Consider the following 45,886-nt stretch of genomic DNA (forward strand, 5'->3'; position numbering starts at 1 on the left):
CAGCAGAACGTTATCAATAAATTCCAGCAGGATCAGCCCTTTTTGATCCAACGCCGTTATTTCAATATTCCGGCCAAATGTCCGAATCTCGATCGGAGGATTAATAAATCCGATGTCCCAGCGGGTGTACCTGCCCGGATATTCAAAGCTGCTGCAAAAGTAGGCACCCCGAACATCATTCAGCTCCGTAATGATTTTTTCACGATAGGACTTATCAACTTCTTCCGTTACGGAATGAATCAAAAGCCCTCCGCTGGTGTAATACGATTTGATTGAAGTATTCATATTGCTTAGCCTCCCCCAAGTTTGCTATAGAATACCGCTCTTTGCCATCCCTGGTAAAAGCGATGCGCCAAATCTATCCTTTGGATACCCGGTTAACATGGTACCTCGCTAATGCGTGGTCTCCGTTCGGCATCAAGTCTTCCGTGAATATAAAAAGCCCCTTATCCCTAGAAAGGGACAAGAGGCTATATCTCCTGCGGTACCACCCAAATTGGTATATTACTATACCCGCTCAATCATGTACAAACATACACGTCCTGATGATAACGGGTAGGATTCCCGACGACGCCTACTATCGATGATTTCGGGTCGTACTCATGAGGCCATTCGTCATAAACTTCCCTGCCGCAATCACACCAGCCTGCGACTCTCTGTAATTTTCCGTTCATGGTTACTATTCTCAATCTTCGCTTTAAAGCTATGCAGTTATTGTAAATCATTATATACAAATGCTTTTTATTTAGCAAGTGAATTCACGAAAATTATTTTGAAACATCCGGTTATGCCGGTCATATACATAGTATTAGATGATACCAGCTATCATTATTTCATTACTTAAGGAGTGAATAGCTTTGTGCGGAATTACAGGCTGGCTGGATTGGACGCAGGATCTGTCCGAATCCGGCCCTGTCATTGACAAAATGGTTGAAACCCTTACTCCCCGCGGTCCTGATGCTCGGGGAAAATGGCTTTATCCCGAAATTGCTTTGGGCCACAGCAGGCTGGCGGTTGTAGATATTGAAGGAGGAAAGCAACCCATGACCCGCTGGCGCGGCGGCTGGGCCTATACGATTACTTATAACGGAGAATTGTATAACACCGAAGAAATCCGCCAGGCTCTCTCAGTGAAAGGATATTCCTTCCAAGGGCATTCTGATACGGAAGTCCTGCTTCTGGCTTATCTGGAATGGGGCGTGGATTGCGTTCAGAAGCTCAATGGCATTTTCGCGTTTGGGATCTGGGACTGCCGGGAAAAATCTCTCTTTCTGGCCCGGGATAGAATGGGCGTTAAACCGCTGTTTTATTATCACAAATACCCGTCGTTCATTTTTGCTTCAGAAATGAAAGCGCTGCTTGCCCATCCGGATATCCCTGCGGTCATTGACCGTGAAGGCCTCGCCGAACTTTTTATGATTGCCCCGGCCAGGACTCCGGGTTTTGGTGTTATTAAAAACATTTGTGAACTAAAACCCGGATACGCCATGCTTGTTAAGTATGAGGGGATAAGACAGTGGCCGTACTGGCAGCTTGAGAACAAACCTCATACAGACGATATCCGAACAACGGTTGATCATGTTCGCGAGCTGGTCATCGATGCCATTTCCCGTCAGCTTGTCTCCGATGTTCCGCTCGGGACTTTATTGTCCGGAGGTCTGGATTCCAGTATCATAACGGCTATCGCTGCCAAGAAGTACCAGGCTGAAGGGAAAATCCTCCCCACGTTCTCTATTGACTACATTGCCAACGACAAATATTTTCAAGCAAATGACTATCAGCCTGATCCGGATGCTCCATGGGTGCGTAAAATGGCCAATTGCTTCAACACCGACCATCATAATCAGTTTCTGGATACTGCAGAACTGGTGGAAGCATTGACCGACGCTGCCGCAGCCAGAGACCTGCCTGGTATGGCCGATGTTGATTCTTCCCTGCTGCTGTTCAGCCGGAAAATCAAAGAGTCGGTGACGGTCGGACTTTCCGGGGAATGCGCAGATGAAGTTTTTGGCGGATATCCGTGGTTTCACCGGGATGATCTTAAAAATGCAGATACCTTTCCGTGGTCAACGGACCTTCAAACCCGCCTCCAGATCCTATCTCCGGAAATTCTCCAGATCATCGCACCTTTAGATTATGTAAGAGAGCGCTACCGGGAAGCCGTTTCAGAAGTTCCCGTTTCGGGGACCGCAAACGCCAAAGCAGATAACGATAAACGAATCAGTTACCTGACTTTGACCAGGTTCATGCCCACCTTGCTTGACCGCAAAGACAGAATGACGATGGCTTCCGGTCTGGAAGTCCGCGTGCCTTTCTGTGATCACCGGATTGTAGAATATGTCTGGAATATTCCTTGGGAAATGAAGTACTGGCAAAATCGTGAAAAAGGCCTTTTGCGAACCGCCCTGGAAGGCATCCTTCCTGAAGATGTTCTATGGCGGCGCAAAAGCCCTTACCCCAAAACCCACCATCCGCAATTCCTGGAAATGGTCACGAGTAGACTTCGTACCGTTCTGGAAGACTCTGCCTCACCGCTGTATGATTTGGTGAATAAAAAACAGCTTCTGGAGTTAATGGCCAATCCGTCATCCGATGCCAATCGACCATGGTTCGGTCAGCTGATGGACACACCCAGACTTTTTGCCTTTCTGCTGCAGATGGATTTCTGGTTCAAAAAATATAAGATCAGGATCATCTGATCTTTAGAGGAAATTATACAGGCGGTTACATCGAAGAGGCCAATAATGCCTAAAAGTAGCGCTTTTTCTATTCAGAATTCGCCAAGATTCGGATCCTGAATTCCCAACATGACGGCTTAAGAAGAAAGCTTATCACACTATCCTGCATCTCTTAAAATACTAACGTAACGTAATCCAATCGCGCCCAAGCGGAACAAGGATGTGGAGCGCGGCTGTTAGCGCCAGGAGGGCGCTATCTGCCGAAGAGCGGTTGGATTACGTTACGAAAACATGCATATCGTTATCTGAGCTGCAAATAATATCATCAAAAGAGAAACTGCCCCGCGGAGAGCATTTGCTTTATTCCTCTCCGGAGGCAGTTTGACTTTTTCGGACAAATTCAATCACTTTTTCATCATCCTCTTCACCAATGACATTCGTAAGCAGGAAGTCAAGACCAGGCAGTGAGGTCTTGGTCCTTGCCTCACCGGTCTGCAGCAATTCTTCCACGCGTACGAGGTCGAAATCCACCTCGGGTCTGGGATTTCCCCTGCTCTGAGGAATACCGTTCATTAACGGCCGCATGACTGTTTCATCCGCAGCAGCAATCGTGCTGTAGCCTAGCTCCTCCATGGCCACCTCATTCATCACCGGGCTTTGACCGGCGCTCTTATCAAGCCGCAGAACGTTATTTTGCCTTGCCCAACCGTCCTGAGGATTTCTGGACTCATTGTTTTGGACAATCGCAGTTTTCAGGGCATTTTTAACAAAAGCAGACCGTTCCTCCGGAGGGATCTGCGAAAGAACCCTCCAGAGCTCAAAATCTTCATTTTCAGAAATGTAAAGTACAAGATGACCTGTTGTTTTCATTATTCAACATTTACTTTCCTGGTAAGATTATTGACCAGGTTTGCGGCCATAATCCGGAAACCTGCTGCATTCCCAAACTGAGGATCGTCAATCAGAACCTTATTTTCCAGATTCAGATATTCGAAGATCATTTCCCCGACTTTACCGGCGACAAGGATTGTATGAATCCTGCCGGCCATCGGTTTCAGCGTCTTCATAATTTCTCTGGAAATATCGGCGGCCAGCTGGGCCAGCATCTTCTTCATGACAGGATTAAGGTCAATTGCTCCGTTATTCCACGGATATAATCCTTTATTCACTCTGAAAATTTTATCAAGTTCCTTGTCATCCGTCTCGATCGGGTTGGTATGGTCCATGGTCATTTCTTTGAGTTTTTCGGCTACGCCGGCATACGCCCATTGCAGCCCCTTCTCGATGCTGAATGAATTCGGTGGATCAAGCATAATGCCATCGTAAAATGTGGCAATATCCGTCGTTCTGAAACCGGGATCTATGACAACAACATAACCGCCGAAAAGCTTCGGATTGGTCGGTTTGCCGTCTTCAGTCAGTGTCTCCTTGATGAATACGCCGTAACTTTGAGGCAGCACTCTCGAACGGAGAATGTTCATACTGCGCGTTTGTCCCTTGAATGTGCCGGACAGAAAAGTCACAGAAAAAGAACCCTTTAATTCCGCCTCGTATTTGTCTTTCAGAGAGGCGTAGAATTTGACAGGAACCCCGGTTCCGAGATAGATGTTCGTCTTAGGATAAGGCTGGGCCAAAGCTAAGCCCACGATCAGCAAAGACATCGCTTCTTCATCCGTAGATTTATCTTCATCCCAGCAATAATGAGCTTCTTTGGGATTCAGACTCTCGGCCAGGCTTCCCATAAAATAATGCCGTTCTACGCCGCTGGAATTATTTCTGACAATGACATCAAGAGAAGCGATTTGTTTATCGAGATCCGATCCTTTTTCAAGCTCAGTTCTGCCCAAGGTTGAGAAAATTCTCTCATTACCATTACAGATGACTGCAGGAAATAATATCTTCGTATCGCCAATATCGAGCTTTATGGCGCCAAAACCAGGATCTGCACCAGCAACCAGTATGTCGTTTTCGAACACGTGCTTTCCTCCCTATTCTACAAAAAATATGAATTTCCAAAATAATTCTATCATTCTATTCATTGTATATCAAAACAAAGTTCTTGGGAAGATTTTAAACGCTCCATTTTCTTGATTTTTTTGGTAATCACATGGCATTTTCATCATAACTTTCAGAAAATCGAGAATAAATTGCCTGGACAAGGAAAAAATTAATAGAGATATGGACCGAAAGGAGCGCAAGCCATTGCTGATCGGTATTGTTCGAACGATTATCCTCTATTTGATTATTGTCCTCGTCTTAAGAGTCATGGGCAAAAGACAAATTGGTCAGCTCCAGCCTTTTGAGCTTGTTATTATTCTGATGATTTCCGAACTTGCCGTTATCCCGAGTCAGGATTCTGGTATTCCGCTGGTGGCGGGCTTATTTCCGGTCCTGATCCTGCTTCTGCTCGGTCTGGCCATTTCGGAGATCGCTTTAAAGAGTGAAAAAGCCCGCGGTATTATCTGCGGTACACCGACCATTCTGATCAATAAGGGGCAAATCCTTGAAGGAGAACTCAGAAAACTCCGCTACAACCTCAGTGATCTGCTTGAACAGCTCCGGTCGAAAAATCTGCCGAACATCGCCGATGTTGAATATGCGATTTTAGAAACCAACGGTCAGCTTAGTGTTATCCCCAAAATAGGCAAACGTCCGGTGAATACGCAGGATTTGAAGCTGCAGATAACAGCTGAAGGTCTGCCTTTAGCCTTGATCATGGACGGTAAGCTCCAGCAAAAGAATCTGGAGAAATCCGGTGTCAATATTCAATGGCTGAATAAGGAACTGACCAAAGCAAATGTTCCCGATATTAAGAAGGTGTTTTTTGCGAGCATCGACTCCCAGCGCAAGCTCTATATTCAGCAAAAAGCAGACCCAAACAAATAATCCCAAACAAATATTCTCTTTTGAAAAGGAGGAGACAGCATGCGTTCGACGCTCACCATTATCCTGGGTTTCGTGATTCTAATCGGATCGACCTTATGGGTTGCCGACAGGATCGATTCTACTTCCGGCGCTGTGCTGGATAATCTGAATCAGGTCGAGCTTCTGATCGCCTCTGAGAAATGGGACGAAGCCTCCTTAAAGATACAGCAAACTTATGACCATTGGACCAAACTGCACGATTGGTGGTCCATTTTTCTCAATCACAGTATCCTGAACAATATAGAAATCTCCTACAAACGCCTTTCCCAATACGTTAAGTACAAAGAAAAAAGCCATTCCATGGCTGAATTGAATACCCTGACTTTCCTGTTGCAGGAGGTCCCAAAATCAGAAACGCTGAAGTTAAATAACATTTTGTAAAAGTTAAGCAGGATCAGGCTTGTTCAAAACTGCGGGGCTGACAATATGAACTGGCGTAGCTTTTTCCGGAAGTATGTCCGGATCATCTCCATCAATGAATTATTTGCGCTTAGCGGACAGGTTGCCTACTACATCATCCTGTCCTTTTTCCCGTTTGTTATTTTTCTTCTGACCCTGGTCGGTTTTCTGAACATCAGCAATGCTGAGTTTTTCAGCAGTTTTAAGTTCCTGCTGCCTGCAGAAACCGTCCAAATGGTTGAAACCATTGTCAATGAGGTCTTCGGCGTCCGCAGCAGCCCTGCTTTGCTTATCGTAAGCATGCTTGGGGCTCTGTGGGCATCTTTGAATGGTATCAACGCCTTGATGAGAGGAGCCGGCAAAGCCTACGGTCTTCAGGAAACCTGGTCGTTTTTTCGTTTGAAACTTTCGGCTTTGCTTTTTTTTGTTATCGTTGCGCTGGCTGTCGTCGGTTCATTCCTGGTATTAATCTTCGGCCAAAAACTGGCCAATATTTTTGTCTATCTTTTAGGGCCGGACAACATCTTTCCACTCATTTGGCAGAACCTTCGCCTGCTTATCCAGTTTATTTTTCTGATTATGATCTTCATCCTGCTGAATATCATCGCAACCCACAACAAATATCCGATCCGCAGTTACTTTGCCGGTTCGTTATTTTCCGCAGGCGGATGGATCATTATTTCGATGGTTTTTGCCTATTACGTGAATCATTTCAACAGCTATACCCTGGCCTACGGAAGCATTGCGGGCATCATCCTTCTTTTGTTGTGGCTGTACTGGAGCTGTGTTATACTGCTGCTCGGCAGCGCGTTGAATGCTGTATTCATTGATAGGACTAATTAAGCCCGGAAAAATCCAGCGTTGCAAAATAATCGTCAATGGTTTCGGCTCTTCTGATCATCTCAACCCGGCCGTCAGGTTTCAGAAGAAGTTCTTTGGATCTGAGCTTGCCGTTATAATTGAATCCCATGGCATGTCCATGTGCGCCCGTATCGTGAATCACCACAAGATCCCCGATATCTATTTTGGGCAAAATCCTGTCTACCGCAAATTTATCGTTGTTCTCACAAAGCCCTCCGGTCACATCATACTGATGGTCCGGTATCAACTGTTCTTTCCCGACAACCGTGATATGATGATAAGCGCCGTAAATCCCCGGACGCATCAGATCAGCCATGCTGGCATCAAGTCCGATATAGTTCTTATAGATTTCTTTTTTATGAAGCGTTCTGGCAACCACATAACCGTAAGGTCCTGTAATCATCCGCCCGCACTCCATGGCTACCTTCAACGGGTCCAGTCCGGCCGGAACAAGCAGTTGTTCGTAAACCTGTTTGATCCGTTTCCCGACATATTCCAGATTTACAGGATCTTGACCCAGCCGGTACGGAATTCCGATCCCACCGCCAAGGTTAATGATTTCAATCCGGATACCGAGCTTTTCTTTCAGCTCCACCGCCAGTTCGAACATCATCCGGGCCGTCTCGACAAAAAACTCCGGATCAAGTTCATTGGAAATCACCATGGTATGAATACCGAATCTTTTGGCACCGAGACTTCTGACTTTGGCATACGCTTCAAAAAGCTGCTCTCTTGTCAGTCCGTATTTGGCATCTTCAGGTTTTCCGATAATCGTATTGCCCTCGCGCAGCGGACCGGGGTTATAGCGGAAAGAGATCATTTCAGGTATTCCGGCTTCTCTGTCCAGAAAATCGATATGGGTGATATCGTCCAGATTGATGATCGCTCCAAGGTCCCTGGCCTTGCAGAATTCGGCTGCCGGCGTATCATTGGAGGAGAATACAATGTTTTCCCCTTTCAACCCGGCCTTCTCGGCCAAAATAAGTTCTGGAAGAGAACTGCAGTCCGCGCCGGTGCCCTCTTCGGCTAAAATTTTTAAGATATACGGATTAGGCGTCGCCTTTACCGCAAAATATTCTTTAAAGCCTGGATTCCAGGCAAAGGCAGCCTGAAGCCTGCGTACGTTCTCCCGGATTGCTTTTTCATCATAAATATGAAAAGGCGTTCCATACTCCTGGGCAATTCTTTCAATTTCCTGACTGGAAAAAGGCAGTGATTTATTCGACATGGTCGCATCCTCCTCATTTCTCATACACTAAAAAGGTTTACGGACACTACCCGTAAACCTGAAAAATCCTATTTTACCGGCATATCAAACACCGGAATTTGAAAGGTTCCGAATAGCGCTTCATTCCGTTTCAGAATGACAGTTTTATACTCTTTCAGTATAAACCCAGCCGGACTCTTGGCCATCATCCGGCTTCGGCAGTGTTTCCTTTCTTTATTCGTCATCGACTGGCATCTCGGAATCATTACTCTTAAGCACTGCGCCTCTATCCCTAAATATTCAATTCGTTCAATTATTTTAGCATATACGACAAAAAAAGACAACTTTTCCGATCAGAACAATTGAGATTGTTTTACCACTCAACCAATATAGCACCTGAAGTAAGTCCTCCACCAAAGGCTACGAAAATAAGCAAGTCTCCTCTGCAGATTTTATTATTGCTGACAACTTCATCAAGTGCAATTGGAATAGTAGCCGACAATTTGGTTTGTGATCTAAATCCTCAGAATTCAAGGGATTAAAAAATATCCCAAACATTAGCTTTGGAATATTTTCAAACTGATTAGACATTTTCTGATCGTTCTTCCTCAAAATACGTTGAAGCTTCCTCTTCCTCTTCTTCTGCCGTATGCTCCAGCGGCGGAAGATCCTGAATAGATTTCAGGCCAAAGTGGATAAGAAAATCTTCAGTTGTCCCGTAAAGGATCGGGCGTCCCGGACCATCCTTCCGTCCCAAGTCTTTGACCAGTCCTCTTTCAACCAGCGTGGCCAGCGCCCGGTCGGATTGGACGCCGCGGATGAAATCAATTTCGCCGCGGGTAATCGGCTGCTTGTAAGCAATAATCGACAGGACTTCCAGCGCTGCATTCGACAGCACCTGAGAAGGCTGTTTGTATAAAACTTCGATATAACCGGCAAGTTCAGGCTTTGTTCCAAGCCGGAAACCCTGTTCCAGCTCGATAATCACCAGACCACTCGCGGGATCTTCATATCTGTCCTTTAGAACCTGCAGAAATTCAGGCACATGATCGACTGGTATCTCCAGTATCTCTGCAATCTTCGTCATGCTCAGCGGTTCCTTAGCCACAAAAAGTAAAGCTTCCAGGGCAGCAATCTCCGTATCCTGAAACAGCATCATCCCAATTCCTCATTTCGAAAGTCCCAAGCTTTTTCGGTTGGAACCAAAAATATTTCATTGGCCTCTTTGCTTTGCTCCGCCCTGACTTTTCCTTCTTTGAGCAGCTCAAGCAAGGCAATAAAGGCTACCACAATTTCTACTCTCGACCCGTATCTTAGAAGCTGACTGAACTTCAACCCTCTGGGATGCAGGATCATTCTGCGCATGATGTCGCTCGTCATCATCTCCACAGGGATTTCCTCGATCTGCACATACTGGATATCCTCACCTTTTTCAACCCGCTCCAGAACAGCTTGAAATGCCTTGAACAAATCCTCCATGACAATGCCCTGCAAAGGGTTCGGCGGCGGGATCCTGGAAAGGATCTCTTCCAGATCGATTTCCCGAAAATATCTGCTGCCCAGCGTTTCGTCCCTCGAGCTCAAAAACGCGGCAATACTTTTAAAAGCCCTGTAGGTGACAAGCCTTTCCACAAGGTCTTGTTTCATCTCTTCTTCCAGTAACAGCTCCTCTTCGGTCTTTTGCGGTTTTGGCAGCAGCTGCCGTGATTTCAGATACAACAAATGGGCCGCCAGTACCAAAAATTCCGAAGTCACTTCCATATCCAGCGCTTCTAATTTGCGGACAGTAGCGATGAATTGATCGGCAATAAGCGCGATAGGAATATCATAAATATCAACTTTGTGCTCCTGGATCAGATGAAGGAGTAAATCCAGAGGGCCTTGAAAATTGGGAATTTCAACATAAGGTTTATGTTTTAGCGCATCATCCATCAGATTCCCAGCGCTGACCGGACTTCCGCCATGGTTGCTGCAGCGGTGATTCCGGCTTTCTCGGCGCCCTCCTGCAGTACTTTTTCAACCTTGCCGTCTTCATCCCAGAATAGCCTTCTTTCCCGATAGGGGGCAAGCACTTTATCGATGTTTTCGGCCAGATACTTCTTACAGGCGACGCAGCCGATCTTGCCGGCGCAGCATTCTTCTTCAACCCGGTTCACATCCGGCGTATAAATATGATGAAACTTGGAAACCACACAGACTTCCGGATGTCCCGGGTCATCCTTGCGGAGGCGCTCGGGATCCGTGATCATCTGTCTGACCCTGATATTGATTTCTTCCGTTGAGGCTGTAAGCGAGATCGCGTTGTTATAGCTTTTGCTCATTTTTCGGCCGTCAACACCCGGCAGCAGCGGCACTTTGCCGATAAGGGCCTGCGGTTCGGGAAAAACGTTCCCATACAGGTAATTAAAGCGGCGTCCGACTTCCCGGCAAAGTTCGATATGCGGAATCTGGTCTTCTCCTACCGGGACGGCTTTGGCCTTGTAGACAAGAATATCCGCCGCCTGCAGTAAAGGATAACCGAGAAAACCATACGTATGCAGGTCTTTGCCTTCATTCCCGAGCTGCTGGAGCTGATCCTTATACGTCGGCACTCTTTCCAGCCACGAAATCGGCGTGAACATGGAGAACAAAAGGTGAAGTTCCGCATGTTCCTTGACCTGGGACTGAATGAACACCGCGCTCTTTTCGGGATCGATTCCGACACTCAGCCAGTCCAGGGCCATTTCTCTGATGAAAGCCTTAAGGTCAAGCTTATCTTCATAACCAGTGGTCAGCGCATGCCAGTCGACAATGCCAAAATAGCATTCATATTCATCCTGGAGCGCAGCCCAGCTCTGCAGAACGCTTAAATGTCCTATATGCAGCGAACCTGTCGGCCGCATACCGCTAAAAATTCTGTTTCTCAAAGTCATTTCTCCCTTCAGGATTTTACAATTCATAAAAATCTATGATCGAATGGTTTATTATCTACGCAATCAGCTCTGTCATTTTTTTCGAGCAGGATTTCGAGATACCTTTTTTCTTCATCCGGAGTCCGAATTTTTCCTTCGAGCCAGGCCAGCCGAATCTGTTTCAGGATGCGGCCGATTTCCGGTCCTTCCCTGACGCCTAATTGCCGCAGATCTTTTCCGGTTGTTTTCATCTGGATTCCATCGCGCAGCAAACGGTATTTTTTCAGAGAATCCGTATAGGCATCATCACTGCCAAGAATATTAAACAACAATAACGGAACTCCTGCAAGTAATTCATCAACGTTTTTCAGATCGGTAAGATCTTCCAGTTTTAAGGCTTGCTTCAGCCGCAGATATTCCAGCGTAATCTTTTTGAGCGATTTATGTAAGGCCAGTCTGTCCAAAACAGCGGAAATCTCTGTACTGTCCAGATTTTTCAGGCTGATGAGCCATCGTTCGGTCAATGACCTTTGCTCACCGACGGACTCCGCCTCCTCAAAGTTCCAGGCATAATCCGCTTTAAACCAGGCTTTGAAAACACCGGTCCGTATTAATTCGCGGCCCATGTACTGAAATTTGGCTTCCTTATAGATCAGGATCAGTTCTTCCGTAAAGCGGTCCGCGCTGATTTTGGCAAAAACGTCCTCTTTTAAGGCGATTGGTATCGCATCTGCCGTCACCTTGGCAAGCTTGAACGCATACCGAACTGCAAACTTTATGGCTCTGAGCATCCGGGTAGGATCGTCAATAAAGCTGAGGTTATGCAAGAAACGAATTTCCTTTTGCTGCAGGTCACGAAAACCGCCATAATAATCAATGATATCGCCAAAACTGTCTTCGTTCAAACATAAAGCCATGGCATTGATGGTGAAATCTCTCCGGAGCAAATCCTCTCTGAGGGTTGACTCCTCCACAACCGGCAAAGCTCCGGGAAAATCATAATCCTCCCGGCGGGTTGAAGCAATATCCAAATGTGTGCCGTTGCTGAAAATCAGACTGGCTGTACCAAAGGACGCATGCAAGACCAATTTGTCGCAAGCCAGTTTTTTACTCAGAATCCTGCCCAGTTCAATCCCGTTGCCTTCGACAACAATATCCAGATCATGGTTCGGCATATTCATCAGTAAATCTCTGACAAAACCGCCAACCAGATAGACCTGGTTCCCCATTTCCGAAGCGGCTTCCCGAATTGCCGCCAGATCATCCTGAATGTACTGGGGAAGCTCTGCAATATGCCGCAGGATTTCTTCCCGTCTGGCTATGCTTCTGTCTCTGGCAAGCTCATTTAAGGTCGGTACGACGCTGCCATAAATGAGCCGCATCACATCAGATCTCGACACAATACCGGTAAGGATCTCGTTTTCCACCACCGGGATTCTGCCGATATCATGTAAAACCATCAGCTTCTGGACTTCTTCCCAGCTTAAATCCGGCTGGACCGTAATCACGTCCCGGGTCATAAACCCTTTAACCGGAGCGTGCTGCAACCCGTGTTTCAGGGCCTTGTCCACGTCCCTGCGCGAGATGATCCCGACAAGCTTTTCCGCCTGGACAACAGGCAGGCCGGTATGCCCGTACTTTAGAAGCAGCTTGCCTACCTCTTCGATCGAGGTATCCGGGAAAACCGTTTTAACAGGATAACTCATAATATCGCGTATCGTCGTTGGTTTCTCTGCCCTCAGCTTGATTTCTTCTCGTAACAGCCTGAGGATACTGTCGATATTGCCATTTTTGATTACGGCTGAAGCGGCTTTTTCATGACCTCCGCCGCCAAAAGCCTGAACAATTTCATTGAGCGGCAGGCTGCTGCCTCCTCTTGCTCTTCCGACAAGATAGACCCTGTCTTCCATCTTCACGACGAGGAAAAAGATCTCCGCATTCTCAAATTCACCGATCCGGTGAGCAAGCAAAGCCAGCCCTGAAAAATATTCCTTGCTTTCGGCATAGGAGATAAAAACCGGCATTTCGTTATATTTTTCGATCATGCCGTTATCCAGTAACTGCTGGAATAAGTCCTTTTGCTCCGAGGTAAGCGGTCTCTGCAGATACTCCGCCATGACGGCAAGCTCAGCCCCTTCTTCCACAAGATAGGCGGCTGCCAGCAGATCCCTCGGTGTTGTGTTGGCAAAAAGCAGGCTCCCGGTGTCATCATAAATCCCCAGAGCCATTAACGTCGCATCAAAACTGGTCAGATTAATGCCTCTTTGCTGAATCTGTTCCACCAGAATCGTCGTACAGGCCCCAACCATTTCAACCGTCCGGTCCCGGCCATCCGGTTCAAGGACAGGATGATGGTCAATGATCTCAATCGGGATGGTCCGAAGCCGGTCCATAAGATTTTTATTGCCGATGGACCGTTCGATTTCCTGTGTATCCACGAGAATGATCTTTTCTACCTTGTCCACGTCAATATCTTTGAAGCGGTAGTAGGGCAACTGTTCTTTGGCCAGCGATAAAAACTCCTGTACATAAGAACCGTATTTGCCGTCGATCACCAATACGGCTTCCGGACATAGCTTTTGCGCTGCGGCCATCGCTGCAAGCGCATCAAAATCGAGAAATTGATGTGACAGGATAATGATCATCGCTGATTCTCCATCCATACCCTTTTCGCCGATAAATCCCGAACGTCTTTACTGCTCAGCAGCCTTATTTATCTCACCCATTACCGCGTCAATCTCATTCTGCGTCATTCCTTCTTTTTTCAGCCGATGATCAATCGCATCGACCCAAAATCCGCATTTGGCAGCCATTTTTTTGAAGGCTTTCCCATTCACTTTGCTTCTCTGGGCACGAGATTCGGCGTTTCCCTGAACGATACTGCAGATATACCTGGCTTTCAAGCAGGCAGCCTGGTCCATCTCGTTATACGTTTTGTTCAGCTGTTCAATCACACTGGTATAATAGGTCTTGAATTCTTCGAAAGCAATCTCTGTCTCCATTTGAAGGTATTCCTTCAATTTGGCCATTTTTTCGTCCATTGTACCCTCCTGTATCTCCTCTTCAATCGGAGCGATCTTTTTGATTGGAATTTCTCCATATATTATATCAGTTTATTATATAAGAAAATAAAGAATTTGGAAAATATAAATATTTGTCCTGCTCGCCTCATACTTGTTGATTAATTTGCCAAGAATGTCATAATGTATGAGGAAAAAGTTTACTGTCCAAAGACGAAGGAGGCCTCTCAACTATGGAATTCACACCTGCCATGACACTGTCTGTCATCATCTTTGCGGCTGCCTATCTGCTCATCGTGACTGAAAAGATTGACAGAGTGATCATCGCGCTCGGCGGCGGTGTTCTGATGGCGCTTATGGGGCTATTAGATCATGAGAATCCTTACGAAGCCATCGACTTTAATACACTTGCCCTGCTGATCAGCATGATGGTGATCGTCATGATTACCCAGCGCACCGGTGTGTTCGAATTTCTGGCCATTAAAGTTGTCAAGCTGGCCAAGGGAGAACCCTGGAAAGTGTTGGTGTACCTTTCCTTCATCACAGCGGTCGCTTCAGCCTTCCTGGACAATGTAACCACAATCCTGTTGATTCTCCCGATCACGCTGGATGTCACAAAAGACCTTAAGATAAAGCCCATCCCGTTCGTCATCAGCCAGATCTTTGCCTCGAACATCGGCGGCACGGCGACCCTGATTGGCGACCCGCCAAATATCATGATCGGGACAAAGGCGGGCTTAAGCTTTATGGATTTTGTTATTAATGTTGCACCAATCATTGTTCCTATCCTGCTCGTCACGATTGGAGCATTTCTGCTGGTCTATAAAAAATATCTCCATACAAAAGAAGAGAACAAAAAAAAGGTCCTGCTGTTCAACGAATACGAAGCACTCAAGGATAAGAAGCTCCTTACTAAATGCCTCATCGTACTGAGCCTGACCATCCTGGGCTTTATCCTGCATGGCGTTTTAAATTATCCGTCTTCGGTCGTAGCCATGACCGGGGCAGTCCTTCTTCTGCTGATTTCCAAAGTCAAACCGGAAAAAGTATTGAAAGAAGTCGAGTGGAAAACGATCTTCTTCTTTGCCGGTCTTTTTATGCTGGTGGGCGGTCTGGAACGGGCCGGAGTTTTGGAAGTGCTCGCAAAAAGCATCGTTCAGCAAACCAACGGCGACATGTTTTTACTCGGAATGGCCGTTCTCTGGGTTTCCGCGATCGCTTCGGCCTTTGTTGACAACATCCCGTTTACCGCAACCATGATCCCGCTGATTCAGGAAGTCGGCGTGCTGACCGGAATGGATATTACACCGTTATGGTGGGCGCTCTCACTGGGGGCCTGTCTGGGCGGAAACGGCACCATTATCGGGGCAAGTGCCAATGTTGTGGCTTCCGGCATGGCCGAGGAAGCAGGATATAAAATAACCTTCGGCCAGTACTTTAAAGTCTGCTTCCCCATAATGCTGATCACCGTCGCCATCAGTACGGTTTACCTTGTTCTGCGCTATTTGCTTTAGTAATTTGACATCAGTTCAAAGACCACAAGGTTTTTGGTCTTGTGGTTTATTGTTTTTGTGGGAGATAAGCGGGATCGAACCGCTGGCCTCTTGAATGCCATACAAGCATTTCCTATATTAAATTGCGGTATTCCCTTCTTCCGTCCATAATAGCGTATATAATAACTGTATTTTTTTCCTCATTATATTTATAAAATACAAGATGACTCTCAACAATTATTGCCCTGTATCCCTGCTTTTTTAAAATTGAATATCTAGGTATGCTTCCTGACTCCGGAAATTCTTGCAGACGATTAATTACTGTTTCAATTTTATCCAGATATTCTAGTGCAATATCTACATCTCCGGAATCATCAGCTATATAGAATATGATTTCACGAAGCTGCTCCTCTGCCTTATCTGTTCTTAAAATATTGCACTTCATACATTCTTCCTTTCTAATAAAGATGCACGAAGTTCGTCGAATGTGTTCTGCATCGGCGCCACTCGACCGGATTTCACATCGTCTTCCGCTTCTGCCAACGTTTTTAAAAGCTCTAATTCAGATTTCATCCGATAGTAATCCTGCAGTCCAAGAACCACCGTATCACCACGCCCATTTACTGTAATAATAACAGCTTCCCTTGTTTCTTTGCACTGCTTGGATATTTCGCTGTAATGATTTCTTAAATCTGCTGACGGCCGAATTACTTTCTCCATGGTATCACCTCTTTTTCAAACATTCTCTTATAGTCATATTATATCTCAATATGACTATTTTATCTATAAATATTGAGCGTTTTATTTATTTCCTTCAATAACTGAAGCGTTTGAAAGCGCTTTCAAATTCTACAGATTCATAAATTTTACCGCATGGAAGATTCACATCGCAAGCACAGCCTATCATCTTATGGACTATTCATTCCCTATTAATGGAAGCTGCAGCTTTCTTAGCGATTAGTTGAGAAACTACAACACAGATCATTATCAAAAGAAACGGTACCGTTGCGAATACGATAAAGTTCGTTATCAAAGACGCTTCTTGGGCTATCAACATCCCTCCAGTCATCGGTGCGAAAGATCCGCCGAAACGCCCCACAGCATTAGCCCATCCTAATCCGGTTCCACGGAAGGCAAGTGGGTAACTGACTGATATGAATGTAAAGATCAATCCCAATAACCCATACATACCAGCTCCAAGGACAAACAGAACAATTGATACCAGAATTGTATCTAGTTTCAGCATCAAAAGCAGAACAACAAAGGCAGGAACCGCTGCATAGAAGGATAGTGTATTTTTAAGTCCAATTTTATTGGCTAACGGACCCGATAGAAGAATACCAGGTATTGACCCGAGGCTGAAAGTGAAAAAGAACATGAGACTGGATCCTAAGTTATATCCTGCATCCATCATCATTTTTGGCAGCCATGTTACTAAGCCGTAAATGATAAACATACATAGTGCCATGATTGACCAATATAAAATAGTATTCACAGCCATGCCATCTCTAAATAAACTAAGGAATGATCCTTTGTTGGAAGGATTGATTTCTACTTCGTATTGCTCGTCTATGCTAGGGGTGTGTTCAGGGGTAACTGATTTTAAGATCTTTTGAATTTTTTCTCTTTTACCGTCTTTTATCAATTTTTGCATAGATTCAGGTAAGTAAATAATACAAAAAACAATCAAAATCAGGGGAATAAAACCAATCAGAAACATTGGTCTCCACCCAAACGATGGCAAAATAGCCATACCTGCCAAAGTGCTCAACATTCTTCCAAGCGGCATTCCCAGAGTCGTCGCGTTAATCAATTGAACACGATTTTTTAAAGGACTATATTCAGCAAGCATCGCAAAGGTAACTGGGGCAATTCCGGCAGCACCCATTCCTGTTAAAACTTGGTATAAAGAAAACTGCCATACTGTTGTTGCAGTTCCCATCAGACCTGTGAACATCGCGTAAAAGCCAATAGCTAACATGAATACTTTTTTATTACCGATTTTATCAGCTAACATTCCAAATATTATTCCGCCGGCAATCATTCCATATAGTGTATAACTACCAATTAGGCCGAAAACTGTTGGCTCAATACCAGTATCTTGAATCAGCGAAGGAAGGGAAGTACTGTAAACCCCCTGAGCGTATCCATCAAATAATAGACCCAAGAAAGCTAATACCGCCACAATAACAAAAAATCTATTCATTTTGCTTTGGTCGATGGTTTTGGGAACATTTACAGTGCTCAATTAACTCATCTCCTTTTTATTGATCCTCATCTTTAAATTGCTTTCTTTGTCAGCGTTACCACTCCCCTTGCACTCCAGGTAATCCATTGGCAGATAAGATAGGATTTTTGGCGACTATTCTGCGTATCCCCTGCCACCCGGCGTGCAGTGGCATCGATTTGCGGATCTGATTGAACAGCTTCATCCAGGGTTACCCCATTAAAATAGGTGATTACCCAACCCTTACTCTTCGTCGGGTCGGAGACCGCATTTTGTCTAAAATAGTCATTGACCAGCGCCGTTATCTTTTGCGCAAGATTAGAGTTCAGGATATTCGGGTCCCCTGCCTGGTTATATGGTTATTCTTCCCACAGGCTGGATTATTAGCCTTTTTAAAAGAATCTTTGAACCGCCGGCGACACCACCTTCACCATTCCGATGCCGAAGCCGGACCTTACAGCCCAGGAAGTGGAAACGGCCATGGAGCTGATCGTGACAAAGAACATCTTCACCACCCCTAACGGCGACTTGACCGGCAAGCAAGATATCAAGATCATTGATACCACAATCAATAATCTTGATGATCCGCCCCAGGCCTAGAGCGTTCCAGAGGACAAGCTAAACCAGGATAACGTTACCTCAGCCAAATTAGAACCAGCGGCCGCAAGGCCGTCTTTATTTATTTATTTCTTTCTTTATTTCTTTCTTTATTTCCTTCAATAATCGAAGAATTTGAAATCGATTTCAAATTCTTCGATTATTGAAATTTTGCCGCATGGAAGATTCACATCGCAAGACTTGACAACATATCATGCGGGGTAAGAGTACTACCAGTAGGAGGATTATTAACCATGAATGCTGATATAAACGATATAACCGAAAGGACGCCGGAGATTATCGCCGCTGAAATAACCATGATTAAAGAACAGGCCAAAAAATACATGTTAGTCAGCGCCATTGAAATAGGACGGCGCCTTTTGGAGGCCAAGGAAAAGATCCCTTATGGTAAATATGTTTCATGGCTGGAGAACGCCGTGCAGTATACCGAGCGCACAGCCTATCATCTTATGCGCATAGCGGAAGAATATGGTGCCGGTCTGTTCGGCTTCGCCGACCCAAGCGCATCGCCGAGATAGAACTTGAAAGCAAGATCTTAAAGCTCAACCTGTCCATGACCCAGGCAGACGCCCGCTTCGTTCTGATAGCCCAAGGATTCGACGATCTGTTTATCGCTATGAGCGAAATGGCCGCAGCGGACCCGAATGCTTTCAAGCTTTATTTAATTCATACCAACCAGTTTATATCAAAAATGTCGAAGAAGTTAAGTCGAATTGAGAAAGCTGCTCCCGCTGCTCCCGAAGTTCCGGCAACTCCTGAAGCTCCCGCCCCATGAGCTCTCTTAAAAAAGCTGTCGGTCGGTGGAATTGTTGATAAGCTCCCCTTTGAGTAGACACCTGAAATAACAAAAATTCAGGACTACGTAAAGGGGAGTTTTTCTATGGGAAGAAGAGTTCATTATGAAAAGAAATTGGAAGCAGTAGAAAAATACAAGCGAGGAGATGGAACCCAGGATAGCATAGCACGGGAATATGGAGTAAAGAAAGCTAGTTTTCAGCAATGGATAGCAAATTATGAGTCCATGGGTCCATCTGGGTTAGCACTCCAAAAGACAAATAACAGATACAGTTTGGAACTTAAAACCACAGCAGTAGAGGCTTACATCCAGGGTGAAGGAAGCCTATTGGAGATATGTAAGAAGTTTAGCATCCGTGGTAAAGCACAACTTTTAGATTGGATAACGATGTATAATGGTCATAAAGATTTTCGGGCTACCAGCGGCCGAGGTAGAGGAAGAGGGATGTATATGACCAAAGGACGGTTGACCACGTTAGATGAGCGGATTGAAATTGTCAGTTACTGCATAGCCAAAGGTAAGGACTACAGAGCAGCAATAGACAAGTATGAGATATCCTACCAGCAGATATATAGCTCGGTACGAAAGTATGAGGTAAAGGGAGTAGCCGGCCTTATCGACAAACGAGGGAAAAACAAGCCGATGGATGAAATGACTGAAGTCGAACGCCTTCGAGTAGAGAACAAGATGCTCAAAGCCGAGAACAAACAAAAAGAAATGGAAATTGCTGTGTTAAAAAAAGTCCAGGAGATCGAAAGGAGGCGGGGCTAAGCGGTGTCCGGCAGGAAAGGCTTTACCTAGCTGTAAAGGAGTTGCACGAAAAAGAAAGATACCCGGTAGAAAATATTTGTAGGATATTAGACCTGAATAGGTCCTCCTATTACAAATGGCTTCACCGCAGCAAGAGTGTCAGTGAGTATGAGAACGAAGATCTTCTTCACAAGCTTGGTTATCTTTACGCAGAATTTAACGGAATATATGGATACCGGAGACTGACAGATGAACTGAATGCCCGGTACAAGACCAACTACAACTACAAGCGTATATACCGTCTTACCCAACTGGTGGGATTAAAAGCAGTTATCCGCAGAAAACGTCCGCAATACCAACGTTCCACGCCGGAAGTTACAACTGAGAACCTTCTTAATCGTGACTTTATAGCTAAAAACCTTAACGAGAAATGGTTGACTGACGTTACGGAATTCAAGTATGGAGATCATTCAAAGTTGTATCTGAGCGCTATCCTTGATCTTAAAGATAACGGTATTGTCTCTTTCACCATGGGCCGGAGTAACAATAACCAACTCGTATTTGACACCTTCGATTTGGCCATTTCCAGATACCCTAACGCTCACCCTCTATTCCATAGTGACCGAGGTTATCAATATACAAGTAAACAATTCAGAACCAGATTGGATAGAGCTGGAATGAAACAAAGCATGTCCCGTGTTGGCCGCTGCATCGACAATGGCCCTATGGAAGGCTTCTGGGGTATTCTCAAATGTGAGATGTTCTACCTTGGAAACTTCAGGGATTATGACAGCCTTGCAGCAGCCATTGAGAGCTACATATATTTTTATAACTACAAACGACGGCAAAAAAAGTTAAATAAATTGGCTCCAATGACCTATCGCCAGTTGCTCGAAAATGTTGCATAAAAAACTGGACCCCGTTTTTGACGAAGTCCAGTGATAGCGATTTTCATTTTTTCATCTGTCTACTTGACAGGGAGCGGTTCATGTGTCCCACGATTGGCAGCTTTATTTCTTAAAACAAACAGCTCGTTTTCGGAAATAACAAACTGAGTACTATTCCAAATATTGCCAAAGGCAAGATCCTCATTCCAAAATATTTGTTGAGTGAACTCGACTGGTTAGAACAAAGAGAAGATAAACAATAAAAAAATTAAACAATCTTCACATGTTCTACCAACATAGGTTCGTACATCATAATTGCATGATTTTCCGTGACAAAATCATCACCTATTTGATTATCATCAAGATCAAACACCTTACGTCTAATAATGTTGTGACGCATGTAACCTCCCCACCATTCCTGTGTGATCAAATGGTCACTTTCGTAAACCTCATATTTGGGGGTCAATGGTTGTTCACATCGCCATTCGCCTTCTAAATCCGATTCCCCTACCCTTATTAGAAGCTGATATTTGTATTGGGTATCGTTCTTTATTTGGAGATCTATATAATTGTAAACAATTGTGGCCCCACTTCCGAATGGTTGAGTTCGATTGGCGTCCGGGAATATGTCGTGTGTGTGACGCCATCGTTCCGTAACCCGCAATGGCGTATGTAAGGTCATCCAATAAATAAGATTTGAGAGTTGGCACAGGCCTCCTCCTACTCCGGGAACGAACGAACCGTTATGTAGGACCATTCCTTCGGTGAAACCTTTTCTCTTTGTCGGTTTACCTATTAAACGCCAAACGGAAAGTGTCTCTCCTGGTTTGAGAATTAGGCCATTTATCTTTGCCGTAGCCAACTTCAAATTGGTTACTTTGTTTTCCTGCAACCACATATCAACATTTCGGAGGCGCCGATACAATGGGGTGCTATGTTCTGCCACTTTGAAACGAAGTTGACCCGACTGGAAAGTTACCGCATACTGTGTTGACTTGACAAAAAACCATTGAAGGTAACGACGCACTGTAAAGTAAATCCTTCCTAAAAACAATCGAAACTTCGAACGATTAACCGGCTTTTTTGACGGATATATTGACTTAATAGCCAGAACGTTTCACTTCCTCCCTAACGCGGATAGGTCATACACTGTTAGACGGCGATGCTTTTTATCTTGCCTAAAGAAAAATATCCTACTTTATTATAATAAATATTAACACATATTATAGGATGAATGACAGGAATAGTGCTGAGATTGATTTTCTTATTGATAACGGTAGGATGTAATTCCCATGGAAGTAAAAGCCGAAGTGAATCTGCAGGCAAAAAGTTTGAAGACTTTTCGCGAAAAATTCAATCCGAAAATTTCATTGCGTATTTCAATGGCAGATTACAAAAAAGAGGATTGGCTGATAAATTTGCCTCTTTACGCGATTGGGACTATCGATAAGGTTTAACAGAAAAGCAAGACGGATTTGCTCTGATTTATTTTACTGCTGACCACCAGTTTGTTAGAATGTGTTAGAATCGGTGCTAGAATAAGTAAATATAAATATGCGGTTTATAAACTTAAGCCGCCCTTCGGGGCGGTTTTTTTATGCCTGTAAGGAGGTGATCGTGGCAAGATAAACAAGATTAACCCATGCATTCCTGGCGTAATACCCCGCTGTGCGGCTCCTGGTTTTTGCCGCAATAATAGTCGGCGACACGGGACAGCGGCAAAAACCGCGGTGAAGCGAAGGCTGAAAAGAGATGCTGAAATGCGCCTCTTTTCAGGCCAAGCGAAGCCGCCAACGGGGGACCGAAAGCTATTTAAGAAAAGCTACGATAATACCTACACCGACTATGTCTGTGTGGATGAGATGGGCAAGCTGTTTCACCCCAACTACATCACCAGGCATTTCGGATATCTGTTGAAGCGGTATCAATTTAGAAAAATTCGCTTTCACGATTTGCATCACTCCTGCGCCAGTTTGTTTTTGACGCATGGCATTCCCATGAAAGCGATTCAGGAGTGGCTCGGCCATTCCACTTTCGCGACCACGGCGGATATCTACTCGCACGTGGATTTCAGTTCCAAGCAGGAATCAGTAAAGCCATCAGTGCCGCCTTTGGCAAACAGAAAAAACCGATAACAGATGCTGTCAGAGCGTGAAGAACCGGAGGCGACCCAAGAGAAGGTACACGAATCGGAATGACCATAAGTATGATATAACAGGAGAGAGAAAATGGATCAAGATTATTTGGCGTTATTAAAAGACTGCCCGGAAACGCTCTCATTACAGCATTTCCGGGCAGTCGCATATATCAGCAAACGAAAAGCAAAATGGCTGCTGGAAAACGGAATAATTCCCTGCCAGGATTCGGGAAAACAGACCCGTCGCTTTCTGATTCGACGCAGCGTTGTTGCGGAGTTTCTTCGGCGGCAGGACGCGGGAGAGTTGGAAGCTGTCATCCCTGTTGGCGCGTTCAACGGCAAACCTCCCACTGTTGATTCGTCATCTCTCATGGAACCGGAGGAGTTATTTCCTTTTCTGCTTGATGAGTGGGCGGACGAACTTTAGTAATTTGAACCATCCTCTGAAGACTTTGTGAGTACCTTCTCCTTTGGCTTTGAACCCAACAAAGGCTTTTTTAAATCTAAAAATCGTACGGAATTTCAGTACTGAAAGAATGGCTATTCCAGGTAAGAAAAAGAGAGCCCAATTTGTTTGCACATTGGGCCCTCTATAGGAAATCTATGTATGAGTGAATGATCGGAGCCGATATGAACCGAGAGGTTCACGTATGGATCTGAGAGAGCCTCGAGGTGAATCTCCCCTTGGCTACTCGACTGGAAGGCCGGCCATTCAAATAATGGATGGCCTCCTATCCTATTTTTCATTCAAAGCTCGGGTAAGTTCCGGAACAATTTCATACAAATCTCCGGCAATACCATAGTCGCTGTAACGGAACATAGGGGCTCGAGGGTCCTTGTTGATGCATACAATGACCCGGGACTCGTTCACGCCGACCATATGCTGGGTTTGACCGGAAATACCCACAGCAATGTATAGTTCCGGCTTAAGCTGAATCCCGGAGACCCCGATGTACGGCTCACCTTCCGCAAAGGGCGGATTTCCTTCGGTAACAGGACGTGAATAGCCAACCTCACCGCCGAGCGCATCGGCGAGCCCTCTGGCCAGCCCGAGGTCTTCCTTGGTGGCAAAACCTCTTCCAGCCCCAACAACAATCTTCGCCGCGCCAATATTGGAGGCATTTGATTTTTTAGGTTTACTCTCCAGCTTGGTTATTTGGGTCACAGGCTCAACGAATTCAACGTGTTCCAGTTGGTCGCTGCGGGAAGTGTCGGCTACAGCCTTAGTAAAAACTCCCGAACGGACTGTTGCAATAAGCGTACCCCCCAACGGTTGTTCAACACGTATGACGGCTCCGCCCAGAATTATATGCCGAACCTGAAATGATCCATCTACCACTTTTATTTCCTTAGCGTTTACTATTGCTGCCATATCGAGAGCAGCTGCCACACGGCCGGCAACGGCCTTTCCTCTTGTGGTCGCCGCAACCAGAAAAGCCGCTGGTTTTTCGGTCATGATAAGTTTATTGAGGGTTGGCACAAAATCGTCGATGATTCTATTGCCTATCTCACCGAGCCAGTATACTTTATCTGCTCCCATAGAAGCTGCCGACATGGCCTCAGATTCTGAACCGATGATTATGGCAGCTATGCTCCCCCCGCTTGTCCCAACGAGCTTGTTGGCCCCGCCCAACATTTCAGGCAGCAATGTTGCGTTGTCCGAAAATATAAAGATATTCATTTTATTCTCTCCTTCGGAGTATTGTCACGTTCCTACAGAAGCCCTTCCGCCTCGATATTACGGATCAGTTCGGCGACCGTTTCCTGGATAGTGCCGTTTATGATTATACCTTTACGGTCCACATTTTCCGGTGCCGACGCACTTATGACATCGATACGGGCAGCCTGACCGGCATCAATGCCGGCGTCACTTAAGCTCCAAACTTTAACAGATTTTTTACCCGCTGAAAGGATCGCCTTCATACCGGGCATAGGCGGCGTGTTAATACTGGAGGTAACTGTGAGCGCAGCCGGGAGCCGGACTTCCAGAACCTCGATTTCATCTTCCAGCAATCGCTCAACTCTTACCCGATCCCCCATAGGCTCAATAGCGTCAATCGAATTGAGATTGGCCCAGGCGAGTCTCTCGCCAACCTGTAAGCCGGTTTGCTGGAAATAATAATCCGCCGAACCATCGCCAAAGAGCACCAGATCGGCTTCTAGCTTTTTGATCATCTCAGCCAACACCTTGCTTATTACAGCAGTATCGGCATCCCCCAAAATAGAATCGGTTACCAGATGAAGTTCCTCAGGTCCGCGGGATAACAGATCCTTTCTCAATTGTGTAGCCTCGATACGGGAAGAACCGACTGAAAGCGCGAGCAGTCTGCTACCGGTAGTGTTAGCCAGCTGAACTCCAGCTTCTATAGCTTGAAGGTCATAATCGCTGATTTGCCATTCAGCCTTATCGAGACTGTATGAGCCGTCCGGCCGGATTTCTATGTCCTGGGTATTGGGAACAAATTTGCAACAGACAACAATATTCATGTTCTTCCTCCTTTCCTCTTTATAGAATTTATAATCGGATTTTAACAGAGGAGAATAATCGGGAAATCAACAACGAATCAACAACGAATCAACAACGTTATTTGATAAACATACTTCTATTAATATCGCCTGAGATTTTATTGATTTATCAACAACATATTTTGGCATTAAACAAAAAGAAAATAACATCTTTTGATATATTTGTTGATTATACGTTGCTTATGTAGTTATTCCTCATCAATAAAATATACTCAAAGTCATAGTTGCTAACAGATATACTAGGTAAGCTGATTTTGTTCAGTTCTAGAAATCAAAACTGAAAGGGGTTATAAGAGTGGGGTTATCATATGCTACAAATTCACACTTGATGTCCGGGAGATCAAAGTCAATGCCGATGGCTCAACCAGTCTAAGAACAGAAAGGAGGTTCACAAATGAGTGACTATGATGCCATTGTGGTAGGGGCGGGACCGGCCGGTTTAGCTGCCGCCTACAGGCTTGCTAAGGCAGGCGCGGAAGTCTTGGTGATAGAGCGTGGCTCTTACCCCGGGGCGAAAAACCTCTCAGGCGGGCTGTTGTTTGGCCGGATTCTGAGGGAACTTATCCCTGAGTTTCCGCAGGAAGCGCCTCTGGAGCGCCACATCAACCGCTATATTTTAACCTTCATGACTAAGGACTCCACATTCAACCTTGACTTTAAGGGCCAGGGCTTTTCGCAGGAACCGCATAACGGTTATTCGGTTCTGCGGGCTAAGTTTGATCGTTGGTTGGGGGAAAAAGCCGAAGAAGCCGGAGCCACCCTTATTACTAATATTAAGGTTGATTCACTGCTTATGGAAAACAACGTTGTTAAAGGTATTGTGGCCGGGGAAGAAGAAATGACGGCGAATGTCGTAATCGCTGCCGATGGGGTCCTTTCCTTTCTCGCTGAACAAGCCGGTCTCCGTGATCGGTACAATCCTGCTAACTTTGCCGTCGGGGTAAAAGAATTGATCGGATTGGACCGAACTACGCTGGAAGAACGTTTTGGTCTTACCGGTAATGAAGGTACCGAATACGCTATGCTCGGCTATCCGACCAAAGGTGTTTCCGGAGGCGCTTTTTTCTATACGAATGCCGATAGTATTTCGGTTGGTCTGGTCATGCATATAGATCACACCAGTTCCCATCAGGTCAGCCCGTCCGAGGTCCTGGAGGATTTTCTGGCTCATCCCGCTATTGCACCGCTGATCCGCGGCGGCAAGGTATTGGAGTACGGTGCCCATGTTGTGCCTGAAGGCGGCTACAACGCGCTCCAGAAACTATTCACCGACGGTCTTTTAGTAGTTGGCGATGCGGCCGGCTTGGGTTCCAATAACGGCTTTACGGTAAGAGGGATGGATTTGGCGATAGCCTCCGGCATTTATGCTGCAGATACAATCCTGGAGGCTAAAGCCAAAGGTGACTTCTCGGCCGCAACACTGGCCTCGTATAAAAAGAAATTAGAAGACAGTTTTGTGCTCAAAGACATGAAAACCTATGCCGGTGCGGCAGCTTTCATGAAGGGTGATCGGCTATTTAACGCCTATCCAAAATTGGTGGAAGGCATATTCACTTCTATCTATACCCAGCAGAGTACCCCGAAGGAGAATCTTCTGAAGAGCGTATTGAAGGCCAGAAAAGAGAGCGGTGTTACCTACATGAGCTTGGGTAGTGATGTTTGGAAGGCGGTGAAAAATCTATGAACGGCTTGAGTGTTCCAGAAAAGCTTTCTATTAATAAGTATGAACTCGACGAGAGTCCGCACATCAAGGTTGACCAAGAAATCTGCCGGAAACGTTGTCAGAACAGGGTCTGTTTGTTTATTTGTCCCGCCAAGGTCTACAATGAACAGAATGGTGAACTTGCTGTCGATCACGCGGGCTGCCTGGAATGCGGTACTTGTTTAGTCGCCTGTACCCAGAAAGCCATAGATTGGCAATACCCGGCAGGCGGTTTTGGCATAGTCTATCGAAACGGTTAAACAAAAAATTTGATTAAAAATGGTTCAAGAAACTAATAAGAGCGGTGAAGAACACCACTCCAAAACAATTATCTGTGCTCACTTCGCTTAGCAGTAGGTGGGCACGGATTTAATTATGTTACATTGTAAGCACACGGAGAAGCCTTCTCTACTTTGCCATTTTTCGTTATCTTTCCGTAGAGTTTTTAGAGGTTCTCCTTATTATTCTGAACAGACAGAGCAATATTTGAATGAAGCCATTGACGCCGGGATGGAGTTAATAGCTGATAGGCACCTTCTCTCACCATAGGATTATGAAAAGCATAACCTTGTTCATTGTCAATAACTATAAAACCTTTTTCCAACAACTCTTCAATGCCTCTGAGCACCTCTGTTTGGGATAAATTAGTCGCCTTAACTATTGTAGCGTAATCGAAAACTTTACCGAAAACTGCGGCGGCATCTATAACATTGCGGGCTTGCTCCGACAGACCAACAAATTGCGAAAAAAGTCCGTCCTTAATAGTCTGAGGTAAAACAGATTTATTAATAATAGAATTAATATCCACATTACCTTCGGGTGCCGCTTCAATTTCATCTCGAACATATCTGAGCAACTCAATCATAATAGAAGGATTTCCATCTGAAAGCTTCTTTAGCCAATCGACCAGAACCTCGCTATCGCCCATTTGGAAAAACTGGGCAAAAACACGGATGCTGGCGTTGTCTAATGGTTCTAGGGATATGACATTAAGCAGATTTAATTTGTTCAGAAGCTTCTTAAATTTAACTAGCATCGGATTGATGCTACTCAGTAAGCCTTCTGTACAGAGAAAAAATACATCCAGATTTTCACTATACTTAATAATATTCCCTAATAATATTAGGGAATCGTTATCTGTCCACTGAATATCATCAATAGCAAAAAGCAATTTTCGTTTTTTACTTAAAATAACTATAAATTGATAAATAGATTTAATTATATCATAATCGTGGCAGGGTTTTTGAAAAGGCGATTTGTCTTGAGGGTCAATTTCCGGTACAAAGCATCGTAATTCACCCCACCAATCAGGGCCTAGCTCCGTTTTTACATCCTCTTTTAACTCATCCCAATTTACGGTTTGAATACATCTTCGAATAGCGCTAGAAATGGGGTGGTATAGAATATTATTATTCAACTCAAGACATTCACTATAAAAAATAAAGCCTTCCCAGTTTTGCATGAACTCTTGTATAAGTCTGGTCTTACCAATACCAGGAGAACCGTGAACCAACACAAGCTTTCCTGGGAGACACAATCTTTCAAGCATTTTCATTTCCCCGTCCCGACCATTGAAAGGCACGTGGAAGCGCGAAGTGGCAACGTGATTATATCCAGTTTCTTGAGCATTTTTGTTGATTCTTTGTTGAGCATGAGCAAACTTTTTTATAGGCTTGTCATTAATAATTGCTTCATACAGTTCCTGCACCTCTTTCATTGGCGGCAGTCCAACTTCTTCAGACAAAATATGCCTCAGCTTTTCATATACTTGAGTTACCTTTAGATAATTTCCCATATGATAATGGGCAAGTATGGCGTTGCGGTATAATTCTTCGCATAAGGGATCAATACTTAATGCTTTTTGTATGACAAACAAGCATTGTTGATAATCACCCGCATCCAAATAAAGCTCCGATAAAGTTACTAAGCCCCTTAACATCAGCATTTTGTAATGCTCTTGCAGTAGTATTATCCAATCATTGAATGCCGGAGATTCGCTAAGGGAGAATCCGTCCAGAAAATCGCCACGGTATAAGTTGAGGGTAGATAGCGTGTCTTTTAGTGAGTTAGAGTTTTTTACAATAAATAATTCAAATATTTGTGTATCCCTTTTTACCTCCGGTGCAATTGATACATAGGCTTCATTGCTGATAATTATGTTGGGAATGTGCTTTTTAATTTCATAAAGATGTACATTAAGATTATGCTGCGCACTATAAATATCTCTATTCGGCCAGAAGATTTCTACAAGGCGTTCTCTTCTGATTGGTCTGTTTTGTTCCGCTAAGTAATAGATAAGTCCCCTGCACTTTTTACGTTTAAGCTGTAATTGGAGTTCATTACTGGAGATAATAGGCTTTCCCAAGAGGAAGATTCTCAAAGCATTATCATGAGTAGACATAATGTTCCCTCCTAGTATTGAAAATGCGTTGCTGAAACCCCTTAACTATACTAAATCACCAGTTTTATATGAAATTGCTTACTTTTTGTTGATTGCACCGTTATTGTTAATTGTTTTAATAACAGTGAACCAGTTTTAAAATAATGTTCCCTTACAGAATTTCCCAAGCGTATTGTATTACCTTTTTTTAATCATTGTCAACAAATTTTTTACGGCAATAAACCGACCCGACTTTGGCAAAAGGATGGAAAAGGACACGGCTGGCTTGCCGCGCCATTACCATAAATTTATTACAGAAAGGACAGATATTATGAAAGAGAATTTTGGAATGCGTGTCAGTCTCAGATCAAATTCAGAGGGGGGCGGTGAACAAGTTGGATAAGAACAAGAAAATTATTATTGTTGGAGCTGGCTGCGCGGGGCTTACAACCGCCCACAAGCTGATGAAGGAAGGTTATACCAACTTCGAGATTCTGGAGCGAAATCCCGTTGGCGGCGGACGTATGCTCACCTATAAGGAGAACGGTTATTCTTGTGACCTAGCGGCCCAAGTCGTGCATCCCGGGTATAAGTACGCCAAGAATCTCATCCACGAGCTCGGCATGGATGACCAACTCTGCACGGTAAAATTGAGCCAAATGTTGATTGACGACGGGGAAAAACTAATCCCGACAATACCGACCGGAACCCCGGAACTTGATAAATACAACGCCGAATGGATGGCTAAAATGGGGCCTGAAAACTTCATGAGGCTGGCGGCGGACATAAAGGCGCTCTGTGATAATGAAAAGTACCACGAGGGTTCTGTAGAATGGGGCATACACTTGGACAACAAAGGAAACTTCAGGGACTATATTGTTGACAACTATGGTGAGGGTGTGCTGAAAGGATTTGTCGAGCCCGTACTGTCGGCGATTGGTCTGGTGCATCCGGAGAACACCGGCGTCATATTCGGCTCGATGATAATGTGGACCATGCTGGCTGGCGCAGCGGATGTCCTTGCCAACGGAGTAGGCAGCCTTGCCGAGGCCATTATCAAAAAGTGCGGAGATAAGGTTAAGACGGGCGTCGAGGTACAGGAGATCGTCATCAAAGACGGAAAGGCTGTTGGCGTCAAGACAAAGAGCGGATTTATGCCGGCCGACGCTGTTGTCTGTGCCGCGTCCGCAAATAAAGCCCTAAAGATTCTGCCCAACGCTCCCGAATCAATTCGCTCCGCGCTCTCAAAGGTTACTTACTGTCCGACGATAACCACGCTTCTCTTCCTCGATAGGGACAAGGCGCGGTTTCCATATGACGCCACTGGAGCACTGCTCATGCGGAGCAACGGTAACCCAATGGGTGCAATTTCGCTGTCGTCCTCCAAAACTGAACGCTGCGTCCCGCCCGGAAAAGAGTGTATCCTTATGTGCCTTTATGAGGAAGGGGCAAGGAAGCTTTGGAACGCAAGCGATGAGGAAGTGCTAAATGAGGTTATGCGTTATATGGGTCGCATCATGCCAGAAACCGTAAACGCCATAGAGGGTATTCATACTGCCAGATTTGCTGAAGGGAACTATATCATGGAACCGGGTTGCGCAACAGCGATAAAGTACATGCGCGAGAATCACTACAAGGATGTGGAGGGGTTGTATCTCTGCGGCGAGTATATGTACACCGGTTCCTACGAGTCGGCTATCGCCGCGGGAGGCCGTACCGCCCAAGTAATCATGGGGCAGTTGGAGCACATATAGCTTCGCGGCTTTTAAAAGAAACCCATATAGGCCAGCGGTCAGGCAGGTGCAAAACATTTTGAACTAAACAGCCGGCGCGGTAGAGCGACGGAACAGACAATCCCTTAGCCAAAAGCAAAAATATCAGATACCTTTTTGAGAGCATAGAAAAGGCTTAAAAACAGGTATCTTTTTATTTTGGGTGTGACAAATTTTTGTGACAAAAGTTTTTGCTGAATAGCGAAAACACCAAGGACTGAGGACAATTAGTCCGAAAGTTCATACCCTTGGTGCTATTTCGCTTTTTGTATATGGTATTTTGTTACGGAATTTACGTTACAGTCTGCTGATAACATGATCACGAATGTTTTATACACACTCAAATTCTGCGCCAGGCAGCCTCATGTATTTGGCAGCGGTAGCCAACTGCATCTCGCTGGTGCTAACTCCGATTGCAAACCCCACTGCGTCACGTAAATGGCGTTCGATGCCGGTATCGGGGTTATACCCTGCGCAGCCCCACAACTGAATACAGTCGGAAGTAATTTCACGGGCCGTATCACAGATATACGCTTTAGCAAGGGGTGCGTAAACTACTGCGTCTTTATGGTTCGTTTCAATCATTCTGGTTGCGGCGATTAAGAAAGAGCGGCTCGCTTCTATTTTGCTCTTCATAAGCGCCAGCTTGTACTGGATTGAGCCAAGAGATGCGAGTGGCTGGAAATTTGTAGTGCGATGCTTGAGATATTCTACAGTCTTGTCAAAAGCTGCTCCCATTGCCCCCATAGCAAGAGCGGCACTTGTTACTGCATTTCCTTTCCCCCTAGGTACTGCATCCACCTTTTTCCTATTAATAACAGTGCCCGTTTTGGCTCCAAATTCTTTAGGTACGCGGACGTTATTCAACTCTATCGCACCATACATCGGACTATTTCCCATTTCAGGATTGGGGGTTATTTTCAGACCAGGAGTATTCTTTGCATCCATTGCCCATCTGTGCATATCGCCGTCAACAAGCCCGGTTACCATAAGAACGTCACAGAAAGATGCACCTGATGAAAATACCTTAGTGCCATTTATTACCCACTCGTCTCCTTCGAGCCTCCCGATATCGGCGTGTTCACTATAGTTACACTGTCCCTCGGGACTATTCTCCGCATCCGCAATAATAAGTTCGCCTGAGAGAAGCGCCTCTCCCCATTTGGCGAAAGCGGCAGGTAACTCTAGCGCAAGCAGAAGTGCAAACCCGCCGTTTTCCCCAGTGTGGATAGCTAATCCTCCGTTAACTCTGGCAACCTCTTCAAGGATTATAGTTTGAGCGGTTAATCGCTGCCCATACCCGCCAAGCTCTTCCGGCACAAATATTCTGAGATAACCTTTATCCCCAAACTTCTTGATAAATTCCTTTAATAAAGGATCTGCCGTTTCTGCCTTAAATGATTCTCTGAACCTGGGATCAATGAATTCCTCACAAAATTGTCTAACATTTTTCTTTAGCAGCCACTCCTCTTCCGTATACCCGTAACCTTCCCCGCCGGTTGCTATGCCCGGCATAGCGCCATGTAAATCGGACATTACTCTCTTGCCCCTTTCTCATTCAAATTTGTAAATATGCCTTATAAAAAAATAATAATCATTAGACGTCAACATAAAGACAACAAATAGTAACAGTATTGCACACCACGGGCAGCAGTTCGCTGACACTTTTCATTGGCATTTTTTTAGATCTTGCTAATTTCTTTGATCCCATAACTGGTCAGAAGCATTAAAGACATGGGCGGTCTTGCGCTGAAGCTCATAACACCGGGATACGATGGCATGCCGAACCGGTTAGTACTACTGCCTAATGCCAAGAGAGGTATGGGTTTTTCCTGATCCAGGGTTACCGATCATGACGATGTTTTGTCTATTCTTAATAAAATCACAAGATGCAAGTTCCTGAATATATCCTTCTGAAACATGTTCTAATCTGGTAAAGTCAAATTCGTCCAAAGTCTTCACTACAGGAAATCCGGCTTTTCTGATCCTGCGAAGCTGACCGGCTTCCTGTCTTTGCCTGAGCTCAGCTTTCATCAGTTCACATAAGAATTTATCGTAGCCATCGCCTGGCGAGAGTTGCCTTATGATATTTTCGTAACCGCTGAATGTTGGGGTTCTCAGTTGTTTAGCGTAGAGTTTAATCGTCTCTTTTAAAGGATTGATACTACTCATACCACAGCACCCACACTAAGGAAGCTGTCGTATTTTTCAAACTGTGGTTTTGTTACTTTGACATCCCATCTTGAAGGCATTTTTACCGGTTGAGAAGTCGTCTACTCTGGCAATGAGGTTTCGCCCAGGATCAAATTTAAATTTAGGAAGGTTAGCCATCCTTGCACTTGCGCTCTGCGCCATGACGCCAACGGTTTGCTCTCTGCCTGTGATGTTGTTCTCCCGGTATTTTAGACACCGGCGCAGGATTTCCGCATTTAGCTCCTCGATGGTTGCTACCCGGGGGATGGGAACAAGGATATTGCGTCTTCCCCAGCCGACCAGCCCCTCAACGAGCCCTTTTTCATGTCCGGCTGCGATGTTGCAAAATTCTGCTTTGAAAGCATAGTGAGCGGCTAGAGCAGCATACCTGTACTGTATTCCGGCATGGAAGCCAAAGCCTTCTTTTACTGCTACTTTGGCATTGTCAAAGATCACTTTGCGAGGATCCCCGCCAAAATACTCCAATCCACAGACTTGTCCTTCAAGGAAGCTTTCTTCGTTTTGCCGGTAAAATTCTTGGCAATAGATATCTGAACTGTAACATTCCCGCCTTTTCTTTCATTTCTAAAATTAGACTCCGCTTTAAATAAGGTTTAAATCCATTAGCTAATGCCCGTACGCCCCTTGATAATGCTTCACGCAGAAATAAATATCGTAGGCGTCTTTAGGTTTTCCTCTGCCTAACGCTGCAGTTTTCATAACTAAAAAGGGAATTATGGAAACAACCCTAGCTGTACCGGAATCACCCGCCCCATCGGGGCGTTTCGCTTCTAATACAATTTCTGTTGCCCCTACTTCAAAAGCAAAATTACCACCTTTAGCTTTTAATGCTTTTAATCCTTGAATATGTTGACCTCTTTTGCTTTCATTTGTACCACCATACAAAAAGGCGAGTATATCTAAGTCAACCTCATAAGTTTGGGCTTCGTCAAACCCTTCCTTACCTGTGCCTCCACTGACAATGATATATTGAAAATATTTGTCTTTATAGAGTTCTGCGGCTTTATCTAATCTGCCCTGCAATCTTTGTGACGGAGTTCCATCCAATTCAACCTTATTTCCTAAAACGATCCCAACATCACACTGACCCAGGTTATCGACTAATCCATCAATCGTGATCAAAATAGTATGTGATAGAAACCATAGTAGACCGGCAATTATTATTACTTTTAAAAACCTCTTCAGCATCATTTACCTCTCTGCAAAGAATTCTCCGAAAAAACGGTGTCCCCTAAAGCCTGATAATAAATCCGGTCTTTTTCCCCCTTTCAAATCCTACTTTTTCATAGAATTTAAGAGCTTCCTCGCCCCTGCCCGACATCAGCATCACTTTATAGCAGCCTTCTCCCTGCGCAATTTCCAGTGCTTTTTTCAGCAACCTTGTACCATATCCTTTATTGCGATAACCCTCGTACGTAACGACATTTTCGATCAATCCATACGGCTTTGCTCCCCTTGTCAGATTATTAACAATCACAAGGACACCATCTTCTTCATGGGTGCAAATGTTATTCCATCCTTCGTAGCTTGTTGTCCTGTTACTTCAAACCCAAGTTTTTTATATATTTCAACTGCATATGGCGACGAATTTACACTTATCTCGCCAATCTCTGATTTTTTCTGAACACACTTCTTTAAAGCTTCTGAAAAAAGGGCTTTGGCAATTCCCCTGCCGTGATATGCTTTATTAACAAAAAGCAGGCTGATATGACTATGGTCCCTCATCGCTATGACGCCTACAAGTTCTTCGCCGTCAAAACAGCCTGATATAAAAAATCTTCCGCTTTCCAGTAATATTTTAAGTTCTTCCGGCTGTATGAATTTTCTAAATGTATCAATCCCCTCCTGAGAATAGCCAGGCGCGACATATTGTGAAAAAACAATCCATATAAGGCTTGAAGCCTCGGCTAAATTATCGGGTTTTAATTCTCTGATTTCCATCTCTGTTCCTTTAACCTGCTCCCTTATATCGTTTATAATTGGTTAAATAACCCAAGGTTATAACTGGAAATTTATTTCTAATATAACATGGTGTGTAACCAACTTCCATGTTTTTTATGATCATTTTGTTTGTTTATAAAAATTCTCTGATTTCAGTCCAAATCTTACTCAATAATACAAAAAAGACGCTGTTTGAATCTGGCATCTCCTTGACGGCAGGCCATATTTCTAAAAAGCATCTATAATGATAAATTAACTCTCAAATCAGTATCTGTAAGTAATCCCGGATTGAAAGCATTAACGGTAATCTGTTTTCATATGAATCGCCTTTCATTGAGTACGTAGACAGGTACAGACAAGCCCTGATTATTAGGGCTTCGTACTACATTACTTTTCCCCGTCTAGCTCCCGGTTAATTCTTTCCTCAATTTCCTGATCGGTCAGATCATACGCGTCCATCAATTCCCTGGCCCTTTGTCTTTGTTCATAGTAGTAGGCGCGTTTTCTCCGCCTGAGTTCTGAGATATCACTGCCCCTATCATCGGTCCAGTCAATGTTCCGTCGACCTCTGATCGCTTTAAAGAAAAAATACGAAAGCGACGCTGTGACGACCAGCATCAAAAGCGCCGTTAACGGACTTCCAAAACCAAAACCTACGATCATGATTAACCTCCACCCATAAATCACCATGATTGTATCACAATGGCAATTTATTTCGTATAATACCTTAGCATGGTCAACGCTATATCTTCTTTCTTTATCTTATCATATTTCTGTTGAGTTTTAATGCTCCAAATCAGGTACCCGGTACGAATTAATTGAGGGAGATCAACATGAGTAATATGTTGTTTACCAACCATATATCTTTGGCAGCAGCTGCAAACGATCCGCGTTATTTTTCTATGGCCAGAGGGAATTACGGTAATCCCCGGACAGTTTCATTCCCGTATCCCCACACGGGACAGACAGGACAGCCAAGGGCCGTACTTCCGGCGGCATTTTTACCTGGTACCGTTCTACCGGCTGCAAATCTGCCAGGTACACTTCCGCCGGGCTCGGTTCTGCGAAGTCCTGTTTCCCCCTCTTCTATTCTTCCAGTTTCTTATCAAAACGGCTATCCGATGCTTGCTGCCCCGCAGATGACTGTCTCTGCAAATAATCTGAATAAGATCCTAATCGCCATTTTACTTCTTGTTTCCCTGGACTTGGTGTTTGTCCGGCCGGGCCGCTCTTTGCCTTCCATGGCATCGCGGCACTAGGCCGTCCATGGCCGTCGCCGCTCTTTGCCCTCCATGGCATCGCGGCACTAGGCCGTCCGTGGCCGTCGCCGAGCCTTGTCTTTCGTGACCATCCGTCTAGGGATTTGTTCTTTCTTTAGGCTGTTTTCCCTTCGTTTGTTTATCCTTAGGCTGCCTGATTCGGTCCTTTGGTTTGAAGATACTCGGTCTAAGGTTGTTAATCGGGACCGGATTACGTATCAGGATTGTGGACAGCGCCTTGATATCCATTGGAATCAATGGCCAGAGATACGGTACACCAAAAGAATTGGTCCGCAGCAGAACAAATAAAACAAGCAAAACGCCCGCTCCAAATCCCCAGAAATTAAACAGCCCGGCAGCCAGGACAAGGAATAGGCGGACAAGCCTGTTAGCCTGAGCCAGTTCATAACTTGGTGTCGCAAATGTCCCGACTGCCGCAATAGCGGTATACATCACAACCTCCGGTGTAAACAGCCCGACCTGTATCGCCACATCACCCATCATGAACACCGCGATTAAACCCAGGGCTGTAGCCAGAGGCGAAGGGGTATGAATCGCCGCCATCCGCAGCATATCGATTGACAATTCTCCCATTAGCACCTGAAACAACAAAGGAATTCTAGCCGGTTCTTGTACTCCGATAAATTTAAGTCCCTCGGGAAGCAGCTGCGGATTCAAAGCGGCAGCGAGCCAAAGCGGCGTAAGAAATACGGACAGAAATATCGCGATAAACCTGACCCACCGCAAATACATACCCACAACCGGCTCTTGGCGGTATTCTTCCGCATGCTGGACATGGTGCCAGAACGTACACGGCGCGATGATAATACTCGGAGAAGTGTCGACCATCACAATAACATTGCCTTCAAGCAAATGTATTGCTGCCACATCAGGTCTTTCCGTGTACCTGACCCTCGGAAACGGATTCCAGAATTTGCTTCCTAGAATAAATTCCTCAACTGTTTTTTCCGCCATAGGAATCCCGTCTATTTTTATATTTTTAATTTCTTTTTCAATGTATTCCACCATTTTAGGATTCGTAATATCTTCGATATAAGCAATGCAAACATCCGTTTTGGAACGGCTGCCTGCTTTCACGAGCTTCATCCGCAATCCCGGATCACGCAGGCGGCGACGAATCAGGATGGTATTAAAAACCAACGTCTCCGTGAAACCATCACGTGAACCCCTCGTTACCCGCTCAATATCCGGTTCCTGAGGCATGCGGCCCGGGTAAGTCCTGAGATCCACAATGATAGCCTGCGTTCTTCCCTCAATCAGTATCGCCATTGTTCCGGATAATAGAAAGTAGATGACTTCATCCATGGCTTCGACTTCCGAAACCTGCAGATCAACTATTTTGGACTTTACAAGCTTGTCTACCGCATTCACGGCGAGTTCCACGCGTTCGATCTGCGAAAGCACTTGCAGGATCATATTGCTGGCAGGTCTGCTGATCATTCCATTAACGGAATAGATTGCAATCTTTTTACCGCCGATGTTCATTTCCCGAAGTACAATGTCAAAGCTTTCAGGTACACCGAGTTTTTGATTCAAATAAGTGACGTTTTCCTGATAGTTTTTGGAAATGCTCATTGTCGTTTCTGCTGTTGAGCTCATATCATCAACCTTTCGGATTAAATACAATTGCTGTCAGATATCCGAACAATACCGCAACGGCAATTCCTGTTGCACCGGTCTGAACACCGCCGGCCAGAACCCCAAGTATGCCGCCGCTTTGTGCTCCTTCGATCGCACCTTTGACCAGCGTATATCCAAAACCGGAAAGCGGTACGGTTGCACCGGCACCTCCGATTTTGACCAGAGGTTCATAAAGCCCCAGTCCGCCAAGAATAACTCCACCGGTCACGTACCCGACCAGTACATGTGCCGGCGTGATTTTGGCTTTCGTCAAATCCATCAGCAGCTGTCCGGCGACGCACAGAAGTCCGCCAACCAGAAAAGCAGGTAAAATGTTATTCAGCATCCAAAGACCTCCCTTAACTCATTTCAATCGACACAGCATGACCAATTGCCGGCATGGATTCACCCTGTTGGGATGATACAGAACTATGAAGGCTTCCGCTTCCGACAAACAAGATCTTTTGCAGTTCACGGCTATTCAATTTATTCAGGAGATACCCTGTCAGCACGACCGCGGAACAGCCGCACCCGCTCCCGCCGGCATGTGTATCCTGTTCGCTGCTGTAAATCATCACGCCGCAATCTGAGAAGTTATTGGACAGCTGCAGGCCGCTTCGTTTCAAAACCTCAAGCAAAAGCTGAAACCCGACCATCCCAAGATCTCCGGTAATAATCATGTCATAGTAATCCGGCTGACGACTGAGGTCCTGAAAATGATTCAGGATGGTGTCGGCAACAGCAGGCACCATGGCCGCACCCATATTATTGGTATCGGTCTCACCGTAGTCTAAGACCCGGCCAAGCGTTGCACTTGTGATTTTGGGTCCTTCTCCTTGATCAGCCAGAAGGATGCTCCCTGCTCCTGTTACCGTCCACTGGGCATACATTGCTCTCTGGTTACCCTGCTCATTTGGGAAACGGTATTGTCTCTCTGCTGTCTCATGATGACTGGATGCACTGCAAAGTACTTTAGACGCGAACCCGCCGTCGATCAGCATTGCACCAAGGGCCGTGGAAAGCGCCATCGTCGAGCAAGCGCCATAGAGGCCGATAAACGGAAGACCGATTTGTCTGGCAGCATAGTTCGACGAAATAATCTGGTTCAGCAGATCCCCCGCCAGGTTATAATCCACAGAATTTAGCGGGACATTTGCTTTGGCCGCAGCTCTCGTCATGGAAGTTTGCAGCATTTTCATCTCCGTTTTCTCCCATGTCTTTTCATGCCCATAACTGTCTTTTAAGACCAGGTCAAAAGTATCTTTTAGCGGACCCTGTCCTTCCTTGGGGCCGACAACGTTATACCCTGCCAGAATAACCGGCGGCTGCCTAAATACAACTGTCTGATTGCCTGCTCTTTTGGAATGCAACATTTTTCCTTCTTCCTCCGTGTTTATCTGATTAATAAATAGATCAAGCCGACAATGATTGAACTTGTAATTCCATAAACCAAAACTGGGCCGGCAATCGTAAAAAGCTTCCCGCCTACACCGAACACATAACCTTCTCTCTTATATTCAAGTGCCGGTGAAACCATCGAATTTGCAAAACCGGTCACGGGAATGATCCCTCCGGCTCCCCCGTATTTGACAATCGTGTCATAAACACCGAGACCGGTCAAAATAGCCCCTATTATTATCAGCGTCGCTGTTCCTGCTGTCTGAGCAGCTGTTTTAGCCAGCCCGATGTAATTCATGTAAAAATTGACAATCATCTGACCAAAGCTGCAGATGATTCCGCCGACAACAAATGCTGACAGCACATTTTTCAAAACCGTTGGTTTTGGCGAAAACTTTTCTGTTAATTGTTTATATTCCTCCTGGGTCACCGCAACGGATGGAGGACGGAGTTTTGATTCCGACAATGATTTTCACCCCTTTTTTTGATTAATAATTCCCGATTTTTCGCTAAGAAATTCAGGTATTGTCAATTGTTTTATTTGTTTATCAACTTTATACCAGAATCAGTCAATAATTTCAGAACCAAGCACGAAGGAAATATTTGGGTGATGTCGAAGATAGATTTAACGACTTGTAATAAGGAGCGTGGCATCCATGAAAAAAAGAATTGAACGACAAACCCTGCATTTATATCTTGAAGGCGAACTCGATATGAAGAATGCCAGTGAATTAAAAAGCGTGATTGACCTGGATATAGAGAAAAAAGGAGTCAGGACGGTGATCCTGCATCTGGATGATCTCCGTTTCATTGACAGTTCCGGTCTAGGGGTTATCTTGGGACGATATAAAAAACTGCTTCCTCTTGAAGGAAAACTTAAAATTGCCAATGCTCCGCCGCATATTTACCGGATCATGGAACTGTCGGGGCTTCCCAAAATTATAGAATTTTTACCAAAAGAACCTGCCGTATAAATGAATTTAGAGTTGAAAGGAGAATAATCAATGGAAGTCAATAAAATAATTCTGACATTCTCGAGTCTGCCGCAGAATGTAACAATCGCCCGCATGCTGGCCTCTTCGCTTGGAGCCCAAATGGATTTGGCCTTAAGCGAGCTTGAAGAACTGAAAGTCGCTGTCTCTGAAGCAGTTTCCAATGCAATCATTCATGCTTACAGCAATGCACCTGATCAATTTGTCACGTTAGAGCTGGAGGCAGATGAAACGAAGATCTCCATACAGGTAACCGATAACGGCTGCGGTATCCCCGATGTGAATCAGGCCATGCAAGCTTCTTATTCTACGGACCCTGACAGAATGGGACTTGGTTTTATCTTTATGCAGTCCTTCATGGATGAACTGCGGGTTGAATCTGAAGTTAACAAAGGAACCAAAGTATTGATGGTGAAATACTTAAGCCACAACCGTCCGTCCTCTCATTAAGAGGGGGTGTGAAAATGATTCAACGACTTTCAGATATGAACCTGCCCCGTTTTCCCCTGCTCTCCGAACAAGAATTGATGGAGCTTTTGCACAAAGCCCAAAATGGCGACATCGATGCCCGGGAGCGTTTGGTCAATTGTAATTTGAAGCTCATTTTTAATATGATCCAGCGTTTTTCCCACAGGGGATATGATCTGGAGGATCTCTTTCAGATCGGCACCATTGGCCTAATCAAAGCCATCGATAAATTTGATTTCTCGTACGGTGTTAAATTTTCTACGTACGCCGTACCGATGATCATTGGAGAAATCCGAAGATTTTTAAGAGATGACCATCCGATTAAAGTTCCACGTTCTTATAAAGAGCTGGTTTACAAAATCAACCGTTCCCGAGAAAAGCTTTCTTCGGAATTAAATAGAGAACCCACGCTGAACGAAATTGCAGAAGATATTGGCACCCCGAGCGAAGATATTATACTCGCCATCGAAGCAGTGCAAAGCCCGTCGTCGATACATGATACGCTTTATCAGGACGATTCCGATCCTATTTATGTGATTGATCAAATTCCGCAGGAGAAGGATGCCGATCCGGGATGGTTTGAAAAAATTGCCTTGCAGGAAGTTCTCGATAAACTGCCCGGAAGGGAGAAAGAGGTTCTGTATCAGCGATTCTTTGAGGACAGAACGCAAAATGAAATTGCTAAAGTCATGAACCTCTCCCAAGTCCAGATTTCCAGGATCGAACGCGCGGCCTTACTCCATTTAAAGCAGATTCTGAACGACAGTCCTTCTGAATACGAGTAGATCGCTTTGTAAATCCCGTTAACAACAAAGATAAAGTGGCTTTGCTCGGATTCGTCTGAAGATAATGGAAGCAACGTTACTTTGGAATCGAGCTACTAGTTGGCATAGATCGGCGGGGTCATGCTGTAGGACTGCCGGACCGTACGCTTGAACATCTCCAGCAGTCCTGCTTTTCCAACTGCTTCTCCAGCTACAAGCTTTATGCTGGCTGCTTCTTTCTGGCCGCAATAAATGATCATCTCTCCGAGCTGCTGTCCCTTGGCAATTGGTGCGGATACCGGGTTTGCAAAATACCTGGTTTCAATCCGGCATTCTTTCTCCTTCCCTTTTTCAACACACAAGCCGACAGCTTCCTGACTGACAAGGTCAACTGTTTGCAGCTTCCCTTTATGAACAATGACTTCTCCCTGTTTGGAACCGGCAGGGGCAAATTCTTTATAAACATAATTGGCAAAACCATAATTGTACATCTTCATAGACTCCTGAAAATGGCCTCTGACCTGCGGGACTCCCATGACAACACAGATCAGTCTCAGGCCATCTCTTTTTACGGTTGAGGCCAAGCAGTATTTCGCTTCCTGCGTCCAGCCGGTCTTAAATCCATCGGTTCCCTCATACCACCATAAAAGTTTATTGGTGTTCCATAATTTAAAATCGCCGTTGCGCAGTTCATATTCCTTCATGGATGTCAGCTGTGATACCAGCTGGTATTTGAGTGCTTCCCTGCCTAAAATCGCCAGATCATAGGCACTCGTGTAATGCCCCTCAGCCGGCAGTCCGTATGCGTTGGCAAAATGGGTATTCTTAAGTCCTAATTCCTTGGCCTTTCTGTTCATCGAATCCACGAATTCCTCATGGGTTCCTGAGATATGTTCCGCAACAGCCACGCAGGCATCATTTGCCGACCCTACTGCGATCGAGATCAAGAGTTCTTTCAGGGTGAACTTCTCTCCTGGTTCAAGATATATTTGCGATCCGCCGAGAGAAGAGGCATTCTCACTCGCCGTCACCGTGTCGGTCAGTTTGACTTTGCCCTCTTCGACAGCTTCTGCTGCCAGCAGCATTGTCATCAGCTTCGTAACGCTTGCCGGAGGCAGTTCCTTGTGAGCATTCTTTTCATAAAGAATTTTGCCCGTTGCCGCATCCATAAGAATGGCACTTTCAGCAGATGTCTCAATATTTGCGGCCTTTACCGGCGCCGCAATCCATCCGAGCAAACATGCCGCGGCCAGAACCACTGTCAGCATCCGTAAACAAAATTTAGGCATACTAAAACCTCCCAAGCTAAATTGTGTTTGTTGTTTTAGTATGCCCTTATAAAATTAAATCATGTTATGTTTCCAATATTCTTCAGATTGGATTAAATCCTCTGATTAGATTAACTCCTCTGATGCTTTCCCGGTACTTTACTAACCTTCCAGCCGTGCCAATAACAAGGATTCAGATACGCAAATGGTCTTGGATAGGTTTTATGTTTCAAAACGCAACCGCGAACCACTTCGATTTCATTCTCCACACACGCTGCGTCAAGTTCAGGTGTCCAATTCTGTTCCTGAAACCAGATTGCTTTGGCCTCGCATTCCACAGTTTTCCTGACAATGTCCTGAATCAGCTCCGCCCTAAGGCACGGAACCACAACATCAACTCTACCCTGAAGTGCGCTTAAATCCGGATAAACCCTGCTCCCTTCAAATGTTTTTAGATCCGGAGCAACCAGGTAGACCCTGCAGCCAAAGTACTTAAGACAATGGGCTGCTTTCCAAGCATGCTTATGCTTCAGAAAACGGTCTGAACTGGCATAGACAGCATACCGCATACTTGTATCCAGACTGCCGGAAAACGCATAGATCGTCTTGGCTTCTTTCATCGGTTTCACTCCAGTCAGCGTCAGTATCGGGTTAGACCCCACGCATGAGTGTAATGTTTACAAATGATTGATCAACAGGTATATAAAGAACCGTTAAATAGCTGTATTTAAGAATAGTCTATGAGATGCGCATTTAAAAATTGCCTGAAGACACAAAAAGACCTAAACCTTTTACCGTTCAAGTCTTTATTTTTTCTAAGTCTTTATTTCGTTCAGGTCATATTAAGTTTTTCAGGTGATATTGAAATTCTCAGAACGTAATCTCCACCGGGTCTGCGGTAAAGGAATAAATCGCTGCTGCGGCTTGCGTAAAGTACAGAACCTCACAAAGCCCGTCATCGCACTTGTACATATTTCTTAAACTTGGATTGGCTTCGAACATCGCTTCACGTGCTTCAGGGCGCGGATCAACGGCAACTTCCCCGACGAGACGGATCCATTTGTCTCCAACCATTCCGGAAATTTCAACTTTCGGGTTCTTAAGCAATTGTGCAAAGACATTTTTCTGATTATTGGTGCAAATGTACGTTTTCCCGTCATACTCTGCGACGGCGCCGAATGGACGGACATGCGGCTGATCACCGTCTACTGTAGCAAGGTAAAATGTCTTGGCGTCAGCCAGAAACTGGGCAATTGGATTCATGATCTTGACTCCTTTCAGAATAACACGTTATAATTGTGACATATCATCATAATAACAGATATCCAATATCGAACAAGTACGATTATTTTCTATTCTAAGTATTCAAATAGATACTATACATACTATAGATACTATGGACACTAACCATGATATTACAAGAAGTGGAGCAAAAAAATGGAACAAGAAATCAATTTGTTTGGCAAATGTCCGTACTTTACCGCCCAAAAAATTTTTTCCGGAAAATGGTCCATTCTGATTATTAACCATCTCAGAGAAAAGACCCATCGCTTTGGTGAATTGCAGCGCAAGATCCCGGGTATCACCCAGGCCACACTGACCAAACAGTTGAGATTTCTCGAAGAGTTCGGTATGATTGACCGCTATGTTTATCCGGAAGTACCGCCAAAAGTCGAGTATTCCCTTAGTAAGATCGGCCAGGAATTTATTCCGGTATTAGAGCAGTTTGAAATTTTCGGCAATAAGTTCATCGCCCAGATGTCCGAATATAACGGTCATTTTACCGGATCACTGTCGAAACCGTCGGTTTAAGCAGCGGCTTTTCTTCGCCAATGGTAATCGCCTCTGCAGCCTTTGCCAATCCAAGCGAACTTTTTTCGGCAGAAGAAGTATAAAGCATGCATAATGGTTCACCGCCTTGCACTGCGTCACCGGCCTTTTTCAACAGATAAACGCCTGCGCCAAGGTCGATCTCACTGTCTTTGTTTTCCCGGCCGGCTCCAAGAACCATGGCTAGAAGTCCAATCTTCCGAGCATCAATATGCTGAATATAACCTGCTCTTTCGGCTTTATAAACGATTTTCTCTGAAGCCAGGGGCAGGTTTTTGGCATGCAGCACGGCCGTATTGCCTCCCTGGGCTTGAACAAACGCCAAAAACTTCTCCCAGGCTCTGCCGCTCTGCAGTGTATCTTTCAGGATCTCTCCAGCTTCCGTGGTTGTAGCGGCTTTCTTCCCGAGCACAAGCATCCAGCTTGCCAGTTCCAAACACACTTCCATTAAATCATCAGGTCCTTTGCCCTGCAGACACTCAATCGCCTCGAGAACTTCAATACCATTGCCGACGGCCCTCCCGAGCGGCTGATCCATCCTGCTCAGCACCGCTACCATATCTCTGCCCAGATTTTTACCGATCCCAACCATGATTTCCGCCAGTGTTTCGGCTTCTTCCAAAGTCGCCATAAAGGCACCTGAACCGTATTTTACATCCAGCACAACTCCCTGGGCGCCCGCAGCAATTTTTTTGCTCATGATCGAAGAAGCGATCATCGGAATCGAATCGATGGTTGCCGTAACATCCCGTAAGGCATAGAGTTTTTTATCTGCTGGAACCATCCTTCCGGTCTGAGCGATAACCGCTAAGCCGATCCTGCCGACCTGCTGCAGGAATTCC

52 protein-coding genes, 1 riboswitch and 1 other annotated feature are annotated in these 45,886 nt (G+C 45.1%); of the genes, 21 read left to right on the forward strand and 31 right to left on the reverse strand.

Annotated features, from left to right (window positions below; all coding sequences use genetic code 11):
• A partial coding sequence (locus tag NC238_01770) for an anthranilate synthase component I (GenBank protein ID MCM1564684.1) occupies window positions 1–285 on the reverse strand: 285 nt, incomplete at its 3' end.
• 170 nt (window positions 286–455) lie between these two features.
• Window positions 456–702 (reverse strand) — a binding site (T-box leader).
• A gap of 155 nt (window positions 703–857) precedes the next feature.
• On the opposite strand from NC238_01770, the gene asnB reads away from it, so the two are divergent.
• Window positions 858–2,699: an asparagine synthase (glutamine-hydrolyzing) gene (gene asnB / locus NC238_01775; protein MCM1564685.1), complete on the forward strand. Its 1,842-nt coding sequence runs from the start codon at window positions 858–860 to the stop codon at window positions 2,697–2,699.
• Window positions 2,700–3,038: 339 nt separating this feature from the next.
• Here asnB and NC238_01780 read toward each other — a convergent pair whose 3' ends face one another.
• Window positions 3,039–3,548, reverse strand: coding sequence for a hypothetical protein (locus tag NC238_01780; protein ID MCM1564686.1), 510 nt, complete (start codon window positions 3,546–3,548; stop codon window positions 3,039–3,041).
• Window positions 3,548–4,654 (reverse strand): ParM/StbA family protein, encoded by a 1,107-nt coding sequence (locus tag NC238_01785; GenBank protein MCM1564687.1) that lies wholly within the window; start codon window positions 4,652–4,654, stop codon window positions 3,548–3,550. Before NC238_01785 ends, NC238_01780 begins: the two co-directional genes overlap by 1 nt.
• Window positions 4,655–4,880: 226 nt before the next feature.
• Between NC238_01785 and NC238_01790 the strand changes: the two genes are divergently transcribed.
• Genes NC238_01790 through NC238_01800 form a run of 3 tightly spaced genes read left to right on the forward strand, consistent with a single transcriptional unit; the run spans window position 4,881 to window position 6,845 of the window.
• Window positions 4,881–5,564, forward strand: a complete 684-nt coding sequence (locus tag NC238_01790) for a DUF421 domain-containing protein (GenBank protein MCM1564688.1) — start codon at window positions 4,881–4,883, stop codon at window positions 5,562–5,564.
• Window positions 5,565–5,603: 39 nt separating this feature from the next.
• Window positions 5,604–5,984 (forward strand): DUF4363 family protein, encoded by a 381-nt coding sequence (locus NC238_01795; GenBank protein ID MCM1564689.1) that lies wholly within the window; start codon window positions 5,604–5,606, stop codon window positions 5,982–5,984.
• Between the two features lie 45 nt (window positions 5,985–6,029).
• A complete protein-coding gene (locus NC238_01800) occupies window positions 6,030–6,845 on the forward strand; it encodes a YihY/virulence factor BrkB family protein (GenBank protein MCM1564690.1) in 816 nt (271 codons plus the stop codon).
• Here NC238_01800 and NC238_01805 read toward each other — a convergent pair.
• The 6 genes from NC238_01805 to NC238_01830 form a co-directional block, all read right to left on the reverse strand.
• Window positions 6,838–8,091 carry a diaminopimelate decarboxylase gene (locus NC238_01805; protein MCM1564691.1) on the reverse strand — a complete coding sequence of 418 codons (1,254 nt, stop codon included), beginning with the start codon at window positions 8,089–8,091 and terminating at the stop codon, window positions 6,838–6,840. The genes NC238_01800 and NC238_01805 overlap by 8 nt on opposite strands.
• Window positions 8,092–8,196: 105 nt before the next feature.
• Window positions 8,197–8,367, reverse strand: a riboswitch (Lysine riboswitch).
• Window positions 8,368–8,653: 286 nt separating this feature from the next.
• Window positions 8,654–9,229: an SMC-Scp complex subunit ScpB gene (gene scpB, locus NC238_01810; protein MCM1564692.1), complete on the reverse strand. Its 576-nt coding sequence runs from the start codon at window positions 9,227–9,229 to the stop codon at window positions 8,654–8,656.
• Complete coding sequence (locus NC238_01815) at window positions 9,226–10,002, reverse strand: segregation/condensation protein A (protein ID MCM1564693.1); 777 nt, start codon at window positions 10,000–10,002, stop codon at window positions 9,226–9,228. The genes scpB and NC238_01815 overlap by 4 nt, the downstream gene beginning before the upstream one ends.
• Window positions 10,002–10,976, reverse strand: coding sequence for a tryptophan--tRNA ligase (gene trpS, locus NC238_01820; protein MCM1564694.1), 975 nt, complete (start codon window positions 10,974–10,976; stop codon window positions 10,002–10,004). Before trpS ends, NC238_01815 begins: the two co-directional genes overlap by 1 nt.
• Window positions 10,977–11,005: 29 nt before the next feature.
• Entirely contained in the window at window positions 11,006–13,624 is a 2,619-nt protein-coding gene (locus NC238_01825; protein ID MCM1564695.1) for a CBS domain-containing protein, read from the reverse strand.
• Window positions 13,625–13,654: 30 nt separating this feature from the next.
• On the reverse strand, window positions 13,655–14,002 hold the full coding sequence (locus tag NC238_01830) for a hypothetical protein (GenBank protein MCM1564696.1): 348 nt from the start codon (window positions 14,000–14,002) through the stop codon (window positions 13,655–13,657).
• A 212-nt stretch (window positions 14,003–14,214) separates the two neighbouring features.
• On the opposite strand from NC238_01830, the gene NC238_01835 reads away from it, so the two are divergent.
• Window positions 14,215–15,495 (forward strand): ArsB/NhaD family transporter, encoded by a 1,281-nt coding sequence (locus NC238_01835; protein ID MCM1564697.1) that lies wholly within the window; start codon window positions 14,215–14,217, stop codon window positions 15,493–15,495.
• A gap of 112 nt (window positions 15,496–15,607) precedes the next feature.
• Here the strand turns inward: NC238_01835 and NC238_01840 are convergent, their stop codons facing one another.
• The 3 genes from NC238_01840 to NC238_01850 all read right to left on the reverse strand — a co-directional run bounded on the left by NC238_01840 (window position 15,608) and on the right by NC238_01850 (window position 17,722).
• Window positions 15,608–15,919, reverse strand: coding sequence for a type II toxin-antitoxin system RelE/ParE family toxin (locus NC238_01840; GenBank protein ID MCM1564698.1), 312 nt, complete (start codon window positions 15,917–15,919; stop codon window positions 15,608–15,610).
• Window positions 15,916–16,194: a type II toxin-antitoxin system Phd/YefM family antitoxin gene (locus NC238_01845; protein MCM1564699.1), complete on the reverse strand. Its 279-nt coding sequence runs from the start codon at window positions 16,192–16,194 to the stop codon at window positions 15,916–15,918. The genes NC238_01840 and NC238_01845 overlap by 4 nt, the downstream gene beginning before the upstream one ends.
• Window positions 16,195–16,393: 199 nt before the next feature.
• On the reverse strand, window positions 16,394–17,722 hold the full coding sequence (locus tag NC238_01850; GenBank protein MCM1564700.1) for an MFS transporter: 1,329 nt from the start codon (window positions 17,720–17,722) through the stop codon (window positions 16,394–16,396).
• A 417-nt stretch (window positions 17,723–18,139) separates the two neighbouring features.
• Here NC238_01850 and NC238_01855 point away from each other — a divergent pair, with 417 nt between their 5' ends.
• From NC238_01855 to NC238_01875, 5 genes are all read left to right on the forward strand, one after another.
• Complete coding sequence (locus NC238_01855; GenBank protein ID MCM1564701.1) at window positions 18,140–18,301, forward strand: DUF2922 domain-containing protein; 162 nt, start codon at window positions 18,140–18,142, stop codon at window positions 18,299–18,301.
• Window positions 18,302–18,552: 251 nt separating this feature from the next.
• The gene (locus NC238_01860; GenBank protein MCM1564702.1) at window positions 18,553–18,837 is read left to right on the forward strand and encodes a DUF3102 domain-containing protein; all 285 of its coding nucleotides are present in this window, start codon (window positions 18,553–18,555) and stop codon (window positions 18,835–18,837) included.
• A 35-nt stretch (window positions 18,838–18,872) separates the two neighbouring features.
• Complete coding sequence (locus NC238_01865; GenBank protein ID MCM1564703.1) at window positions 18,873–19,094, forward strand: hypothetical protein; 222 nt, start codon at window positions 18,873–18,875, stop codon at window positions 19,092–19,094.
• Between the two features lie 105 nt (window positions 19,095–19,199).
• Window positions 19,200–19,886: a helix-turn-helix domain-containing protein gene (locus NC238_01870; GenBank protein ID MCM1564704.1), complete on the forward strand. Its 687-nt coding sequence runs from the start codon at window positions 19,200–19,202 to the stop codon at window positions 19,884–19,886.
• A 41-nt stretch (window positions 19,887–19,927) separates the two neighbouring features.
• Window positions 19,928–20,773 carry an IS3 family transposase gene (locus NC238_01875; protein ID MCM1564705.1) on the forward strand — a complete coding sequence of 282 codons (846 nt, stop codon included), beginning with the start codon at window positions 19,928–19,930 and terminating at the stop codon, window positions 20,771–20,773.
• 247 nt (window positions 20,774–21,020) lie between these two features.
• Here the strand turns inward: NC238_01875 and NC238_01880 are convergent, their stop codons facing one another.
• Window positions 21,021–21,863: a VanW family protein gene (locus NC238_01880; protein MCM1564706.1), complete on the reverse strand. Its 843-nt coding sequence runs from the start codon at window positions 21,861–21,863 to the stop codon at window positions 21,021–21,023.
• A 181-nt stretch (window positions 21,864–22,044) separates the two neighbouring features.
• Here NC238_01880 and NC238_01885 point away from each other — a divergent pair, with 181 nt between their 5' ends.
• The 3 genes from NC238_01885 to NC238_01895 all read left to right on the forward strand — a co-directional run bounded on the left by NC238_01885 (window position 22,045) and on the right by NC238_01895 (window position 23,316).
• Window positions 22,045–22,209 carry a hypothetical protein gene (locus tag NC238_01885; GenBank protein MCM1564707.1) on the forward strand — a complete coding sequence of 55 codons (165 nt, stop codon included), beginning with the start codon at window positions 22,045–22,047 and terminating at the stop codon, window positions 22,207–22,209.
• A 303-nt stretch (window positions 22,210–22,512) separates the two neighbouring features.
• The gene (locus NC238_01890) at window positions 22,513–22,887 is read left to right on the forward strand and encodes a tyrosine-type recombinase/integrase (GenBank protein ID MCM1564708.1); all 375 of its coding nucleotides are present in this window, start codon (window positions 22,513–22,515) and stop codon (window positions 22,885–22,887) included.
• Window positions 22,888–22,980: 93 nt separating this feature from the next.
• Window positions 22,981–23,316, forward strand: coding sequence for a helix-turn-helix domain-containing protein (locus NC238_01895; GenBank protein ID MCM1564709.1), 336 nt, complete (start codon window positions 22,981–22,983; stop codon window positions 23,314–23,316).
• Between the two features lie 309 nt (window positions 23,317–23,625).
• Here NC238_01895 and NC238_01900 read toward each other — a convergent pair whose 3' ends face one another.
• Both NC238_01900 and fixA read right to left on the reverse strand, forming a co-directional pair.
• Window positions 23,626–24,570 (reverse strand): electron transfer flavoprotein subunit alpha/FixB family protein, encoded by a 945-nt coding sequence (locus NC238_01900; GenBank protein MCM1564710.1) that lies wholly within the window; start codon window positions 24,568–24,570, stop codon window positions 23,626–23,628.
• Window positions 24,571–24,602: 32 nt separating this feature from the next.
• Entirely contained in the window at window positions 24,603–25,376 is a 774-nt protein-coding gene (gene fixA, locus NC238_01905; GenBank protein ID MCM1564711.1) for a putative electron transfer flavoprotein FixA, read from the reverse strand.
• A gap of 433 nt (window positions 25,377–25,809) precedes the next feature.
• On the opposite strand from fixA, the gene NC238_01910 reads away from it, so the two are divergent.
• Both NC238_01910 and NC238_01915 read left to right on the forward strand, forming a co-directional pair.
• Complete coding sequence (locus NC238_01910) at window positions 25,810–27,099, forward strand: FAD-dependent oxidoreductase (GenBank protein MCM1564712.1); 1,290 nt, start codon at window positions 25,810–25,812, stop codon at window positions 27,097–27,099.
• Entirely contained in the window at window positions 27,096–27,377 is a 282-nt protein-coding gene (locus NC238_01915) for a 4Fe-4S dicluster domain-containing protein (protein ID MCM1564713.1), read from the forward strand. Before NC238_01910 ends, NC238_01915 begins: the two co-directional genes overlap by 4 nt.
• Before the next feature lie 185 nt (window positions 27,378–27,562).
• Here NC238_01915 and NC238_01920 read toward each other — a convergent pair whose 3' ends face one another.
• Window positions 27,563–29,518: an AAA family ATPase gene (locus NC238_01920; GenBank protein ID MCM1564714.1), complete on the reverse strand. Its 1,956-nt coding sequence runs from the start codon at window positions 29,516–29,518 to the stop codon at window positions 27,563–27,565.
• A 374-nt stretch (window positions 29,519–29,892) separates the two neighbouring features.
• Here NC238_01920 and NC238_01925 point away from each other — a divergent pair, with 374 nt between their 5' ends.
• Window positions 29,893–31,251, forward strand: a complete 1,359-nt coding sequence (locus NC238_01925) for an FAD-dependent oxidoreductase (GenBank protein ID MCM1564715.1) — start codon at window positions 29,893–29,895, stop codon at window positions 31,249–31,251.
• Between the two features lie 348 nt (window positions 31,252–31,599).
• Here NC238_01925 and NC238_01930 read toward each other — a convergent pair whose 3' ends face one another.
• From NC238_01930 to NC238_01960, 7 genes are all read right to left on the reverse strand, one after another.
• Window positions 31,600–32,805, reverse strand: coding sequence for an acyl-CoA/acyl-ACP dehydrogenase (locus NC238_01930; GenBank protein MCM1564716.1), 1,206 nt, complete (start codon window positions 32,803–32,805; stop codon window positions 31,600–31,602).
• Window positions 32,806–33,066: 261 nt separating this feature from the next.
• Window positions 33,067–33,441 (reverse strand): ATP-binding protein, encoded by a 375-nt coding sequence (locus tag NC238_01935; GenBank protein ID MCM1564717.1) that lies wholly within the window; start codon window positions 33,439–33,441, stop codon window positions 33,067–33,069.
• Window positions 33,442–33,477: 36 nt separating this feature from the next.
• The gene (locus tag NC238_01940; protein MCM1564718.1) at window positions 33,478–33,918 is read right to left on the reverse strand and encodes a hypothetical protein; all 441 of its coding nucleotides are present in this window, start codon (window positions 33,916–33,918) and stop codon (window positions 33,478–33,480) included.
• Window positions 33,919–34,089: 171 nt separating this feature from the next.
• Window positions 34,090–34,674 carry a YdcF family protein gene (locus NC238_01945; GenBank protein MCM1564719.1) on the reverse strand — a complete coding sequence of 195 codons (585 nt, stop codon included), beginning with the start codon at window positions 34,672–34,674 and terminating at the stop codon, window positions 34,090–34,092.
• Window positions 34,675–34,714: 40 nt separating this feature from the next.
• Window positions 34,715–34,960: a GNAT family N-acetyltransferase gene (locus tag NC238_01950; GenBank protein MCM1564720.1), complete on the reverse strand. Its 246-nt coding sequence runs from the start codon at window positions 34,958–34,960 to the stop codon at window positions 34,715–34,717.
• Entirely contained in the window at window positions 34,957–35,424 is a 468-nt protein-coding gene (locus tag NC238_01955; protein MCM1564721.1) for a GNAT family N-acetyltransferase, read from the reverse strand. Before NC238_01955 ends, NC238_01950 begins: the two co-directional genes overlap by 4 nt.
• A 387-nt stretch (window positions 35,425–35,811) precedes the next feature.
• Complete coding sequence (locus NC238_01960) at window positions 35,812–36,087, reverse strand: hypothetical protein (GenBank protein MCM1564722.1); 276 nt, start codon at window positions 36,085–36,087, stop codon at window positions 35,812–35,814.
• 170 nt (window positions 36,088–36,257) lie between these two features.
• On the opposite strand from NC238_01960, the gene NC238_01965 reads away from it, so the two are divergent.
• Window positions 36,258–36,683: a hypothetical protein gene (locus tag NC238_01965; protein ID MCM1564723.1), complete on the forward strand. Its 426-nt coding sequence runs from the start codon at window positions 36,258–36,260 to the stop codon at window positions 36,681–36,683.
• Between the two features lie 96 nt (window positions 36,684–36,779).
• On the opposite strand, the gene NC238_01970 is transcribed toward NC238_01965, so the two are convergent.
• Genes NC238_01970 through spoVAC form a run of 4 tightly spaced genes read right to left on the reverse strand, consistent with a single transcriptional unit; the run spans window position 36,780 to window position 40,188 of the window.
• Complete coding sequence (locus NC238_01970; GenBank protein ID MCM1564724.1) at window positions 36,780–38,303, reverse strand: spore germination protein; 1,524 nt, start codon at window positions 38,301–38,303, stop codon at window positions 36,780–36,782.
• A 4-nt stretch (window positions 38,304–38,307) separates the two neighbouring features.
• Complete coding sequence (gene spoVAE / locus NC238_01975) at window positions 38,308–38,670, reverse strand: stage V sporulation protein AE (protein ID MCM1564725.1); 363 nt, start codon at window positions 38,668–38,670, stop codon at window positions 38,308–38,310.
• A 13-nt stretch (window positions 38,671–38,683) separates the two neighbouring features.
• Window positions 38,684–39,694 (reverse strand): stage V sporulation protein AD, encoded by a 1,011-nt coding sequence (gene spoVAD, locus NC238_01980; GenBank protein ID MCM1564726.1) that lies wholly within the window; start codon window positions 39,692–39,694, stop codon window positions 38,684–38,686.
• Window positions 39,695–39,717: 23 nt separating this feature from the next.
• Window positions 39,718–40,188, reverse strand: coding sequence for a stage V sporulation protein AC (spoVAC, locus tag NC238_01985; GenBank protein MCM1564727.1), 471 nt, complete (start codon window positions 40,186–40,188; stop codon window positions 39,718–39,720).
• Between the two features lie 190 nt (window positions 40,189–40,378).
• Between spoVAC and NC238_01990 the strand changes: the two genes are divergently transcribed.
• The 3 genes from NC238_01990 to sigF are packed head-to-tail and all read left to right on the forward strand — an operon-like array spanning window position 40,379 to window position 41,967.
• Window positions 40,379–40,696 (forward strand): anti-sigma factor antagonist, encoded by a 318-nt coding sequence (locus tag NC238_01990; GenBank protein MCM1564728.1) that lies wholly within the window; start codon window positions 40,379–40,381, stop codon window positions 40,694–40,696.
• A 30-nt stretch (window positions 40,697–40,726) separates the two neighbouring features.
• On the forward strand, window positions 40,727–41,164 hold the full coding sequence (gene spoIIAB / locus NC238_01995; protein ID MCM1564729.1) for an anti-sigma F factor: 438 nt from the start codon (window positions 40,727–40,729) through the stop codon (window positions 41,162–41,164).
• A gap of 14 nt (window positions 41,165–41,178) precedes the next feature.
• On the forward strand, window positions 41,179–41,967 hold the full coding sequence (sigF, locus tag NC238_02000; protein ID MCM1564730.1) for an RNA polymerase sporulation sigma factor SigF: 789 nt from the start codon (window positions 41,179–41,181) through the stop codon (window positions 41,965–41,967).
• A gap of 95 nt (window positions 41,968–42,062) precedes the next feature.
• Here the strand turns inward: sigF and NC238_02005 are convergent, their stop codons facing one another.
• The 3 genes from NC238_02005 to NC238_02015 form a co-directional block, all read right to left on the reverse strand.
• Window positions 42,063–43,235: a D-alanyl-D-alanine carboxypeptidase gene (locus NC238_02005; GenBank protein ID MCM1564731.1), complete on the reverse strand. Its 1,173-nt coding sequence runs from the start codon at window positions 43,233–43,235 to the stop codon at window positions 42,063–42,065.
• Window positions 43,236–43,345: 110 nt separating this feature from the next.
• Entirely contained in the window at window positions 43,346–43,834 is a 489-nt protein-coding gene (locus tag NC238_02010) for a CoA-binding protein (GenBank protein ID MCM1564732.1), read from the reverse strand.
• A gap of 250 nt (window positions 43,835–44,084) precedes the next feature.
• The gene (locus NC238_02015; protein MCM1564733.1) at window positions 44,085–44,477 is read right to left on the reverse strand and encodes a pyridoxamine 5'-phosphate oxidase family protein; all 393 of its coding nucleotides are present in this window, start codon (window positions 44,475–44,477) and stop codon (window positions 44,085–44,087) included.
• A 174-nt stretch (window positions 44,478–44,651) separates the two neighbouring features.
• On the opposite strand from NC238_02015, the gene NC238_02020 reads away from it, so the two are divergent.
• Window positions 44,652–45,026 carry a helix-turn-helix transcriptional regulator gene (locus NC238_02020; GenBank protein MCM1564734.1) on the forward strand — a complete coding sequence of 125 codons (375 nt, stop codon included), beginning with the start codon at window positions 44,652–44,654 and terminating at the stop codon, window positions 45,024–45,026.
• Here the strand turns inward: NC238_02020 and NC238_02025 are convergent.
• Window positions 44,995–45,886: thymidine phosphorylase (locus NC238_02025; protein MCM1564735.1), on the reverse strand; the 892-nt coding region annotated here is incomplete at its 5' end. The two genes, NC238_02020 and NC238_02025, sit on opposite strands and share 32 nt — an antisense overlap.

It is taken from the genome of Dehalobacter sp., from assembly GCA_023667845.1.
In the GTDB taxonomy this organism is placed as follows: Bacteria; Bacillota; Desulfitobacteriia; order Desulfitobacteriales; family Syntrophobotulaceae; genus Dehalobacter.

Bases quoted from the DNA above. Each gene is read 5' to 3' on its own strand.
- NC238_02005 (MCM1564731.1), bottom strand. From the start codon at position 43,235: ATGCCTAAATTTTGTTTACGGATGCTGACAGTGGTTCTGGCCGCGGCA.
- spoVAE (MCM1564725.1), bottom strand. From the start codon at position 38,670: ATGCTGAATAACATTTTACCTGCTTTTCTGGTTGGCGGACTTCTGTGC.
- NC238_01915 (MCM1564713.1), top strand. From the start codon at position 27,096: ATGAACGGCTTGAGTGTTCCAGAAAAGCTTTCTATTAATAAGTATGAA.
- NC238_01895 (MCM1564709.1), top strand. From the start codon at position 22,981: ATGGATCAAGATTATTTGGCGTTATTAAAAGACTGCCCGGAAACGCTC.
- NC238_01965 (MCM1564723.1), top strand. From the start codon at position 36,258: ATGAGTAATATGTTGTTTACCAACCATATATCTTTGGCAGCAGCTGCA.
- NC238_01935 (MCM1564717.1), bottom strand. From the start codon at position 33,441: ATGAGTAGTATCAATCCTTTAAAAGAGACGATTAAACTCTACGCTAAA.
- NC238_01845 (MCM1564699.1), bottom strand. From the start codon at position 16,194: ATGGAGAAAGTAATTCGGCCGTCAGCAGATTTAAGAAATCATTACAGC.
- NC238_01890 (MCM1564708.1), top strand. From the start codon at position 22,513: ATGCGCCTCTTTTCAGGCCAAGCGAAGCCGCCAACGGGGGACCGAAAG.
- NC238_02020 (MCM1564734.1), top strand. From the start codon at position 44,652: ATGGAACAAGAAATCAATTTGTTTGGCAAATGTCCGTACTTTACCGCC.
- NC238_01805 (MCM1564691.1), bottom strand. From the start codon at position 8,091: ATGTCGAATAAATCACTGCCTTTTTCCAGTCAGGAAATTGAAAGAATT.
- spoIIAB (MCM1564729.1), top strand. From the start codon at position 40,727: ATGGAAGTCAATAAAATAATTCTGACATTCTCGAGTCTGCCGCAGAAT.
- NC238_01855 (MCM1564701.1), top strand. From the start codon at position 18,140: ATGCCGAAGCCGGACCTTACAGCCCAGGAAGTGGAAACGGCCATGGAG.
- NC238_01945 (MCM1564719.1), bottom strand. From the start codon at position 34,674: ATGATGCTGAAGAGGTTTTTAAAAGTAATAATAATTGCCGGTCTACTA.
- NC238_01960 (MCM1564722.1), bottom strand. From the start codon at position 36,087: ATGATCGTAGGTTTTGGTTTTGGAAGTCCGTTAACGGCGCTTTTGATG.
- NC238_01860 (MCM1564702.1), top strand. From the start codon at position 18,553: ATGAATGCTGATATAAACGATATAACCGAAAGGACGCCGGAGATTATC.
- fixA (MCM1564711.1), bottom strand. From the start codon at position 25,376: ATGAATATTGTTGTCTGTTGCAAATTTGTTCCCAATACCCAGGACATA.
- NC238_02010 (MCM1564732.1), bottom strand. From the start codon at position 43,834: ATGAAAGAAGCCAAGACGATCTATGCGTTTTCCGGCAGTCTGGATACA.
- scpB (MCM1564692.1), bottom strand. From the start codon at position 9,229: ATGATGCTGTTTCAGGATACGGAGATTGCTGCCCTGGAAGCTTTACTT.
- NC238_01800 (MCM1564690.1), top strand. From the start codon at position 6,030: ATGAACTGGCGTAGCTTTTTCCGGAAGTATGTCCGGATCATCTCCATC.
- NC238_01910 (MCM1564712.1), top strand. From the start codon at position 25,810: ATGAGTGACTATGATGCCATTGTGGTAGGGGCGGGACCGGCCGGTTTA.
- sigF (MCM1564730.1), top strand. From the start codon at position 41,179: ATGATTCAACGACTTTCAGATATGAACCTGCCCCGTTTTCCCCTGCTC.
- NC238_01870 (MCM1564704.1), top strand. From the start codon at position 19,200: ATGGGAAGAAGAGTTCATTATGAAAAGAAATTGGAAGCAGTAGAAAAA.
- NC238_01795 (MCM1564689.1), top strand. From the start codon at position 5,604: ATGCGTTCGACGCTCACCATTATCCTGGGTTTCGTGATTCTAATCGGA.
- NC238_01930 (MCM1564716.1), bottom strand. From the start codon at position 32,805: ATGTCCGATTTACATGGCGCTATGCCGGGCATAGCAACCGGCGGGGAA.
- NC238_01970 (MCM1564724.1), bottom strand. From the start codon at position 38,303: ATGAGCTCAACAGCAGAAACGACAATGAGCATTTCCAAAAACTATCAG.
- NC238_02015 (MCM1564733.1), bottom strand. From the start codon at position 44,477: ATGAATCCAATTGCCCAGTTTCTGGCTGACGCCAAGACATTTTACCTT.
- NC238_01885 (MCM1564707.1), top strand. From the start codon at position 22,045: ATGGAAGTAAAAGCCGAAGTGAATCTGCAGGCAAAAAGTTTGAAGACT.
- NC238_01920 (MCM1564714.1), bottom strand. From the start codon at position 29,518: ATGTCTACTCATGATAATGCTTTGAGAATCTTCCTCTTGGGAAAGCCT.
- NC238_01835 (MCM1564697.1), top strand. From the start codon at position 14,215: ATGGAATTCACACCTGCCATGACACTGTCTGTCATCATCTTTGCGGCT.
- NC238_01955 (MCM1564721.1), bottom strand. From the start codon at position 35,424: ATGGAAATCAGAGAATTAAAACCCGATAATTTAGCCGAGGCTTCAAGC.
- NC238_01830 (MCM1564696.1), bottom strand. From the start codon at position 14,002: ATGGACGAAAAAATGGCCAAATTGAAGGAATACCTTCAAATGGAGACA.
- NC238_01865 (MCM1564703.1), top strand. From the start codon at position 18,873: ATGACCCAGGCAGACGCCCGCTTCGTTCTGATAGCCCAAGGATTCGAC.
- NC238_01815 (MCM1564693.1), bottom strand. From the start codon at position 10,002: ATGGATGATGCGCTAAAACATAAACCTTATGTTGAAATTCCCAATTTT.
- NC238_01780 (MCM1564686.1), bottom strand. From the start codon at position 3,548: ATGAAAACAACAGGTCATCTTGTACTTTACATTTCTGAAAATGAAGAT.
- NC238_01825 (MCM1564695.1), bottom strand. From the start codon at position 13,624: ATGGATGGAGAATCAGCGATGATCATTATCCTGTCACATCAATTTCTC.
- NC238_01990 (MCM1564728.1), top strand. From the start codon at position 40,379: ATGAAAAAAAGAATTGAACGACAAACCCTGCATTTATATCTTGAAGGC.
- NC238_01840 (MCM1564698.1), bottom strand. From the start codon at position 15,919: ATGAAGTGCAATATTTTAAGAACAGATAAGGCAGAGGAGCAGCTTCGT.
- NC238_01900 (MCM1564710.1), bottom strand. From the start codon at position 24,570: ATGAATATCTTTATATTTTCGGACAACGCAACATTGCTGCCTGAAATG.